Below are 55,256 nucleotides of genomic sequence, written 5' to 3' on the forward strand. Positions count from 1 at the left end.
CTCGAACAGCAGCAGCTCAATGCTCAGGAGCACGGCCGCGAGTGGCGCCGCGAAGATGGCGGCCATACCCGCTGCCGCACCGGCCGCCAGCAGCGTCTTGCGTTCGTCGGCGGTCACGGGAAGCAGCTGTCCCACGTACGAGCCGAGCGCGCCGCCCGTCGCGATGATCGGACCTTCCGCGCCGAAGGGGCCACCGGTGCCGATCGCCACAGCGGAGGACAGTGGCTTCAACCAGATCATGCGCGCGGCGATGCGACTTTCGTTCGTGAGCACTTGCTCCATGGCCTCCGGAATACCGTGCCCGCGGATGGCTCTGGAACCCCAGCGCGCCATGAGGCCCACGACGAGGCCGCCGATCACGGGAATGACGATCACCCATGCGCCGCGCTGGTGGGTCGAGGGGCTGATCCACGTCGTGTTCCAGTGTCCGAAGAACGCGAGTTGCGTGACCAGCGCGATCAGCCGGGTCAGCCCGAATGCGATGACCGCGACGACCGCGGCAAGCGCCATGGCAAGTAACGTCGACGCGACCAAGCGCCGCCGAATGCGCGGAAGACGGCTCGGCATATGGGCTTGCGCGAGGGCAGGGTCCAACGCCGGGGCGAGCGGAAGCGCCGCCCGATCATGGGGCGGATGCAGCGGATCAGTCATGAGGGCAGGTGCCACGCAGTGGGGAACGGCGAAAGGCTACGCGGAATGGAGCTCAGTAGCTGGCTGGCAGATGAATGGCTATCGCGAGGCCTCGCGACGAGCGAACGTCGTCATCACATGAGCGCGACCGATGCGTGGCGTGCCGCACCTGGACACGGGGAAGGGCGGCAGGCAAGGAGAGCGTCATGACTACAACGAGAGATCAAAACACGCATCCCGGATTCCACTACCACATCGATCCCGAAGCGACGTCACACGAGCTGATGAATGAGGCAATGGAGTGGCTTCAGTACGCACGGAGCCTTACACGACTACTCGCCGATTTCATCCATGCGACCGACGCGATGGACTGCCAACGTGTGGCGCATGGCATGGAGGCGATCGGTGCGCTGATGCACATGGGCGTGCAGTGCACGGCGCAGGCACATGCGCGGATGTGTTGGGAGCAGGCGAAGGAATGACTCCGGACCGTGCCGTTCAAGAGGATCAGCTACAAGGCGTGCGCCACGCGCTTCGGTTAGCCGCGCCGCAATGAGCGCATGCCCTTGAGGATCAGATCAATCCCGGTAAGGAAATCTGCCCGGTCGTCGTGGTCGGGCAACTGCCTTGCGATGCTGGAAGCGAACGGATACTCAGCCGGATCCAGTTCGGACCATGTATTCGCCAACGACTCGAGAAAATCGGCTCGATTGAGCCCTTCCGCCTGGGCGAACTGCGCGTTCGCCGCGTTTTGTCCGCCGACGCCAAGGATGTAACTCAACAACGCGGAAACGGTTGTCCACTCGCGCTCGCGCGGCACACCCAGAAGACGAAGCTGCTGGCCGATGCGTTCAAGGATGCGTACCGCTGGTAACTGGCCTGGCGCATGAGCGAGTGCCGAGCCAACCCAGGGATGCGCGTCGATCGCGTCGAACATGCCCAGCGCAATGGCGCGAAGGGTTGCCTCCGGCGTCGCGTCGGCAAGTGGCGCGTTCATCGCACGGGCGACGATCGCGTCGCATGCGGCGGTAAGCAGTTCGCTTTTGTTGGCGACGTGCCAGTAGATCGCGCCGGGGCCGGTGACGAGCTTCAGGGCCAGGGCTCGGAAGGTGAGCCCGCTTTCCCCGGCGTCGTCCAGGAGCGCGATTGCCGCATCGATGATCCGCTCCCGTGAGAGCGATTCCTCCCGCCGCGGGGCGCCTGATGTTTTCTTGACCATTCCGCATATTGACATAAATGGAACGTCGTTCCAAGATATTGGAATGTCGTTCCATTGAACTCATTCCGAGGAAACCCCCGTGCCTATTCCCATTGCGATCGTTGGCGCCGGCCTTGGCGGCCTGACCCTGGCGCGGGTGCTTCACGTGCATGGCATCGACGCGACCGTCTTCGAAGCCGAGGCCTCGCCGAACGCAAGGGCGCAGGGCGGCATGCTCGACATCCATGAGGAGAACGGGCAACTCGCGATCAAGGCGGCGGGCCTCTTCGACGAATTCCTTGCACTCGTCCACGAGGGCGCCCAGGCCACCCGGATCCTGGACAAGGATGCCAACGTTCTGTTCGACCAGCCCGACGACGGCACCGGTGGACGGCCCGAGGTGCCCAGGGGCGAGCTACGTCGAATCCTCATCGAGTCCCTCCCCGCAGGGACGATACGTTGGGGACACAAGCTCACCGCCGTCTCGTCGCTGGTTGGCGGCCGTCACGCGCTTACCTTCGCTGATGGCTCGACCATGTCCACCGACCTGCTCGTCGGTGCGGACGGCGCGTGGTCGAAAGTGCGTGCGCTTCTGTCGGAGGCAAGGCCGGCTTATGTCGGTGTGTCCTTCGTCGAGACGTATCTGCGTGATGCGGATGTTCGCCATGTGGCCGGTGCGCAGGCCGTCGGCGGCGGCGCATTTTTCGCACTGGCGCCGGGGAAGGGCATCATGGCTCACCGCGAACCCCATGGTGTGTTGCACTCCTACGTGGCTTTAAACAAGCCGAAGGAGTGGCTCGCCGGCATCGACTTCTCCGACCAGTTCGTCGCGCTGGCCCGCGTCGCAAACGAATTCGACGGCTGGGCACCCGAGTTGACGGCACTCATCACCGGTAGTGACACCGCCCCTGTACCTCGCCCCATCCATGCGCTCCCGGACGACCATCGATGGAGCCGCGTGCCGGGCGTGACCCTGCTCGGCGATGCCGCGCACCTGATGATGCCTTCAGGTGAAGGCGCCAACCTCGCCATGTATGACGGCGCTGAGCTGGGGAAAGCACTCGCGGCGAATCCTGGCGACGTCGAAGCCGCGCTTCTGGCTTATGAGGAAGCGCTGTTTCCGCGTAGCGCCGTTGCCGCGGTCGAGGCAGGGGAGCTATCCGGGCTTCTGTTCGGCGAGAAGGCGCCGGGAAGCCTTGTGAACATGTTCACCGGTTTCCAGCCTGCCGGCGCCGCCGTTTGAGCCGGCGACGGCGCTCCTGTAGATTTCACGGCTTCTAAGCGCCCGCGATCGTGTGGGCCGGACAGGATGCTGGATGATCATTCAAGACCGCCCGGCGGCAGGCCGCGCAAAGCGTGGCGTGCCGGCCTGGGTGCTGGGCGCCATCGTTGGCGTCTATATCCTCGCCATGCTCAATCGGACCCTCTGGCCCGAAGTGCGCGAGGGCCTGGCGGCTTCCCAGGGTCTGCCCGGATTCTGGGCCTTGAGTGTGACGGTTTATTGTCGATTGGTTGGCAACCTCGTCCTGACCCTTGCGTTGGCCATGTGGCCGCGCATCGGCAAGTTCTTGCTGGCCCTGCTGATCCTTGTGTCGGCGGCTAGTGCTTATTACGAGCAGACGTTCGGCGCACGGCTGAACGAGGAAATCATCCAGAGTATTTTCGAGACGACGCGCGCGGAAGCGATGGCGTTGATCACGACCGACTCTGTCGGCTGGATTGCCCTGTTCGGCATTTTGCCGGCCATTCTGGTTCTGCTGACGCCGGTTCGCTTCATGCCGACGTGGCGGAGCCTTCGCTGGCGTACCGCCATCGTGGTGGGTGCCGCGGCGCTGTTGCTCGTGCCGCCGCTGCTCACGGGGCGCAACTATGTCTACTTCGAGCGCAACCACCGCCCGATGTATGAGGTGTTCAATCCGTACGCGGCGCTGAGCGGCACGTTCCACTACCTGCAGCGCGACGTTTTCCGCCCGAAGAAGACCATGACCCCGATCGGTACCGATGCCGCGCTGGCGCCGAATGCCGCCATGGCGGCGCGCAAGCGGGTCGTCGTGTTCGTTGTCGGTGAGACGGCGCGGGCAGAGAACCAGTCGCTGCAGGGTTACGCACGCGAAACCAATCCTGAGATGAAGCGTGCCGGCGCCATCTATTTCAGTGATGCATGGTCGTGCGGCACAGCGACCACCGTGTCGGTGCCGTGCATGTTCTCGAACATGACGCGCGAGAAGTTCGACAAGCCCGTGGCCAAAGCCCACTGGAACGCGCTGGATGTGCTTCAGCACGCTGGCGTCGATGTGTTCTGGCGCGACAACGACGAAGGTTGCAAGGACGTCTGCCTGCGCGTTCCTAACGATGACCTGACCGCGGCCAAGATCGATGGCCTGTGCGATGCCAGCGGCTGCCAGGACGACGTGTTGATCGCCGACCTGCCCAAGCGCCTGGCAGAAATGCGCTCGCCGGCGCTACTGGTGCTGCACATCAAGGGCAGCCATGGCCCGGCGTACTACCAGCGCTACCCGGCAGCCTTCAATGTGTTCAAGCCGGGGTGCGATACCGCCGAGGTGCAGACCTGTACCTATGCGCAGGCCGTTGCCAGCTATGACAACACCATCCTCTACACCGACCACATTCTCGGTGAGGTGGTCGACGCCTTGAAGGCGGATCCCGAGGTTGATAGCGCGATGATGTACCTCTCCGACCACGGCGAATCGCTGGGCGAGAATGACATCTATCTCCACGGCGCGGACTGGGCCAAGGCGCCTTCCCAGCAGAAGCACATACCGATGCTGCTGTGGCTGTCGCCGGGCTGGGTGCGCGACGATGGCGTACGCCTGGATTGCATGGCGCAGCGGCGCACGCAGCCGGCGAGCCAGGACAACGTGTTCCATACGTTGCTGGGCTTCTTCGACACGCGTACGACGGTGTATGAGCCGCAACTCGACCTGCTGGCGGGTTGCCGGGGCTGAGCTCTGTGTAGGAGCCGATTCATCGGCGATCCCGCGGCAGCGGGCCAGTCCGACGCAAGCACCCTATCGCCGATGAATCGGCTCCTACAAGACGGGGTGCCGCAAGACGACCACAAAAAAGCCCCGAAGATTAGTGATCTTCGGGGCTTCAATGCGTTCAATAAGTGGTGGAGCCTGGGGGGATCGAACCCCCGACCTCGTCATTGCGAACGACGCGCTCTCCCGGCTGAGCTAAGGCCCCACTAGTCAGCGATGGTAGCAGGGCTTTTTGGCCTCGCCAAGCGTCGGATCAGCGCGCTGCCACAGGCGTGGTCCCGCAGCCCGGAGAGACACTGATGTCCACCGTCATGGCGTCTGGTCCCGTCCTGCCCCAGGTTCCGTGCACCGGGACGTTATCGGGCGTCACGAACGTCATCGTGCTCGCGTCGTCCCGGTCGCCATAGAATCCATTCGAAGTGAACTCTGAGTCGGCTAAAGCATCCTGCGTGAGCAGATCGTGGATCTCCCACTGCTTGCCGTCCGAGGCGCCGTTGACCCGGAAGCCCAGGTTGCCGAAATCCTTCTGACTGCGGTCGTACGGAATGGTGACGCGCTGCTCCTGTTCGACGCAGGCAATATTGTCCGTGACTACCTGACCCTGTTGGGCGACGGTAATCCGGACGGTGACATCGGTCGCGGCGTTCGGAAGGTCGGTTGCGTACAGCGCCATGCTGGCGACCGTCATCGAGACGACCAGCAGGACCGTGGCGAGGTGGCGGCGGGACGAAGAACGGCTGGGTTTGTTCAACATCATGATGCGCTCCTGCAACGAGTGATTGCCGAGCCAGCCGCATGCGGCGGATAGCGCAGGCACGGGACGAACGGTCTTGAGCATGGCTTCCGCGTACGTGCGACGGGCGCCGGTGCGGCGAACCACGGCGTCGTCGCACGCGAGTTCCTGGTCGCGGCGGAACCGACGCCACGCGACATGCAGCAAAGGATTGAACCAGCCCAGCGCGACGAGGATCGTCGCCAGCATGTTCCAGAGCGTGTCATGGCGCCGCACGTGAACAGCCTCGTGCTGCAAGACCAGCGCTCGCTCGGCCACTCCATAGCGCGCTTCGAAATCAGCGGGCAGCACGATCGACGGCTTGAAAACACCGACCGTGGCGGGTCCGTAGGGCCATTGATCGCTCGAGACCACGCGAAACCCGTCGTGCACGGAGGCAGGGATCGCATCGCGGAGCAGATGCATGTTACGGACGTGACGCAATGTCACGACGCCGATCATCGCGAGAAACCCGCTGATCCATGCCGCGAGCAGCGTGGCGTCATGGGCAGGAGCTGGAACGTGCGGCACCGATGGCATCGCTTCGCTCAACACACGCATGCTGTGGCCGATCGAGGTGTGCATGACGACGGGGTTAAACCGGGGCGCGACGCCGATGACGAGGGCGATCGGTAGAAAAATCCAGGCCGCATAGGCGTGTCCCGGACCAAACCATGCACGTAACGGTGCGCCGATCAGCATGATGACCAGCGATGCTGCGGTGGCCCAAACCATCAACGACCACGCCTGGCCGAGCAGCTCAGCGGCGTTCATCGTCGAGCCTCTCGATCAGTCGGCGCAGCTCGGCGAGATCGCGCTTGGAAAGTTGCTGGTTCTCGGAGAAGTGCGCCACGAGTGGGGCGACCCGTCCGCCGAACAGGCGATCGAGAAGCGAACTCGATTCCTGGGTGAGGTACTGCTTCTGCGTGATGAGCGGCTCATAAAGAAAGCGCCGGCCGTCCTTCGTGGCTTGGATAGCGTCCTTCTGGACGAGTCGCGCCAGAAGCGATTTTACGGTGCTCTCCTGCCACTCCCGCTCAGGACCCACGACGCGAAGGATATCTTCGGCACTTCGTGGCGAGCCCTCCCACAACACGTTCATGATCGCCGCTTCCGCTTCGGTGATTGCCATGTCAGACCCTTCGTCTACGTCTGTAGATGATAGTATCTACACGTGTAGACGATCACGTCAAGCGCTGAGATAGCTCGTTTTCGGCAATCACCCGCCGGGTTTACCCGCGCCGCCCACTTCGACGCTCGCGGTCATTCCGGCAGCCAGGATCACGTTAGCCGGCACGGTCGCCTCGTCGATGGCGATGCGCACGGGCACGCGTTGTGCCAGCCGTACCCAGGTGAAGGTGGGATTCACGTCGGCCAGCAAGTCACTGCCTGTCGGGTTGTCTCGGTCGGTGATGCCACGCGCAACGCCCGTGATGTGGCCGCCAAAATGGACGCCTCCGCTGAGCAACCGGATGTCGACGGACTGGCCCACGCGCAAAGCCGGCAGCTTGGTTTCCTCGAAGTACCCGTACAGGTAATAGCTGTGTCGATCGACCAGCGCCACATACGGGCTTCCGGTTGCCGCGTAGTCGCCGCTGCGTACCGTCAGGTTGGTGACGTAGCCGTCGACCGGCGCGCGCACTTCGGTTCGCTCGAGGTCGAGACGACTCTGCTCCACGGCAACCTGGGCCAGGGCGACGGCCGCCTCGGCCTGCTGGCGTGCGGCGCCGGCCTCGTGACCGCTGGCCTGGGCTTCCCGCCATGCGGCCATCGCCGAGTCGGCCACCGATTTGGCGTTGTTGCGTTCCTCCTTCGGAACCACGTCGGCCAGGGCCTGGCGGCGCGTCGCCTGTTCCTGGCGCATGTCGTATTCGGTCCGGCGCGCATCGGCGCTCGCGAGTACGGCGTCGATATTGGCGCCCGCGGCACGGGCGCTCGCTTTTGCCGCGGTGAGACTCGCCTCGGCTTGTTGCATGGCGAAGCGGAAGCGTGCGGCATCGATCTCGAACAGCACATCTCCCTTTTTCACTTCCTGGTTGTCGACCACGGCGACACGGGTGACCAGGCCTGAAACGTCTGGCGCGATACGCACGACCTCGGCGCGCATGCGCGCATCGCGCGTCCACGGGGAATACATGTAGTGGTTCCACAAACCCCGACCCAGCAGCAGCGCGAGGCAGACGACGGTGGCGGTGATACCAAGGCGAAGCAGGGACTGGAGCGCGGTCTTCATAAGGTACTCAGGGGTAAAGCAGCAGGCCGATCGAGCCGAACAGGCAGAAGAACAGGGCGACGCGGAACAGGGCGGGATGCCAGACGTGGCGGTACCAGCCGTAGCGACCGATCACCGTGTCGATCACCCACTGCATAACCAGGCAGCCGAGATACACGAGCAACAAGCCGGGCACGGTCGCGCCGGCGAATTCGATTTCACGCGGCACGTTGTTGCTCCGGTGTGGTGACGATGAAAGGGGCGAGGGCGGACTCGTCGTCGCGTAGCGCGGCGCGAAGTTGCAGCAGATGGCCCAGGGGTGCCCGACAGCACGCCTGTGCACGTGGCAGCGCCTGGGTGGTCAGCATGATGGCGTGCCCGACGATTCGGCAGGCGTCCTGCCAGCGTCGGGTATCCGGCGCGTCATAGAGCCTGGCCAGCGCGTCGACGGCGCGTTGCATGATGTCCTTCAATGGCGGCGGCAGTTCGGCATGCTGCATGTCCTGGCGCAGCTCGATGACCGCGCGCACGCATTCATGGACAGCCAGGTCCCACGACAACAGGTGCCTCAGCTCGTCGCTGTCCGGCCTGGTGTGCTGGACGATCTGGTGGAGCAGGTCGCGATTGCTGCTTTCGGCGTGATAGAGCAAGCCCGCCATGGGCGACGAGGCAACGAACGTCACTTGCTGGCGTAGTTTGCGCAGCTGTCGGCGGCGCAGCCATTCCGTGCCGATGACCGTGGGGATGAGCATGAACGCGACGCCGCAGGCGACGACCCCGAACCACGAGCCGATCGCGTCGTTGAGGAACTGTTCGGGGTTGTAGACCATGGGGTTCTTCAGCGCGAGGATGCCCGCGAAGCTCATGACGTAACCGGTGCCCATGCCCGGCAAGGTCGCGTTCCGTGTCAGCAGATACGGGCCGATGAGCATCAAAGGCATGGAGGCCAGAATCAGCATCATGAAGCCGTCGCTGCCCGGCATCAGGTAGAACGCCACGACGAAGGCCCCGCTCATGCCCAGTGCGTAACCTATCGAGATGTTGATCGCGGCGGACACGGGCGAAGGGGAAGTGGCCAGCAGGCCGCAAAAGTAGGACGCCGTGAGCAGCGCACTGGGGCCGGATGCCCAGCTCGTGTTGATCCAGAAGAGGCTCAGCATCGATAGCGCAAGGAAGCCGCGTACGGTAGTGATCAAGGGTGCGACATAGTCGTTGGACCGTTTGAAGTCGACGTGCTCGATGCCATCTGGAAGGCGCCCCTGGGCTTTGCGCAGTCTCGCCTCAAGCATCGTCAGGTCGTGCAGTTCGCTGGCGAAGCGGCGGATCAGCGTAGCGCCGCTATCGAACTCCATCTGCAGGTCCGCGTCATCACGAAACGCTTCACGCAGCTCGGCGGCCAGCATCGGTAGCTCCGCCTCGCAGGCAGCCACCCGGTCAGCCAGGATTCTCGGTTCGAGGTGCTGTGACGTCGGTGCCGTGAGCGCATTGCTTACAGGGGCGTAGAGACGGATGAGCGCTTCCGCCGCGCCGGGATGGCTCTGTCGCTGCAGCCGGTCGATCAGGTGATATAGCGACTGGAACGTGGTGGCCGCGGACATGTAGCGGAGGTTGTGCAATTGCATGCGGCTGCTTCGTGCGCGTGTTTCCGGGTCTTCAAAGATGACCGATGAGCGGAGATCCTCGATCTGGACCGCCGAACGGACGAAGCGCAGGTGCGCGTGTTCCATGTGCGCACGTGGCGTCGAACCAAGCCGTGTGCCGCCGGCCATGGCCATGAATTGCTCGAAGTGCTCGCGCCTGCGTCGTTGGAGCACATCAACGAGACGATCGGGAAAGATCACGTCGCTGACGACGCCCGCCACGATGACACCCAGCAGCACCTCGCTCACGCGCATCATGGCGCCGTCGAACACGCTGGTGGGATCACTGATCGCCGGGAGCGCAACAATGGCCGCGGTGTATCCCGACAGCACGAATCCGTAGGACATGAAGTTGCGGTACTTCATCGCACCGCCCGCGCACCCGGCGACCCATAGCGACAATGCCAGCAGGAACAGTTCCCGCTGCTGCGGAAACGCTGCGATCAACAACAGGGCGCAGAGGCTTCCAGCTACATTACCGATCGCTCGATAGAAGCCTTTCGCTCGTACCATGCCGCTTTGCGGATGCATCACCAGCGCTACGGTGACCATGGCCGTCGCCGGTTGTTCCAGCTGAAGCAGCATCGCCAGCCAGGCCGCGATATAGAACGCTAGCAGGCACTTGAACACGAAGATCCAGGCCTGCCGTTCTCCCACGAGAAAGTCGGCAAGCCAGGGTTTGTTTATGGCGATCAACGCCGTCCCCCCATGAGTGATCGAAAAGCCGCGTTTCAGCTCTGGATGTGGACCAGCTGGGCGGGGCTTCCGTCGATTCCGATAAGCATCAGGTTCTTCAGGCGGTCGATCTGGCGAGGGAGATCCTCGATGTTGCTCTTGTCGGGATCGACCCGTGTGCGCGATGACGCCACCAGGCGCGTTCCATCGCAGAGCGACATGGTCAGTGCAAACGACGTGCTGGAGGCTGTACTGGCCAGGGCGGAGGCTGGCGTTTCGCAGTAGGCGTCGCCTGCAGGAGATGTATCACCGCCCGCATCCACGACCAGGCGCGCGGCAGGATGGTCGGCAGGCTCGCGCACTGGTAGAGCACGCGGGAAGGCCTGCGCGATCTGTTCGTGGGTGAGGTTCGGGAGCTGACCGCGAACTTCGACCGGCAGGGTCGGCAGCGCGTGCTCCCAGCGATAGACGGTGTCGTCGGCCGTTGTCCATCGTGCGTCGGTGGTCGCGTGGCAGCCGGCTAACAGTGTCGTCGCGAGCAGCGCACATGCAACGAGAAGGGTGGGACGTGAGAGGGGAACTGAGGTTTTCATGGAAGGGTACTGAGGCAGTTGCGATGCGACAGTGTCTGCCCCTGCTCGCGCCCGATATACCACCCCAGACGACCTTCATCCGGGCCTGCCCGTCCCCAATGCCGTACGTCGGTTACGTCTCCCAGGGCGCGCCGGATTCCCAGCGCTGGGCGAGAATATCGATGAAGGCCCGCGTTCGCGGCGCCAGGTGCTGCCTGCTCGGGTAGACCAGCCGAATGGGATCGGGCGGTGGTCGATGCACACGCAAAACTTCGACAAGCGTTCCCGCGCGCAACTCGTCGGCGAGAATATAGTTCGGCAGGAAAGTCAGGCCGAATCCTGCCAGGGCCATTTCGCGCATCACCTCGTAACTGTCGATGTCCAGGCGCGCTGGCCCTTCATAGGCATGCGGCACGTCGTCCGTGTAGAGGCGCCAGGGCCGCGGTTGTTCACCGACGGCGTACATGATCGTGTCGTGGCCGGCCAGGTCGCGTGGCGTTTGTGGGATGCCGCGCCTGGCCAGGTAATCCGGCGACGCGCATACGACGAACTGCCGCCACGCCACGGTACGCGTCAGCATCTGCGAATCTTCCTTGGGTGCGCCGATGCGTATCGCCAGGTCGAAACCATCCTCGACCAGGTCGACGAAGCGGTCGGTGAACCAGAGTTCCGCGCGAAGTGCAGGCCACTCGTTGAGATACGCATTGAGCACGGGCAGCACGTGACGCTGCCCGAACGTCGGTGGCATCAGGAACTTGAGCGTACCGGTCGGCTGGTTACGACGCAGTGCCATGGTGGCGTCGACGTCTTCCAGCTCGTCCAGGATTTGACACCAGCGCGCATAGACGACGGCACCTTCGTCGGTCAGGCTCAGCTTGCGCGTGGTGCGGTTAAGCAGGCGCAGACCCAGTTGGGTTTCCAGGCGCACGATGCTCTTGCCGACGGCAGAGCGGGTCAGTTCGAGTGAATTCGTGGCGGCGGTGATGCTTCCCGCTTTCACCACGGCGACGAAGGCCGCGATATCGCCGAATCGATGAGGTTTCACGAAGTCGCCTTGCGCTATACCAAGGCGATGTTATCAGGCTTCACGTGCGCCAAGAGCCGGATAGGGCTCCTGGCGCGACGTGTCGGAACGCTGTTACGCCTTCAGATAACGTGGAGCAGGCGTACCCGTCTGCGTGGCGGCGAACAGGGAGGCGCGGGCCGTGTCGTAGGTGGTCCACAGGCCTTCGTCGGCAACCGACGGCCAGGTGACGGTCTCGCCGTTGTCCAGGCCGGTGAGCGAAGCGTCCACCATGTCTTCGGCGCTCATGATGGACTCCTGGCGCAGCGCGGACAGCGGGATGCCGGAAACCTCTTCCGACCAGATCTCGGTGGCCGTGGAGGCGGGAAGGACCAGCTGTACCTTGACGCCGGTGTCGGCGAGCTCGGCCTGCAGGCCGCGGGTGAAGGCGAGGACATACGCCTTCGTGCCGCTGTAGACGGCGCTGATCGGCAGGGAATGCACCGCGAGCACCGAGGCTACGTTAATGATGGTGCCTTCGTTGCGCGCCACGAGCTCCGGCAACACTGCCTGCGTCAGGCGGGTGAGGGCGGTGACGTTCAGGGCCACCTGCGAATGCGCGTCGGCGACCGAAGTGTCCTTCAACGACCGGAGCCGTGCGAGGCCCGCGTTATTGACCAGCATATGTACGCTGCTGTCGCTGGCGAGGATGGCTTCCACCCTGGCGACGTCGGCATCTTTCTCGAGGTCGGCCGCCACCACGCGCACATCGACGCCATGGGCTTTGGTGAGCTGTTCGGCAAGCGTGGCGAGGCGATCCGCGCGACGCGCCACGAGGACCAGATCGTAGCCGCGAGCGGCCAGGCGCTGGGCGTAGACCGCGCCGATGCCGGAGGAAGCACCCGTGACGACGGCGGTTTTCCTGGAAGAGGACATGGTTCGATACTCCGTGCTTTAGGTTGAGGGCTCAAGTAATAAGTTGAGGGCTCAACTGTATAGTGATAAGCTCACGCCTTGTCAATGGTTCAGTGCTCAACCATCCTTACGCCATGGCGAAAACCTCCAAAAAAGCGAGTGCGCAAGCAAACATGGCCGACAAGGCGGCGGCGGACGCGAGCGCCTTCCTGGCCATGGCCTGCACGAACACGGCTTTGCGGCGGGCCGCGCGACGCCTGGGCAACCTTTACGACGACGCGCTGGCTCCGGTCGGCCTGAAGGCGACCCAGATCGGCCTGCTCGCGGACATCGAACGCCTGTCCGCCGCGGACGGCGGGCGGTCGCCCACGTTGCAGGATCTGGCGACGAAACTCGTGCTGCAGATTTCCGCAGTGACGCACGCGTTGAGGCCGCTGGTCAGGGACGGACTGATCGTACTGTCGCCAGATAAGGAGGACAGGCGTGCGAAGCGCGCCGCCCTGACTCCCGAAGGCGCGGCTCTGCTGCATCGGGCGCTCCATCTCTGGGCCGCGGCGAATCGCCAGGTTGAAGACGTGCTGGGCAGCGAATCCGCGACTGCGCTGCGGACGCTCGCCGACTATGTGTCGTCCGACGAATTTCTCGTTGCCTATGGCACTCCGAATTCGTCCTGATGGCGGCGTTGTAAATATGCTGTAAAATAAGCATGAGAATCTTCTGGGGTAGCGAAGACGCGCATGATTTCGTGCGATTTTCCGCATTAAAAAACTAATTTCGCAACGTTCGCCCGGTCATCGTTGACTGGGCTTTTTTATGCCTAGGGAAAGCGTGTGAACTTGCGTGTTCCAGCAAGTACTACGCAGCAATGACAGCAGAAATCGCACGAGCCTTCGACTATCGAAAGATAGTGTCGAGCGGGGAAGTGTGGACAACGATTCAACCCTTGTAACTCAGGAAACTCCAGTGAAAAGAAACCATCTCTCCATGGCGATCGCCGTCGTCTTTTCGATGACCGCAGCTTCGGTCTGGGCACAGGATGCAACGGGCCAGTCCGAGAATTCGGCCACCGCGCCGACCGCTCAGCGCAGCGCGTCGAGCACCTCGAACACGACGACTTCCAACGACACCCGTCGCGTGCAGCAGATGAGCGGCGTACAGGTCCAGGCGGAGAGCCTCAACCTGGGCGCCGGCCTCATGTCGGTGCAGACGGCCGCCAAGGCGGTTTCCACGATCACCCGCGAGGCCATCGTCAAGGCGTCGCCAGGCGCAAACTTCACCCAGATGATCAGTACGATCCCGGGCGTGAATGCCGCGACGGACGATGTCACCGGCCTGGCCAACGGCCACTACTCGATCCGCGGCTTCGACTCGTCGGACATCGGCATGACGCTCAACGGCGCGCCGATCACCGATTCGGGCAGCTATTCCGTTTACGCGACCGAATACGGCGATAGCGAGAACATGGGCGATATCACGGTGCTGCAGGGCATTCCGGACATCGACATGCCCGATTCCGGCGCCAGCGGCGGTCACATCGGCTGGGCGACGATCGATCCTTCGCACAAGGCTGGCGTGGACTTTACCCAGAGCCTGGGCAGCAACGATTACCGCCGCACTTTCATCCGCCTCAACACGGGCGACACCGGTCCGGTGCGTTCGTGGATCTCGTACTCGCGCAATACCGCCGACAAGTGGCGCGGCCCGGGCGACATGGAAGTGACGAAGGTTGACGGCAAGTCCGTCTGGACGATCGACGACAACAATTCGATCAGCGCTTCGCTGCAGTACAACCGCGAAAACAACATCAACTACCGTTCGCTGACCAAGGCGCAGGTGGCCCAGAACGGTTACCACTACGACTATCTCAATACCTGGATGCCGGGTAGCTCGACCGCAGCTATCAACAACAACACGTACTACTACGGCCTGCGTACCAATCCGTTCAAGAGCTACCTGGCCAGCCTCGATGGCGAGTTCAAGTTCAGCGACAGCCTGCGCCTCTCCGTCGTGCCTTACATCTGGTACGGCAATGGCGGCGGCGGCGCCGGCGCTACGGTGAGCGAGAGCCCGACGGGTGCGGACCGCTTCGGCTTCGCCAACCAGGACGTCAACAATAACGGTGTCGTCTCCGCCAACGACAAGGGCGTGGTCTATTCTTACTCGGCCGCGCTGACCTATCGTCCGGGCATCATCGCCAAGTTCAACCAGGATCTGGACCAGGACAACAGCCTCGAGTACGGCGTGTGGTATGAGCGTTCGCGGAAGAGCCAGTCGGACCTCTACGGCCTGGTGAACGGCGAGGGCACGCCGGCTTCGATCTGGGGCGACGACAGCTTCGTGACCTACCCGGGCAGCGGCCTGGGCCAGAAGGTCTACAACGAATACACCACCACCGAGATCAAGAAGGGTTTCGTCACCGACAACTGGACGCCGAATGACTTCTGGACGTTCACCGCGGGCGTGAGCTACCTGTGGACGAATCGCACGGGCTTCGCACAGGAGTACCCGGGCTCGATCGCCGGTGCCGTCACCAAGCAGCAGTTCACCACCGACGTGGACAAGAACTGGCACAAGGTGCTGCCGACCGCGGGCATCAAGTTCCAGATGGACGAGCGCAACCAGTTCTACATCGGTAGCGGCAAGACCTTCCGCGCGCCGCCGAACACGGTGCTCCTGCTCAACGCATTGGCTAGCCAGCAGGCTGCCAATGCACCGGAAACGGCGTGGAATACGGACCTTGGCTGGCGTTTCTACGGCGACGCGCTCTCGGTCAGTGCCGACGTCTACCGCAGCAACTACAACAACAAGCAGGAAAGTGCGTTCGACGACACGACGGGCTACACGTACTACACGTCGGTCAAGCGCATGCACATGCAGGGTTTCAGTTCCGAAGCCAGCTACAAGCTGAGCACGGACTGGACAGCGTACGCGTCGTACAGCTACACGCAGGCCAAGATCGTCGGCAGCATCGACGGCGGTGGCGACGGTATCTATCCGACCAATGGCAAGACCATGCCCGATACGGCGCGCAACATCGGTAACGTGAGCATCGGTTATGACGACAGCGCGCATGTGTGGGCCACGTTGACCGGTCGCATCAGCAGCTCGCTGTACGGCGACTATCTCAACACCGAGCGTGTCGGCGGCTTCGCCCAGTTCGACTTCTCCGCCGGCTATCGTTTCGGCGACTGGGATGCGTTGAAGACGCCGTATATCAAGGTCAACGTGACCAACCTGGCCGATCGCAAGGCGTTCTCGTATGTCAGCTCGGCGCAGTTCCTGGCCACCACGCAGGGTTCGCTCTATACCAGCTCGCCGACTTACGGCCTGCTGCAGCCGCGGGCGTTCATGGTGACGTTCGGGGCGTCGTTTAACTAAACCGGTTTGTGTGGGAGCCGCTTCAGCGGCGATGGGGTTCGCGGTAACCCGGCTATCGCCGATGAATCGGCTCCCACATGATGAATCGGCTCCCACATAGAGCAGGGCAGGAAGGGATCAGGCGGCGAAGCCGCCGTCGATCAGCAGGTTGGCACCGGTGATGTTGCCCGCTTCCGGGCCGGCGAGATAGGCGACGAAACTGGCGACCTCATCGGCGTGGCCGTAGCGACCCACGGCGAGCAACGGCATCAGCTGTTCCGCGAACGGACCGTCCTTCGGGTTCATGTCGGTGTCGACCGGGCCCGGCTGCACATTGTTCACCGTGATGCCGCGCGGGCCGAGATCGCGTGCGAGTCCCTTGGTCAGGCCCTGCAGGGCCGACTTGCTCATGGCATAGACCGCGCCACCCTGGCCTGGCATGCGCTCCGCGTTGGTGCTGCCGATGTGGATGATGCGGCCACCGTTATTCATGGCGCGCGCGCCGAACTTGCTGGCCACCACGGCGGCACGCACATTGATCGCGAGCGTGCTGTCCAGGTCTTCTATCGGGTAATCCTCGATGGGAGAGAACTTCGCGATACCCGCATTGTTGACGAGGATATCGAGGCCGCCGAAGGCCTCTTTCGTTTTCGCGACCGCCGCTTCGATGGCAGTGTCGCTGGCACTGTCTGCCTGGAAGGCGATGGCACGACCGCCCTTGGCGGCGATCTCGGCGACGACGGCCTCGGCAGCGGCGGCGCCGTTGACGTAGGTGAGCACAACGTTGGCGCCGCCGGCGGCGAGGCGACGGGCGATGGCAGCGCCGATGCCGCGCGAGCCACCGAGGATGAGGGCGCTCTTGCCCTGGATGGAATTGAGGTCGTTCATGGCATGACTCCGAAGTGAGATGAGGTGGACACCAACATCAATAGCGGCGAAAGGGATGCAACGGTAGGCGCGATTTCACCCATGCAGTCGATACCATCGGTTTAGAATCGTTCCATGGACACCCTCAACGGTATTGTCTGCTTCATCCGCAGCGCCGAATCCGGCAGTTTCGCCGCGGCGGGGCGCGCATTGGGCCTGACCCCGGCCGCGGTGGGAAAGAACGTCGCCCGGCTGGAGGCCTCGCTCGGCGTCCGGCTGTTTCAGCGCAGCACGCGCCGGCTGTCGCTCACGGAGGCGGGCGAGGCGTTTCGGCTGGAGGTGGTGGACAGCCTGGACAGCCTGCAAACGGCCATGTCCAACGCCACCGTGGCGCACGCGAGCCCGGTGGGTCGCCTGCGCGTCAGCATGGGCAATGCGTTTGGCCGCGACTGGATCGTGCCGATGCTGGGCGCCTTTCTTCGCGCGAACCCTCGAGTGCAGCCGGACTGGCATTTCGACAATCGCGCGGTCGACCTGATCGGCGAGGGCTTCGATGTAGCCATTGGCGGGGGCTTCGAGTTGCAGCCGGGTCTCGTGGCGCGGCGCCTGGCGCCTGCGCATCGTGTCCTGGTCGCCTCGCCCGCCTACCTTGCAGCGCGAGGGGCCCCGGGTACGCCGGCGGAGCTCGCCGGGCGGGGAGGCATTCTGCTCCGGTCGCCGCAGACCGGGCGTATTCGCAACTGGACGCTTACCGATGGCGCGGGTGGCAAGGCCTCGATCGACCTCGACACACGCATCCTGTTCGACGATCCCGACGCGGCCAATCACGCCGCGATGCAGGGACTGGGCATCGCCCTGGTGTCCGTGCCGCATGCGCTGTTGTACATCGAGCGCGGCGTGTTACGGCGCGTGCTGCCGGACTGGTGGGTGGATGGTGGCGACATTTCGATCTATTACGCGGCGCAGAAATTGCTGCCGCGGAAGACACGCGTGTTTGTCGAGCATGTGATGGCGTCATTCGAGCGGGATGCGCTGGCTGCGCGGTTTTCGGCGGAGCATCCCGCGGTGCGGTGAGCGCATTCTGTGGGAGCCGCTTCAGCGGCGATGGGGGTCACGGCAACCCGGCCATCGCCGCTGAAGCGGCTCCCACACAACACACCGACTCAGCCCGGTAGGAGGCCGGCGAGACGCTCATGAAGAACGCCGCGGCGCCAGCCTTCGAGGGCTTCGGGCCATGCGCCTGTCATCACGTATTCCTCCATCGACCGGCGCGAGCAGAGCAGGCCGGGCGGGAGGTCGAGCTGGGTGGCGAGCAGGTCGATGACGCTGCGCATTTCGTTGATGGCACGCTTGGCGTCGCCGACGGGGTGACCGACGACCGGTGCGGTGGATTCGATCTCCGCGGCTTCCAGTGGCTGCTGGAGCAGGTCGAACAGATCCTTACGCTGCGGCGCGCGCAGTGAACGGGTGCCACGCACACGCTCATCGAGATGGGCGGCATCGCGCGGCAAGCTGCTGGTGAGGTCCAGTGCCTGGGCGTCTTCGAGCAACCATGAGCGCGGCTTGTCGAGTTCGCGTGCGGTGGTCTCGCGCCAGCGCAGCACACGGCGGAGCAGGGCCTGCTTCTCCGGCGTCCATTCCGCGGCGGCCTTGAAGCTGCGCTGGGGTTGCGGGTCGCCTTCGCGCTCACTGGCCCGGCGTTTCATCCGGGCACAGTCTTCCGCGTGCCAGGCGGCACGGTCGCGCTCGACGAGGCGCTCGCTCAGGATGGCGTGCACGGGATGCAGATGGACGACATCGAGCGTGGCGTAAAGCTTCTGCGATTCGGTCAGCGGGCGTTGCAGCCAGTCGCTGCGCGTCTCGCCCTTGTCCAGTTCGGCACCGACCAGTTCGGCCACCAGTGCGCGGTAGCTGATGCCCAGGCCCATGCCGACGAAGGCTGCGGCGATCTGCGTGTCGAACAACGTGTGCGGACCCTCGGGCAGGAACGGCGACATGGCTTCGAGATCTTCGCCGGCGCTATGCATCACCGTGACCACGGGGTTGTCGGCGAACGTCGGGCGCAGCACGTCGCCGAGCGGAAACGCCACTGGGTCGATCAGGGCGTAGCGGCCGTCGTGAGCCAGCTGGAGCAGGGCCAGCTGCGGGTAAAACGTGTTGCGTCGCATGAACTCGGTGTCGAGGCCGACAACCGCTGTCGGGCCTACAGGCGCCAGCCAGGTGCTCAACTCGTCGTGGTTGTCGATCCACGGTGCGGCGGGAGCGAGGTCGCTCGATGTCATTCCTGCTTCCTTGTGCATACATGGAACGCGCGCGACGTTCGTGTTGCCCTGCCGCACGCGATTCTCTAAGGTGGCAGCGCACGATAGCAGGCCCGCACGGAACAGCCCACCATGCCGAACACCGAGACCGTCCGCCGACAGCGCGCCATTGGCGGCTCCCTGGGTGTCGCTGTGCTCGGTTTTGCCTTGTTCTATCACTTCTTTCCGCAACTTCTGCATGTGGAACCGGGCCAGAATACGCCGCGCACGCCGATGCGCGGGCAGCCCACGACGATGGGTTTCGACCAGCGCCCGCAGGCCGCGCCAGGGGCTATCGTGTCTGAAATCGATGCCGGTCCGCCGATCATGCTCGCGCCGTCATCGGTGATCGCCGCGCGCCGCCGCGAGAAAACCAATGAAATCGAGCTGCCGGCGCAGAAGACGCCGGACTCTCCCGAGTTGAGTGCTTTGCTCGACCGGGCGGACAAGGCCCTGCAGGCGGATCGCCTGGTCGGTGGCAAGGACAGTGCGGCGGTGATGTTCTCCGCGGTGCTCAAGGAAAAAGCCGATAGCCAGCGCGCGCTGGGTGGCATGGACGAGGTGCGTGGGCGCCTTGCCGCGGAAATCGAGCAGGACATCGCCCTGGGCGATGCCGATGCCGCGCGCGACGGCCTCGCGGCGCTCAAGGCATTGCCGTCCAGTGCCGCCGAGGCCGCTCCCTTGCAGCAGAAGCTGGCTACCCTCGACAAGGTGCGACCCATGCTCGGCAAGGCGGCCAGCCAGCTGCAGGAAGGCAAGGCCGAGCAACCGCGCGGGGACAGCGCGCTCGACACGTATCGGGCGGTGCTCCAGCTCGACCCGGATAACGCCGTGGCGGAGCAGGGCGTGATCCAGGTCCAGCGTGCCGTGCTCGACAAGGCGCTCGCGGCCGTCGCCCAGAACGATTTCGCGGCCGCTGACGCCGCGCTGGCGGAGGCGGCCACCATCCTCCCCGAATCGCAGGGGCTGCAGGACACCCGCGGCCGCATCGAGGGCATGCGTCGGCAGAGCGGTTCGGCAATGCTTGCCCAGGCGCGCTCCGCGCTGGACGCCGGCAATATTGAACTGGCCCAGCAGCTGGCGACCAAGGCACAGCAGATCAGTCCGGATCTGGCCGGCATCGACGACTTCAACGAACGGGTGACCAATGCCCGTCTCTACGCGAGCTACAAGCCTGGCCAGGTGTTCGCCGATCGTTTCGTCGACTCGACCGGGCAGGCCCCACCGCTCGTCGTCCTGCCGACCGGGCACTTCATGATGGGCTCCCCGGATGGCGAGCGCGGCCATGACGCCAACGAGGCGCCCGCGCATGAGGTCCAGGTCGACAAAGGTGTCGGCATGGGACGCAGCGCCGTAACGATCGGGCAGTTCCGTGATTTCGTGCGCGCGAGCGGCTATGTGCCGCAGTCGCAGTCCATGGGCGGCGGCAGCGTCTACGACGAGCAGAGCGGTGGCCTGCGTGACGATGCCTCGGCCACGTGGCAGGACGACTACGCCGGCAAGCCGGGCCAGGAGCGCCTGCCGGTGATCAACGTGTCCTGGAATGACGCCAAGGCCTATGCGGACTGGCTGTCGCAACGCACGGGCAAGAAGTACCGCCTCGCCAGCGAGGCGGAATTCGAGTACGCGCTGCGCGCCGGCAGCACCAGCCGCTACTGGTGGGGTGATGAGAATCCCACCTCGCGCGTGGAGAACCTGACCGGCGGTAACGACCGCTCCGGTTCCGGCCGGCGCTGGAGCAACGCGTTCGGCGGTTACAAGGACGGCTATTGGGGGCCCGCGCCGGTAATGAGTTTCACGGCGAACCCATTCGGCCTTTACGACATGGGCGGCAATGTTTCCGAATGGGTCGGCGACTGCTGGCACGACAACTACATCCGCGCGCCGCGCACGGCGGAAGCGTGGGTCAACCCGGGTTGTTCCCGTCGCGTCGTTCGTGGCGGTTCCTGGGGCAGTGCGCCGGACATGGTCCGTTCCGCCTATCGCCAGGGAGCGGATGCCGACCTGCGAAGTGCGCGCGTCGGATTCCGTGTCGTTCGCGAGCTGTGATGCCAGCCTTGAAGGTTTGCCGAAACCGCGCCACGTAACGCTTGACGCCGACCCGTTACTGGTTACAAATGCGGCTTAGCCCGTCCGACGTCATGAGGTTCGCGCGTGTCCACCTCCATCATCGTTGGCTATCGCCCCTTTCCGGGCCGGACCGATCTTGTCGTTTCGATCCTGCTGGAAATCTACGAGGCCATGCAGCGCGCGGGCCTGATCACGGCGCGACGACCCTGGATCATGCGAAGCGGAGACGGTGACGTGGTCGCCGCATTCGACATGACCGATGAGTACTCGTTCGCGGCGTCGGAGAAGTTGCGCGACGTGAGCGTGCTGCGGGCCCGTCTGATGGGCGTCGCCGAGCGGCTTCCCCTGGCAAACCTGCCCGAAAGCGGCCAGCCCTACGCGGAGTTCGAGACGACCACTGAGTATCCGGCGCCGGCGGCAAGCGCGGCGCGCTGAGCGTCAATCCCCGCCGAGGGGCAATCGCAAGGTAAAGCAGGTGCCGTCTTCCGTGCTGGAGCAGACGGTGAGCGTGCCGCCATGCGCACGTGCGATTTCCGAGGCGATATACAGGCCCAGCCCAAGGCCGGGCCGCGGTGTCGCGCTTTCCGGTCGATAGAACGGTTGAAACAGCATGACCTGCGTTGCCTGATCGATCGGTGTGCCGAAGTTGGTTACGGCGAGGACCACGCTATTGTCCTCGAGGCGCCCGTCGACGCGGATGGCGCGTCGCCTGTCGCCATGGACGATGGCGTTGTTGAGCAGGTTGGCGAGTAACTGCTGAAGGCGCACGGGATCGAAGCGGAGTTCGCCTGGAACATCCACGTCGCTGACGATCGTGGCGGTCGGGTGCGCCGCGGACACTTCGGTTACCACCCGGCCGATCACCGCGGCCAGGTCACCCTGATCGAGCCGGGCGACGGGAATGCCCGAGGCAAGGCGCGCCCGGGCAAAATCCATGATGTCGTCGATCAGGTCGGCCATGCGCTTGGTGCTGGCGGTAATGACTTTCGCCAGGCGGCCCGCACGTGGCGGCAGTTCCATGTCGGATAGCGTTTCGGCCGCCATGCCCGCCGCCTGCAAAGGGCTGCGCAGGTCATGGCCAACCACGGCGAGGAACTGCTCGCGCAACACGCCTTCGTCCATGGACGTGCGCAGTGCGCGTTCGGCGTATTCGACCCGCCCTTCGAGCGCCATCTGCGAGGCGATGAGTTCGCCGTAAAGAATCATCGCCGAGGCCAGCTGCTCCTCGTCCACGACCGATGGCCGCGAATCGATCGCGCACAGCGTGCCGAAGAAGTCTCCCTCAACGGTGTAGATCGGTACCGACGCGTAAGACTCGAGTCCGTAGTACTTCGGCGTGTGATGCTGTGAATAGACCGCATGCGCGCTCGCGTGTCCGAACACGACCGGCTGGCGGTGCGAGCGGATGTCGTTGCAGATGGTGGTCTCGAGGACCAGGTCCTCGCCTGGCTTCAGGCCGAATCCCAGGTCGTCCCGCACGGCGCAGGCCGTCCAGCGGTTTTCGGTGACCCGGGCGACGGCCGCGAAGCGCATGCCGGTGGCCCGCACCACGGCGTCGAGAATGCGCGGTACGACCGACAGGCGGGAAATCGCCTCCACCGACGCCTCGATATCCGTTTGCAGCATCTGCCTAGCGTGACTCATAAGCCCCATCTTAGCGAGTTGATCGGTGCTATGCTTTTATGGACTTTTCGATCCAGAAGTGGTGAGGCATGGCGCGTCCACGCGAATTCGACCGGGATACCGCACTCCAGCGTGCGATCGAGACGTTCGCGGCGCACGGCTTCGAGGGGACATCCACCCCCATGTTGCTGGAGGCGATGAAGATCGGTCGACAGAGCCTTTATGACACGTTCGGCGACAAACGGAGCCTGTATCTCGAGGCACTGCGGCGCTATTCGGAAGAGAGCACCGGGGCAACGCTGTCGGCCATGTTCGCCAGCGACAGGGTGCTCCAGGGCATCGAGCACGCCTTGCTGGGATTCGTCGATGACGCGCTATCCGGGGCGGCCCCGGCCTGCCTGGGCATCCATGCGATCACTGAGTTCGGCACGTCCCAGCCTGACGTTCGCGCCGTGACGGATGCCGTCGGGCACCGCACCTTGCTGGCGTTCGAGAGTCGCCTTCGCGATGGCATCGAGCGGGGGGAGCTGGCAGCGGATCTCGACGCGAGCGCTGGCGCGCAGTTCCTGCTGGCGACGCTGTCGGGGCTGAAGGTGGCTGCTCGCGGTGGCGCGTCCCAGGCGGCTCTGCACGGGATCGTCGGCGTAGCCCTGCGGGCGCTGTCGCCTTAAGAGCGCTTCATTGTGGAACGAACGATCAGTAATAGGTATGCTTGCCTCTTACTTGACCAATCAATCCATAACTGGAGAATCCATGAACGCACAACCCCTCGAAGGAAAGACCGCATTCTTCACCGGCGGCTCCCGCGGCATCGGCGCCGCCATCGTCCGTCGACTCGCCTTGCAGGGTGCTTCGGTGACCTTCACTTACGCGGCAGCCGCCGACGCGGCTGAAGCCCTCGTCGGTGATGTATTGGCTGCGGGTGGCCTTGCTCACGCCGTTCGGGCCGACAGTGCCAATGCGCAAGCCCTCGCGGCAGCCATCGATGCAGCCGCTGCGGCGCACGGTCGTCTCGATATCCTCGTCAACAACGCAGGCGTGATCACCCACGGACCCATCGATGACCTTCCCGTCGAAGAGTTCGATCGGGTATTCGCCATCAATGTGCGCGCCGTCTACGCGGGAACACGCGCCGCGGTGAAGCACATGGGTGAGGGCGGGAGCGTGATCACGGTGGGCAGTATCGTCGCCGACCGCAGCGGCTTTCCGGGCACGGCGATCTACAGCGCGTCGAAAGGTGCGATCAAGTCGATGACGCGCGGCTTCGCACGTGACCTCGGCCCGCGCGGCATCACCGTCAACAACGTGCAGCCCGGCCCGATCGCCACCGACATGAATCCGGCCTACGTCAAGGACCTGGTACTACCGCTGATCCCGCTGGGCCGGATGGGGCAGGCGGACGAGGTTGCCGCGATGGTGGCGTATCTCGCCGGGCCTGAGGCTCGTTTCACGACGGGCGCCAGCCTCACGGTCGATGGCGGTTTCATGTCCTGATCGGCCGCGTCGTCAGTGCATCTTCGCCTGTGGTTCACGGCTTTGGCCCGACGCTGCGGCGAAACCCGGCAGGCGACGCTCATGAGCAAGAAAGAAGGACAGAGTCTCTTCACCCGGATGGCGATGGCCGTGGCCAAGGCCGCGGGTAAGCCGGCGACCTTCATGGTCGCCGTGCTTGTCGTGATCGTCTGGGCCGCCAGCGGTCCGCTGTTCGGTTTCGGCGACACCTGGCAGTTGGTCATCAACACGGGCACCACGATCGTCACGTTCCTGATGGTGTTCCTGATCCAGAACACCCAGAACCGCGACACCGAGGCCATGCAGATCAAGCTGGACGAGTTGATCCACGCGATCAAGGAAGCGAACAACGCGCTTCTGGATCTGGAGGAGCTGGACGAAAAGGAGCTCGACAGCATCCGGAAGACGTACTTGCAGCATGCTGCCGATGCGCGGAAGGCATCCAGTCCAGCCAGGAAGAGCTGAAGCATTGCCACGCTGAGGGGCGCGAGGAGCCGTTAGCGGCCACCCACTGCGTCGACGACGGCCGCGGCGTCATTGTGGCCAAGCAGTCGAAGGACCAGGGCGAACATTGAAGTAGAGACGCCGAGCAGGGCAGCAAGTCCTGCACATGCCCACAGGGTCAGCTGGAGCTTCGTGGGGAAGCGATCAAGTTTTTCCGATATGGCGCCCAACGTCACGTCGATGGAGCTGATTCGCTCTTGAATCGTGCGTACGTCTGTGCGGACCTCGTCCAGGTCTCTGCGTACGAACTTCATCTCGGTTTCGAGTGCTGTCACGCGCACTTCCATCAGGACATTCGCGTCCATGGGTGACTCCTCAGGGCCGGCTGTCCGACGCGACCGCAGGGGGCGCCTGAGCAGGAAAAGGCTGCGCATAGATCACAAAAGGCACCGATTGCATGGAAGGCATGGGGTTCGAGGGCTTCAGGAAGCTCCAGATAGTGCCGGCCGTAGCGAGAGCTCCGAACACGATAATCACGATCCATTTTGTCTGCGCAGAGAACATCTGGTGGATATCGGCGCGCATTTTTTCCATGTCGGTGCGAATCTCCGACAGCCCTGTTTTCAGGTCGGCGCGCATATCCGTGACAGCCGTGGCAACCCGGGCCTCTGTTGCCTCGAGGCGGGCGTGCACTTCTTCGCGATTGATCTCTGTCATGGCGGCTTCGACCGGGCTGCTCTGCGTTTGTCAGGCCGACATCGTACGTCGCCCTTGCAGAAGTATCTGTAGGCGAGCGGACGACGAAAGCGACAGGCATTGCGACGACTGCGTTCCGGGCACATTACGGAGTACGGCGAGAGCAACAAAAAACCCGCCGGAGAGGCGGGTTTTTTGAGAACAATCGAAGGGCATGCGCGCTACCCCGGTTGTTCGTATCTGGTGCCGAAAGAGGGACTCGAACCCTCACTGTATCACTACAAACGGATTTTGAGTCCGCCGCGTCTACCGGTTCCGCCATTTCGGCATGGGGCCACGCATTATGCGGGAATCAGTGGATCTGGTCGAGACCCAGCTGGCGTTCCGTGCGCTCGTACCAGTCGTCGCCCTCGGGCTTGAACACCGCGCACTGCGTCATGCGGCCGGAATAGATGTGCAGGCTGACCGCTACGGCATCTTCGCTGGGATTGCGGATGGTGTGGTACTCGTGCGGCGGGATGAGGCTGCCAGCGGAGCCGGGGCCAGCCTGGATCGAGCCGACGGGGCGGAAGTGGTAGCGCTGGGCTTCGTGTTCGCCCAGTTCGTACTGGACGATCTCGAGCGAGCCGGCCCAGACGCCTTCGACGCACCACATGCCGCTGTGATCGTGGATGAGGGTGCCCTGGCCGGGGCCCCAGGTCATGGCGACGACGCTATAGCCGTGGTCATCGCTGCGGTAGAGCTCGCGGCGGGCGTAGTGGTCGCCGGCCATTTCGTACACGCACGCGGGAAGTTTGACTTCCTCGGACCGGATCAGTCGACACAGCGCGTTGCGCAGGGCGTCGGTGATCGCCGGGGTACTCGCCTGGGACACCGAGGCATCGATGGCATCGATGAGTTTGCGGCTGCCCGGGAAGTCGACCGTGATCATGGCTGGAACCTCTGTCTGGCGGTGGCGCGGGGACGCCGGTAAGGCCCGATAATAGCAAATGCCGGGTCATGCTCTTGTGGGAGCCGATTCATCGGCGATGTGGGAGCCGATGAATCGGCGATCCCGCGGCAGCGGGCCGGGTTTTGGCCAGCACCCATCGCCGCTGAAGCGGCTCCCACAAGGAGCGCGGCTCCCACAAGGAGCGCGTCTCCCACAGCGACGGGACGTCAGATGGAGCGCAGGAAACCGCCTATGGCCCGGCTGTAGTTTTCGATGTCGACCAGGAAGGCGTCGTGGCCTTGCGGGGAATCCAGCGCCACGAACTCGACCTTCGCGCCGGCTGCTTCCAGGCCCTTGGCGATGGTTTCCTGCTGTTCCAGCGGGAACAGGATGTCGGTGCTGACGCCGATGACCATGGCGCGTTCGACCTGGATCCGGCCGAGGCCACGCGTGACATCGCCCTCGCCGTATTCGGAGATGTCGAACCAGTCGCTGGCGCGGGAAAGGTACAGGTAGCTGTTCGGGTCGAACTGGCGATTGAAACGCCGCGCATGGCCTTCGAGGTAGGACTCCACCTGGAACTCGAAACCGAACGGCGCGTTCTCCTCACGCTCGTCCGCGTCCAGGCGGATGCGGGCGAAGCGGCCATTCCATTCCATCGCGGAGCGGTACGTGATGACGCCGAGCTTGCGCGCGATGCTCATGCCGTGTTCCGGCCAGTGCTCGTTGTCGTAGCGCCCTTGATTCCAGTGCGGGTCGAGGCGGATCGCCTCGCGCTGCAGCGAGCGAATGGCGATAGCGAACGGCTGCGCCTGCGGCGCCGTATCGACGCTCAGGTGGGTGCGCGCCGAGCCCGGGTGCAGGAGCATGTAGGCAAGCGCGCTCATGCCGCCCATGGAGCAGCCGACAAGGCAGGCCAGTTCGGTGATGCCGAGTCCGCTCACGGCTTCGTGCGCGGCGTTGGCGACGTCTTCCAGCGAGAGTTCGGGAAAGCTGAGGCGATAAGCCTCGCCTGTAGCCGGATCGATCGACGCGGGGCATGTGGAGCCTTTATCGCTGCCGAGCGAGTTCACGCAGATGACAAAATGGCGGTCGGTGTCGAAGGCCTTGCCGGGGCCGATCATGTCGTCCCACCAGCCCGGCGTCGGATCCTCGGCGTTGGCGGCGGCGTGCGCGCTCGGCGAAAGGCCGGTGAGGATCAGCACCGCGTTGCCGCGCTCGCTGTCCAGCGTGCCCCAGGTTTCGTATGCGACGCGTGCGCCATGCAGTTCGCCGCCGCGTTTCATGCGGAACGGGGAAGAAAGCGGGTGGTAACGGCGTGCGTCGCCCATGAGAATTTCCTTCACTTCTGTTGCGCGCGCTTGTCCGCCTGGGCGATCTGTTCGGCGACGGCATGGGCGACGTTCGAGTCCGGATCGAGCATCGGCTGCAGGGTCTTCCAGGTCGCCGATGCTTCAGTGTACTGCTCGTGCTGGAACTGGCTGATACCGAGCAGCCACAGCGCGCGCTGGTTCTGCGGATTCGCAGCGACGGCCGCCTTGAGCAGGTCGAGCGCACGCCCCTCGATGCGGTGATCCTCGCGGACCAGCGAATCGGCCTCGGCCCAGCCGACCATGGCTGCGCCGTTGGCCGGATCCGCCTTGAGCGCGCCGTCGTAGGCGTCGCGCGCCTCCGCCGGCTGCTTGAGCATGGTGAAGGTCTGGCCGAGCAGCAGCCAACCCTGCGCATCTTCCGGGTGGTCCTTCAGGCGCGCACGCAGCGCGGTGATCGCTTCGTTGACATCCATTTCTTTGGCAGGCTCGACACCCGCCAGCGTCGACGGTGTGCCGACCAGCACATAGATGCCTACGCTGGCCAGTGGCACGACCACGGTGATCGCGACCAGCAAGGCGAACACGCCGCGCGAACGACCATGGCGGCGGCCATGACGAACGATCGGAACCAGGAGCAGGGCCAGCGCGAGGACCAGCATGGCCCCGGCTGTGAGATAGAACGCGTAAGTCACCAATCATCCCCGGTGTCGTTGATCGGCGTCGTGTCGGCAGGGGACTGGCGAGCACGGCGGCGCACTTGCACGGCGACGACGATGCCGCCGATGGCAAGCAGCGCGAGCGGACCGAACCAGAGCAGCCACGTACTGGGCTCGACCGGCGGTTTGTAGAGTACGAACTGCGAATAGCGGTCGACGAGAAACGCCTTGATCTCGTCGTCGCTTTTGCCCGCCTGCATCATCTCGAAGACCTGGCGGCGCAGGTCATGTGCGATCGGCGCATTGGAATCGGCCAGCGTCTCGTTCTGGCACATCGGGCACCGGAGCTCGGCGCTGAGCTGCTGGAAACGCACTTCTTCGGCGTGGTTGCGGAACGGCAGCGGCTGAATCGCCTGGGCGACAGATAAGGCGGGTAACAGGAGAAGACCCAGCACGAGGAGCCAGCGACGCATCACGGCGTTTCCTTCGCCAACGCGGCCAGCGCGGGACGGATTTCCTTGTCGATCACCTCGGGTGTGATCGGCCCGATGCGCTTGTAGCGAATCACGCCTTTCGCATCGATCAGGAAGGTTTCCGGTGCCGCGTAGACACCGAAGTCGATACCGCTGCGGCCTTCGCGATCGGCAACGATCACATCGAACGGATTGCCGTGCTCGGCCAGCCATGCGGTGGCCGCCTGCGGATCGTCCTTGTAGTTGAAGCCGACCAGCGGCAGGCCAAGCTGCTTCACGTCGGTCATCAGCAGCGGATGTTCGTGAACGCACTCGATGCACCAGCTGGCGAACACGTTGAGAAAGTATGGCTTGCCCAGCAGCGAGGCCTTGGTTACGGTGCGGCCCGCATCGTCGAGGACGGGCAGGTCGAATGCGGGTGCCGGCTTGTCGATCAGCGGCGACACGATCTCGTGCTGGTCATGCTGGGTATTCCACCAGATGCCGAAGCCGAACAGGCCGACCAGCACAAGGAAGCCGAACAGGGGCAGCAGGCGGCTCATGCGAGCGACTCCTTCACCGGCGGTGTTACGGTGGTCGTCACGGTTTCAGCCGACGGTGCTCTCTTCGCCCGGAATCGACGCTCAGCGGCGGCGGCGAAGCCGCCTGCCATCATGAACAGGCCGCCGAGCCAGATCCAGCGAACGAAAGGCTTGTGATACAGGCGCAGGGCCCATGCGCCTTGCACGTTCGTCGCTTCCATCGGCTCGCCGAGGGCAACATAGATATCGCGAAACAGTCCGGCGTCGATCGCCGATTCGGTCTGCACCTGGCCGCGTGAATACGTGCGCTTCTGTGGGTGCATCGTCGCCAGCGTCTTGCCCTCGCGCAGGATCGTGACGATGCCTTCGTCGGCGCGCCAGTTCGGACCGGTGGTCTCTTCGACTCCGTCGAAGCGGAAGTCGTAGCCGCCGACGGATTCGGTCTGGCCAGGCTCGAGGCGCACGTCACGTTCCACGCTCAGCGATTCGGACAGCATCACGCCGACCAGGAAGATCGCGACACCCGTATGCGCCAGCAGCATGCCGGCCATCTCGGCCGGGAAGCGGCGGCCGCGCGGCATCTCGCGCCAACGCTTGATGATGTAGGACAGGGTGCCCGCACCCACCCATACCGCGCCGCCGATACCGGCGATCGCGCGCAGGTGGCCCTGGGCGAAGAACGCGGCGACGATGGCGCAGATGACCGCGGCGATGCCGGCACGCAGCGCCATGGTGGTCAGCTGGCTACCTTCGGCGCGGCCCCAGCGCAGATACGGTCCGAAGGGAAGCAACAGCACCGCCGGCGCCATCAGCAGCACGAACAAGAAGCCAAAGTAGGGCGGCCCGACCGAAACGCGACCCAGGTTCAGGGCGTCGCCGATCAACGGAAACAGCGTGCCGAGCAGGACCATGGCGGCTGCCGTGGTGAACAGCAGGTTCGCCACCATGACGCCGGTCTCGCGCGACAGTGGCGCGAAGGCCTTGCCGGTGGCGACCTTCGGGGCGCGGATGGCGTAGAGCAGCAGCGACCCGCCGATGACGATGATCAGGAAGGCGAGGATGTACATGCCGCGACGCGGATCGGAGGCGAAGGCATGCACCGAGGTCAGCACGCCCGAACGGACGAGGAAGGTGCCGAGCAGCGAAAGCGAAAACGCGAATAGCGAAAGCAGGATGGTCCACGCCGGCAGCGAGCCGCGCTTCTCCGTCACAGCCTGCGCGTGGATCAGCGCGACGCCGACCAGCCACGGCATGAATGACGCATTCTCGACCGGATCCCAGAACCACCAGCCGCCCCAGCCGAGTTCGGCGTAAGCCCACCAGCTACCGGCGACGATACCGAGGGTCAGGAATGCCCAGGCCACGTTCGTCCACGGACGCGCCCAGCGCACCCAGGCCTGTTCCATGCCACCACCGAGCAGGGCGGCGATCGAGAAAGCGAACGCCACCGAGAAGCCCACGTAACCCATGTAGAGCACGGGCGGGTGGAAGGTCATGCCCGGGTCCTGCAACACAGGATTGAGATCGCCGCCATCGGCAGGCATGGGCAGTTCGCGGAGGAAGGGGTTGGACGTGAACAGGATGAAGGCGAGGAAGCCGACGCCGATCAGGCCGAGCACGCCGAGCACGCGGGCAAGGAAGGCCGGCGGCAGGTGGCGGCTGAAGGCGGCCAGGGCCACCGACCAGACGTTGAGGATGAACACCCACAGCAGCATCGAGCCTTCGTGCGCGCCCCACACCGCGGTGACGCGGTAATACCAGGGCAGCGCCAGGTTCGAGTTGTCGGCGACATAAGCCACCGAGAAGTCGTAGGTAAGGAAGGCGTAGATCAGGATCGCCATCGCGGCGAAGACGAACACGCCCTGGCCAGCTGCGGCAGGACGTGCGACGGCGATCAGCGCGGCGTTGTTGCGCCACGCGCCGACGATCGGCAGCACGCCCTGCGCAATCGCAAGAAGGAGCGCGAGGACAAGGGCGAACTGGCCGAGCTCGGGGATCACTTCGGTGTGTCCTTCATGGCGGTGTCGTCGATCTTCTTGTTCTGGTGGGCCTTGGCCATGGCGTCCTTCAGTTCCTTCGGCATGTAGTTCTCGTCGTGTTTGGCGAGGACCTCGCTGGCGATGAAACGCGCGCCATCCATGCGGCCGGTGGCGATCACCGACTGGTTGTCGCGGAACAGGTCGGGAAGGATGCCGGTGTATTCCACCGGCATCGCACCGTCGGCGTCGATGACGATGAAGCTCACGCGCAATGTATCGGCGGCGCGCTGGATCGAACCGGCCTTGACCATGCCGCCGAGGCGGAAGTTCGAGTACTGCGTGGCCTGGCCTTCCTGCACCTGGCTCGGGGTGAACAGGTAGCTCATGTTCCGTTGCAGCGCGAACACGGTGAGGCCCACCGCGACGGCAGCGGCGGCGACGACGGAGATGACGATGGCAAGTCGACGTTTACGCGTTGGATTCATTGCTTGGCGGGGTTCCGGGCCGGCGGCGGTTTTCCTGGCGCGCGAGCCGCGCGCGGAGTTCGCGCAGGTTACGGCGGCGCCGGGCTAGCGGGGCCAGCGTGTCGATGAGAAGGACGATGAGGAAGGTGGCGAATGCGGTCCACACGTACGCGCCGTAGCCGCCCATGGCGAGGAACTGGCTCATGCGGCGTCATTCCCGGGCTGGCCGAGGGCGATGTCGCGTACCCAGGCCTTGCCACCTTCGGAGGCGATGAGGTCGGCGCGCACACGGGCGAACAGGCTGGCCACGTAGTAACACTTGGTCGCGGCCATCATGGTCAGCAGCGGCCAGAGCATGCTCGCTTCGATGTGCGACGGACCGAGCAGGCGAATCGTGGAGCCCTGGTGCAGCGTGTTCCACCAGTTCACCGAGAAATGCACGATGGGCACGTTAACGGCGCCCACCAGCACGAGGAAGGCCGCGGCGCGCGCGCCCTGGCGACGATCCTCGAAGGAGTGGTACAGCCCGATGATGCCCAGGTAGATGAAGAGCAACACCAGCTCGGAGGTGAGCCTGGCATCCCAGGTCCACCAGGTGCCCCACATCGGCTTGCCCCAGAGCGAGCCGGTCACCAGCGTGATCAGGGTGAAGGCGGCGCCGATCGGCGCGGATTCCATCGCCACCACTTCGGCGATCTTGATCCGCCAGACCAGGCCGACGAAGGCGGCCACGGCCATCGCACCGTAGATGAACAGACTCATCCAGGCGCTCGGCACGTGGATGAAGATGATCCGGTAGGCGTCGCCCTGCTGGTAATCCGCAGGAGCCACCACGAGGCCGCCGTACAGCGCCACGGCGCCCAGCAACAGCGCCAGACCGAAGGCCCACGGGCGCACGGCGCCGGCGAATCGGTAGAACACCGGCGGCGAGCCGAGCCGGTGAAGCCAGAGGGGAACCCAGTTTGCCATCGTTACCTGCTATGCGTTCGGACACCGTGAGTCCATGAAACGGCCCCCACGGTTGCGTGCGTTCATGTGTCCATGGCGATGCGAAGCGCGGCGGCGCAGGCCAATGGCGCGAGGACCAGTGCCATGGCCAGCCCGGCGCCCAGCCAGGCGATCGGCGCAACCCAGGACAAGCCTTCCTGCGCGGCGGCCAGGGCCCCGGCGGCGAAGATCACGACCGGCACGCACAACGGCAGCAACATGAGCGCCAGAAGCATACCAGAGCGCTTCGACCCCGCCGTCAGCGCCACCAGCACCGCGCCCAGCAGACAGAGCAATGGCGTTGACAGCAACAGCGCGATCACCAGCACCGGCATGGCTTCCGGCGGCAGCTTCAGCATGCTCGCGAGCACCGGTGCGACGACGATCAGCGGCAGCGACGAGGTGATCCAGTGCGCGAGGATCTTCATGCCGACCAGCAGCGCCAACGGTTGCGGCGCCAGCATCAGCAGTTCCATCGAGCCGTCGTCGATGTCGCCGCGGAACAGATGGTCCAGCGACAGCAGGATCGCCAGTAGCACGATGACGAAGACGACGCCTCCCGCGATGCGGGCAAGCAGGGCCGGCTCGGGGCCGATCGCGAACGGGAACAGCGTGGTGACGATGACGGCGTAAAGCACCGGCATGGCGATATCGCCGCGGCGCCGCCAGGCCAGCGTCAGGTCGCGTCGCAGCAGGGCGGCGCAAGCGGCGGGGGTGCTGCCGGGCGTCACGCGTGCAACCGGATGCGACGCGGCTCGCCGCCGGCGAAGCTGACGGCGCCGTGGCTGGTCACCAGGGCCGCGCCGCCGCGCGCGGCGTGCTGCTCGAGCAGGCGATTGACCAGGGCGATGCCTTCGCGATCGAGATTGGCGTAGGGCTCGTCCAGTAGCCACACACGGGCCGGCAGCAGGAGCAGACGCGCGAGTGCGGCGCGCTTCTTCTGCCCCGCGGAGAGCTGGCGTACCGGCTCGTCCTCGTAGCCGGCGAGACCGACTTCGCGGAGCACCGCGTTCTCGTCGGTTCCGCTGCGCAGGCCGTAGAGACCGGCGGCAAGCCGCAGGTTCTCGCGAGGTGTCATGTCGAATTTCAGGCCCAGGTGATGGCCGAGGAACACCACGGCACCGGCGACGGTGTCGAGCGAGAAGGGCGCGCCGTCCAGCAGTACCTCGCCCTCGCCGGGGCGCAGCATGCCGGTGAGCACGCGCATGAGCGTGGTCTTGCCGCTGCCGTTGTCGCCTTCGACCAACGCGATTTCACCGCCGTGCAAGGCGAAGTCGATCGGCCCGAACACCGGCTCGTCCTGGCGCAGGAAGCACAAGGCACGCGCTTCAAGCAGGGCGGGAGTGTGGGGGGCGGTCATCATCCGGTGGATTTTCCTGCTTTTGTGGGTGCTTTTTGTGGGAGCCGATTCATCGGCGAACGGCTGCTCGACTCACCCCCGCTCAAACGCCTGCTTCGGCAACGGCGGCAAGGTAGCTTCCAACGTCCGCACCGCCGCATCCAGGTCGACCTCACTCACCGACTCATGCCCCTTCAACAACTGCTCCACCAGCACATCCTGCGCCTGCCCACGCTCCAACGCATAGCGATAGGGAAGGTGGGTGAAGGTAACCATGCGGTAGCGCGGCAGGTAATGCGTCGGCGAACGCTCGGCCAGCAGGCCACCGAGTTCGCGCTTGCGCAGGTAGTGCGGATCCGCCACGGAATCGCGCATCTCCACGTAGTTCTCCAGCGCCATGCGCGCGATCGCATCCGCGTTCGGCTTGCGGCGCTGCTCGAACGCAGCGAACACGGCGGCGGCATCGCCGGGCTGCGCGGCAAAAAGATCGGCGAGGTCCGCCGCGTCTTCGAAGCCGCAGTTCATGCCCTGGCCGTGGAAGGGCACCATGGCGTGAGCGGCGTCGCCGATCAGCAGTGCGCGGCCACCGATGTGCCAGCGGTCGAGGTAGAGCGTGGCGAGCGTGCCGACCGGATGGGTCGCCCAGTCGCTGGCGAACTCGGGCATCAGGGCGAGCGCATCCGGGAAGTCGGTGCGGAAGAAGGCCTCCGCGGCGCCGGCGCCCGCAATGCTGCGGAAGCTCGGGTGCTCACCTTCGTTCGGCAGGAACAGCGTGACGGTGAAACTGCCTTCGCGGTTCGGCAGCGCGATACACATGTAGTGACCACGCGGCCAGATGTGCAGGGCGTTGCGTTCGATCGCGAAGGGCGTGGAGGCATCCGCCCGTGGCGGAATCTCCAGCTCCTTGTAGCCATGACCGAGCTCCTCGATGCGCTCGCCCAACGGCGAATGCCGGTGCATCGCCGCGCGCAGCGCGGAACCCGCGCCATCGGCGCCGATCACGATCGGTGCATCGACGGTGCGCAGGTTGCCTTGAGGATCGCTCAGGGTCAGGGTGCCGGCGTCGAGGTCGGCCGAGGCCAGGCCCTGGTCGAAATGGACCGTGGCACCCGCCGCTTCCGCGGCGTCGAGCATGAGGGTGTTCAGACCACCCCGGGAGACCGACCAGATCACCTCGGAATCGTCCACGCCGTAGCGCTGCAGGCCGCTGTGGCCGGCGGGATCGTGGACCATGCGGCCACGCATCATCACCGCCTGCTCGAGCACCTTGTCGGCCAGGCCGGTGGCGCGCAGGGCGTGCAGGCCGCGTTCGGCCAGGGCAAGGTTGATCGACCGGCCGCCCTGGAACCCCGCACGGCGTGGATCGGAGCGCTTCTCGTACACCGTGACGCGAAATCCGCGCTGGGTAAGCAAGGTTGCAACCAGGGCGCCGACCAATCCGGCGCCTACCACGGCGATGTCGTTACGGGGCATGGGCGGCCTGATTCGGGGGCGCGATATTGCAGGGCAGCGCATCGTGCGCCGCAGCGCCGCCGGGAGCAAGCCCGCGGCGCAGCGTCAGGATTAGCTGGCTTTCTTGCCCGTCGGGCGCGTGGTCCGCGTGACAGGTTCGGCTGGCTTCGCCGTAGCCGCATCGAGGAAGCCACGCTGCATCGACTTCCATACGTCGAGGTTGCGCTCGGTCATCTCGTTGAGCATCGACCAGGGGGTCTGGCCCATCAGGCTGTTCAGCTGGTTGCGGAACTGCTGCTGCTGGTCGAGGAACACCTGCAGGCTACGCTCCAGGTACGGCCCCATGAAGCCCTGCAGGGAGTCGCCGTAGAAGCGGATGATGTGCGACAGCAACTGCGGGGAGAGCATCGGCTGGCCGTGCTCTTCGTGCTCCGCGATGATCTGCAGGAGGACGGAGCGCGTCAGATCCTCGCCCGACTTGGCGTCGCGGACTTCGAAGTTTTCCCCATCGAGCACCAGCTGGCGGACTTCCTCCAGCGTGATATAGCTCGAGATCTCCGTGTCATAAAGACGGCGGTTCGGGTACTTCTTAATGATGCGTAGGGTTTGTGCCATGCGGCGAAAGCTACCACGAGGTATTGCGCCGCACCAGTTGCCGAAAGGGTGCGTAATCGTTTTCGGATTTCACGTGTCGGCTTTAAATCGATTTAGGTAACGGCAATTTAATGGCTCGTTGTGCTTCTGGGGGGCGGGCTCGCCTTCGGCCTCGCGTTTGGGCTTGCGGTGCGTCGCAAGAGCCGGCGGGTGCCACCCTCGGGGCCACGACTGCGGCGACCCGCGAAGGAAGGGCCGCCCAAAAGCGGCCGTTTACTTATTGCCCTGCGGGCCGGGTCGGCGCCCAACCGGACGTTTTCGACGCGACTCCTGTCGCGCGAAAACGGCCGGCCTTCCATGGCCCGCCCCCTGCGGGCTTTTTCCGGTGGCACGCCTCGCCTGCGCTACCGGCCCCGAGGGTGATACCCACCGGCTCTTCCGAGTACTGAGGTTCGTGGGGTCGCAACCGCCTGCCCCACCACCACAAGGCCTCATTCGCACACTCGACAGCCCAAGGGTTCGCCGCTGAAGCGGCTCCTACGCCATCAAGCGACCTCACCGTGGGGAAGAGCCGGCGGAGCCCGACCCGCCCCGAAGGGCAATAAGTAAACGGCCGCTTTTGGGCGGCCCTTCCTTCACGGGTCGCCGCAGTCGTGGCCCCGAGGGTGGCATTGGCCCCGCCGGCTCTTGCGACGCCGCCCGACACCTCTAATGTGCCGCCGCACCGCCGGCATTTCCAAACGGCGGCTTGGCCAGCCAAAGAATCGGGATTAGGGCGAGGAACAGGATGGCACAGCCAAAAAACACGTCGTTGACGGCCAGGGTCAGGGCTTCGCGGTTGAGGATCTGGTCGATCACCGCCAGCGACGGCTTGCCGTGGATGCCAAGCGTAGCCAGCTGGTTCGAGTAGGCCGTGGTGGCGGGTGAGGCCTGGGTCACGTACTGGGTCAGCGAGGCGTGGTGGGACTCACCACGGTGCGTCCAGAGCGTCACGGTCAGCGCGGTGGACACGCTGGAGGCCAGGGTGCGGCAGAAATTCGCCAGGCCCGAGGCACCGGCGATCTGGTCCGGGTTGAGGCCGGACAGGAAGATCTGGTTGAGTGGGATGAAGAAACAGGCGATCGCGATGCCCATGATGAAGCGGGGCAGCACCAGCGCGGTGAACGAGGCGCCACTGTTGAAGCCGGCGAACCAGAACGAAGTGAAGGCGAACACCATGAAGGCGAACGTCACCACCGCGCGCAGCTCCAGCCGCTGGATGTTCTTGCCGATGAAGGGCGAGACGATGAAGGCCAGGATGCCCACGGGTGCGGTGGCGAGGCCGGCCCAGGTGGAGGTGTAGCCGAGCGTGGTCTGCAACCACAGCGGAAACACCACGTTGATGCCGAAGAAGGCGAGCATGCCCAGCGACAGCGCGGTCACGCCCACGGCGAAATTGCGCCTGCCGAACAGCGACAGGTCGACCACGGGATGTTTCGCGGTGAGCTCCCAGATCACCAGGAAGACCAGCGCGACCAGCGCGATCAGGCCCAGGGTGAGGATCAGTGGCGAGGCGAACCAGTCGTGGTCGTTGCCGTTGTCGAGCATGAACTGCAGCGAGCCGATGCCGATCACCAGCAGCGCCAGGCCAACCGTGTCGATCGGCGCCCGCATGATCTTCGTTTCGCGGTCGCGCAGGATCGTCCAGGTGATGACGCCAGCCAGCGCTCCCACCGGCACGTTGATGTAGAAGATCCACGGCCACGAGAAGTTGTCGGTGAGGTAGCCGCCGAGGATAGGGCCGAAGATCGGCGCCACGACCACGGTCATCGCCCACATCGCCAGTGCCATGCCCTGTTTGGTCTTCGGGTAACTCGACAACAGCAGGGACAGCGACAGCGCCACCATCGGGCCCGAGCCCGCACCCTGCAGCAGGCGGAAGATCACCAGCATCGGCATGCTGGTCGCAAGGCCGCAGAGCATCGAGAACAGCACGAACAGCATCACCGAGAAGACGAAGGTCTTCACTTCGCCGAAGCGCTTGGCCAGCCAGCCCGTCAGCGGCTGCATGATCGCACTGGCGAGGGAGTACGAGCTGATCGCCCAGGTGCCCTCGCTCGAGCTGACGCCGAGACTGCCGGCGATATGCGGCACGGCCACGTTGACGATCGTCGTGTCGAGGATCTCCATGAAGGTGGAGAACGCGACGGCGACCGTCAGCACGACCAGTGTCGCGCCCTGGATCGGCTTGGGGCCGATCGCAGGCGCGGCGTCGGGGATGGCGGCGGCGTCGCTCAAGGCACGCTCGCTCCGAGGTTCTTGCGCACGATGATGTCGGCCGCGGCATCGGCCTTGGCGGCGACATCGTCATACACACTGGTCTGCGCCACAGGCGTGGTCGACGGCGATTGCGCGAGGACGTCGCCCTTGTCGTCGGTGATGTCGACAGTGACGGCCGTGGACAGGCCGATGCGCAAGGGATGCTTGTCCAGATCCTTGGGGTCCAGCGCGATGCGCACCGGAATGCGCTGCACGACCTTGATCCAGTTGCCGGTAGCGTTCTGCGCGGGAAGCAGCGAGAACGCGCTGCCCGTGCCGGCGCCCAGGCCGATCACCTTGCCGTGGTACTCGGTGCCACCGCCGTAGATGTCGGCTTCGATCTTCGCGGGCTGGCCGATGCGCACATGGCGCAACTGGCTTTCCTTGAAGTTGGCATCCACCCAGAGGTCGTGCAGCGGCACCACGGTCATCAGTTGCTGGCCGGGCTGCACGCTGTTGCCGACCTGGACGCTGCGTAGCGCGACATAGCCGTCGGTCGGCGCAACGATGGCGTTGCGCTGTGCGGCGATCCAGGCCTGGCGAAAACTGGCACGCGCCTGTTCCACGGCGGGATTCGTCTCCACGTCGCTGCCGTCGACGAGGGCACGCGAGGCGTCGGCCTGGCGCTGTGCGGATTCGAGCGCCGACTGCGCGCTGTCCACCGCGTCGCGCGCGTGCTGCACTTCTTCCGGTGCCACGGCCTTCTCGGCGAGCAGCGGGATGCGCCGCTTGAGGTCGTCCTGTGCTCGCTTGAGATCCTGGCGACGCGTGCCGAGCGCGGCATCGGCGCTGGCCGCGGACTGTGTCTGCTGACGTACCTGGCGCACGGCCTGGGCCAGGGCACTGCTGGCCTTGCGCAAGGCGACGTCACCGTCTGTCGGGTCGAGCCTGACCAGCACCTGGCCGGCATTCACCCGCTGGGTGTCGTCGGCGAACACACCTACGACGATGCCCGGCACCTGCGCCGAGATGCCCACCTGGTTCCCGCCGACATACGCGTCGTCGGTGGTTTCGCGCTTGGAGAATACGAACAACCAGAGCAGGAACCACGCCAGGGCGGCGAGGCCGAAGACGAGCACGGCGATGAGCAGCGCACGGTTCCGCTTGCGCTTGTCCTTCGGCGCGTTGCCGCTGTCGTCCTGCGTGCGCGGCGTGTCGGTCGTTGTGGCGCTCATGGGCTCTGGGTTCCGTTCGTGCTGTGCGTGGATGAGGAATCGATGGTTTCGGCGCGATAGCCGCCGCCGAGCGACTTGATCAGGGCGACGTCGGTGGACAGGGCCTGACCCTGCAGGTCGGCATCCGCGTCCAGCTGCTGGGCGAGCGACGCTTCGGTAGCGAGCGATTCGCGATCGTCGCGGACGCCGCGTGCGGCACGGGCCTTCGCGCTGGCGAGCAGTGTTTTGGCCGAGTCGATCTGTTCGACCTGCTGCGTGCGGCGCAAGGCGAGTTGCTGCGCGCCGAGCGCCTGCGTGGCCACATCCCGTGCGGCTGAGGCTACCGTGGCGTTGTACTGGGCCACGGCGGCGCCGAGTTGCGCCTGGCTGACACCGTGATTGGCCTCGAGCGAACCGCCTTCGAAGATCGGCAGATGCAGCGCTGGCGTCAGGGAAAATACGCGGCTGCTCGGCGAAAAGATCTTGTCCATATCGATGCTGGACAGGCCGGCCATGCCGCTCAGGCTCACATCCGGAAAGAACTGGGCGCGCGCCGCATCCGTCTGGCGGAGCGCCGCTTCGACCTGCCAGCGACTGGCCGCGATATCGGGACGGCGTGCCATCAGGTCCGTGCCGACGTTTGCGGGAAGGCCGCCACCGACATCGGGCAGCGCACGCGGGGAGAGGGTGGGCAACTGCGCAGGGGAGACACCGACCAGCGTGGCCAGCGAGGCGCGGCGGATATCCGCCGAACCTTGCAGTGCGACACGTTGCTGCCGGGCCCCGGCCAGTTCGGCCCGGGCTTGCTGTGCGGTATCGGGCACGTCCACGCCCTGCTTCACGCGCAGGTCGGCAATTCGCAACGCGCGCTCGCGCACGGCGACGAGACGGTCGGCGATGGCCACGCGCGACATATCGGCAAGCCAGCCGAAGTAAGTGTCGGCAACGACCGCCTGGATGGCCAGCGATGACGCCGAACGCTCCGCTTCCGCAGCACGTGCACTGTCGATGGCGGATTCGAGGGTGAAGCGCTTCTTGCCCCACCAGTCGAAGTCATAGCTGACCTGTACGCCGATATCGGCCTGGTTGTACCAGGTGAAGCCGAGGAATTGCGCGGGGATCAGGCCATGCTCGCTCATCCGCTGGCGGGCGATCTGGGCACTGCCATCGACGCGCAAGCCGGCCTGCGCGGCGGCGACGCGGATGTTCTGTTGCGCCGAGTCGACCCGCGTCTTCGCCTGGGCGAGATCGGGTGCACCGCGAAGCGCCATGTCCATCAAGGTGTCGAGCTGCGGATCGCCGTAGGCACGCCACCATTCGGCGGCGGGCCAACCCGGGCGTTGATCCGTGACCAGGCCGGCGAGGGGTACGTCGTCGCGCAAGGCGGGTCGGTCGATCTTCGCCGGAATGTGGCAGGCGGTGAGCAAGGTGGCGACCGCGGCGGCAAGCAGCGCGGGTCGGAGCAGGGCAGGTGTCATGGCGTGTCGTCCGTGTCGACCGTCGGGTCGATGTGCAAGGCGAGCTTCTTCAAGAGTTTCTCGAAGGTCTTGCGCTCGGCGGAACTGAAGCAGGCGAAGTTCTCCACCAGGGGCGGAAACATCGGCGGAAGCATCTTGCTGACGAAGCGACGGCCAGCCGGAGTGATCCGAAGCAGCACCTGGCGGCGATCGTGGGTGGCGTGCGACCGCGAGATGAGGTCCTTCTTGGCCAGCGCATTGGCGATGCGCGTCATGTTGGTCGGCTTCTGTTCGGCCAGCGCGCAGAGCTCACCGGGCGTCGCGCTGCCGTCCTGGCTGCTGTACAGCATCATCAACGTGCGGAAGTCGCTGTCGTTCATGCCATAGGGCTTGAGCTTGTCTTCGAACTCACGCAGCAGCGCGCCCGCGGTGAGCATGAGCAGCCGTACGAGGAAGACCTCGGACTTCGGCACCCCCGGAATACTTTGGGCGACACGGTCCACGCCCTCGTAGAGGGCATCGACGCAGGGTTTGAGTCTGGACATTTCGCTGGCTAATAGTTCGCTGGTGAACTATTAGGCTAGCAAGTATCTTCGGGCAAGCGCAATGTGCCGCTGGCGGGGCGCTGACCATCGACGGAAACCGCAGAAATGTAGGAGCCGCTTCAGCGGCGATAGCCAGGTTGCCGCACCACCCATCGCCGCTGAAGCGGCTCCTGCAGGAGCGGGCCGTCAGCGAGCTGGCGGGGTGTCAGGGAGCTTGAAGAGCTTCACCGCATTAGCCGTTGTCGCGGCAGCGATGTCTTCGGCTGACTCATCGCGCAGAGACGCAATCGTCTCGAGCACATCCGTCATGAAGGCCGGTTCGTTGCGTTCGCCACGGTGGTGGGCACAAGGCTGGTCGGGGGCGTCGGTTTCCAGCAGAAGCCATTCCAGCGGCATCGAAGCGACGACGCGGCGGATGCGATTGGCGCGGTCGTAAGTGACGGGGCCGCCGATGCCCAGGTGGAAGCCGAGGTCGAATAGCTGCCGGGCCTGCTCTTCGCTGCCCGAGAAACTGTGGACCACGCCCCGCAGGCCGCCAACGCGTCGCAGGGTGTGGATGGTTTCCTCGAAAGCGCGGCGCGCGTGCACGATCACCGGCAAGTCGTGCTCTTTGGCGATTTCCAGCTGGTGGACGAAAATCTCGCGCTGCCGTGTCGCATCGAGGCCCTCGACGTAGAAATCCAGCCCGATCTCGCCGACCGCAATGGCGCCGCGCCGGTCCAGCCAGGCGGGTAATTCGGTGAGGTGCTCGTCGCGATGAGCGCCGGTCATCAGGGGATGCAGGCCGTAGGCGGGGAAGGCGCCTTCACGCGCCGCACACAAAACCTCGATGGCTTCCCAGTTTCCCCGATCGATCGCCGGTACGATCCAGCGCCTCACGCCGGCCCCGCTGGCCCGGTCGAACATCGCTCCACGATCTTCGTCGAACGAGTGGTCGTCCAGATGGGCGTGAGTGTCTACCAGATCGAGCATGTCAGTCAGCGGCCGGTGGGGTTGTAGGCGTGAGTCTAAGGCGTCGTTCAGTTTAACGACTGTCAAATGTCATCGAGGCGACTTCCGGGTGATGGGGCTGATTGCGCCATCGAGTCGCTGACCTTTGTTAGGAGAGTAGGGTTATGAGCAGGTTGAAGATTTCCGTCCTGAACGCAGGTTTGGGCGCGGCCCTTGTGTTGAGCCTTTCCGCCTGTAACCGCGATGCCAACGCCGATGTGGCTAATGCTCCGGGGCCGGGTACGGCCGCCCTCAACGCCGCCGCCGCGCCGCCTCCCGAGCCCGCCGGCCCGAAATACGGCCGCGTGGTGAGCGTGGATCCCGTGCGCGAAGCTGCCACGGCCGCCCAGCGCCAATGCCACGATGAAGTCGTGACGCGGCATGTGCCGGTCAAGGATCAGCACCAGATCGCCGGTACCGCTATCGGCGCCGTGGCAGGCGGCCTGCTTGGCAACCAGATCGGGCACGGCAACGGCCGTACTCTCGCGACGGTGGCCGGTGCGGTGGGCGGCGGTTATGCCGGCCACACGATCCAGGAGCGCCATCAGGAGTCGAATACGACTACCAGCACGGTGCGCAAGTGCGAGACCGTGCAGGGTAGCAGCGGGGAAAAGGTCGTCGCCTACGACGTGCGCTACGAATACAACGGCGTGACCCGTTCGGTCCGCATGGATCACGATCCGGGCGACCGCGTCCAGGTTCAGGAAGGCGTTTCCGTCATTTCCGACGCGCGTTGATCATTTAAATCCACCAGGACGTCATCCATGCACAGCTTCGTCCGCAAGTCCGGCCTCGTCGCCGTTGCCGTTGCCACCCTGTCGTTGACAGCGTGCTATGAGCCGCCGCGGCGCGCCTACCGCGAGGATCGCGTGGTGTATTCGGGCCCTCCGCGGGGCTGCGACCAGTGCGGCACCGTGAGTGATGTAGAGCAGGTATATACGCAGCGCGATTCATCGCCGCTGGGCGCCGTGATCGGCGCAGTGGCGGGCGGCCTGCTGGGCAACACGGTCGGCAAGGGTGATGGCCGCGCGGCCGCCACCGTCGGTGGCGCCGTGGTCGGTGGCTTTGTCGGCAACTCGGTGGGCCAGCGCAACGGCGCCGACGAGGTGGCGTTCCGCGTGCGCATTCGCCTGGATGACGGGCGGGTCGCGACGGTGACGCAGCGGGAAGATCCACAGCTGCGTCGCGGTGACTACGTGGTCATCCAGGGTGACCACGTCTACCGCAGGTAACGCGGGCTATGGACAACCTGCGCCCTGTATAGACGACACGCGTTTCCTGTAGGAGCCGCTTCAGCGGCGACACCAGGATACGTCAACGCATAAAGACGTCCATACGGCTAAACAAGAAAGGCCCGCTACCTAGCGGGCCTTTCTTGTTTAGCGCGAATGGGAAGGTTGATTCGAGCACCCATCGCCGATGAATCGGCTCCTGCACAAGCATGGGGCCTGAAAAACAGGCAAAAAAAAGCCCTCGTCCGAGGGCCTCTTTTCCCGGGAATCCCAAGCTGCCCGCCTGGATTCCTTCTCCCCCGCGTGTTCTTTCGCTTACATCAATTGACGGCGTAGAACGCGTGGTCACCGATCTTGCGAACGATGCGGCTGGCGGACCAGCTCGGCGCGACAGCGACGGTCGCGAAATGATCAGCCTGCGGAACATAGACCAGGCGTTCGCTCTTTGGCAGGCTCCAGTTGTTCAGGGAGTCGCCGGCGATTTTCCACGCCTTGGTCCACGAAACCAGATCGGTTATTTCAAAATCCTTCGGTGTCGTGGTGATTGCGAACTGGCGTGGAGCCGAGACGACTGCACACACCTTGTCGCCGCCCATGCCGCGATCGCGGCGCCGTAGGGCGACTTCCGCCACGGCGTACTGGCCGATGGTGGGTTCGCTGCGTGCTTCGAGATACACCGTCGTCGCCAGGCACGTCTGGTCAGCGAGGTGGCTTGGAAGGACGGACGCCATCCATAGCAATGCGGAAAGTTTCATGTGTTTCTGCCTCCAACGAGCTTTTCCGTCACTTGCGGCTTTCTTTGGAAAGGCCATGGGGGACGTATGAGCGGTAGACGGGCGGGCAGGCCGTTACTACCTGGACCAACCGAAGGCACCCGCTGAGAATCAGTTACGCGGATGAGTCGGGCGTCACACACTGTGACTGTACTAAACGGCTGTCCGGAGCCGTCCGGTAATGGGGGTTGCGCCGAAAGGGAGCGGCATCGCGATGGGCGGCGGCTCCGTCGGCTTACTACGCGCAATCAGATGGTGCGCGCGTTTCGTGCTCCGGCTTTTGCCGGGTCGCGCCAGAACCGTCATCGTCGACGGATCGTCGCGGGTGTAACCGTGGTGCAACACCACGGTCCACTCAAATGGATCGGCGGAGCCTAGTAGCGCAATGCAAATTTGGCAAGTGCGTGTGCGGTACGGTTCAGCTTTTACTCACACACGCTGCTGAACTTTATTTTACGAATGTGCTTGCGACTGCTTATGCGTCGAATGTCGACACGATGTGCAGACGCATGCCTTCGATTTCAAGAGTGTCTGCCTGTATGGCCGCATCATCCAATACGACAAGCGATATAGGCTTCGTTGCTGATGCGTTGCACATCAACACGATACCGACGGCGTTGCCGTCAACGCGTAGCGAATGTCCTTCTTCGAGCGCGCTATCGGATGTAACGACATGCAGATGCTTCTTGTGGCCGCCCAGGTAATGCAGGCGCGCTGCAATTTCCTGGCCGGGAAAACAACCTTTATTGAATGAGACGGCACTCAGGCGTTCCATCGAGAGTGCGGGTGGCAACAACGTGTCGATCGCTGCATCGGGAAGCCACGCGTAGCCTTTCTCGATGTGTCGCGCGATCCACGCGCTGTTACCCGTCGTCGTATCGCCGTTGCTCACATCGCCGATACGCAACGACGCATCGCCTTCACCGAAAATGATCGCGCCGCTTTCGTCTTCGCGCACATGCATGTCGTCGAGTGCATCACCATCGCTCGTGTGCAAGACGTCGGACACGACGATCTTCAACTTCGAGCGGAAGACAAAACGACGCAGGTCGTTCGCGATCGCTTCGCTGTCTCCACCATGGGGAACCACCACGAGGCGCTCGTCCTCGGGCCGGGCGATCTGCAGCAAGGCGCGCACCCGCCCCTTGGGGTCGAGCCAGCCGCTCCATTGCCACCGGCCGGAGGGCAGGGCGAGGACGTCGCTGCTGAACTGGGCATTGGCGAACGAGGCCGCGTCCGGGCCGGTCAGGGTGATGCTGCGAGTGGTACGGCTCGGCATGGGGAGGCGCAAGGCAGGGCGGAAGCGTAAGATATACGGTCGGGCCAAGGCCAAACCAACCCTCTTCATGATCGTGAAGGTTGTGCTGAGGTGGCACAGGTATTACGCTTTTAGGGCTTTATAACCATGTCCGACAATCCCTCCGAACCCAAAGATGCGAACGATTCCGCTCCGGCGAAACCGCTCGTCACGCCGGTCGTCCCCACGAACGGCACGCCAGGGGTCGAGAAAGCGCCATTGGACCCAACGCGTTACGGCGACTGGGAAAAGAACGGACGCTGCATCGACTTCTGAGGATCGGAAGGCGGGGAGAGATCGTCGGGCATCAGCGATTCCAATCCAGGATAGCCGCCATGGCACAAACGGGACGACCGCTCTCACCGCATCTCCAGGTCTACAAGTGGCAAGTGCAGATGGCTTCTTCCATCCTGCATCGCGTCACCGGCATCATCCTCGCCGTCGGTAGCCTGCTCATCGTATGGGGCCTTGCTGCCCTCGCCGCCGGTCAGGACGCCTTCGCGACCTTTTCCGCCTGCGCTGCCAGCCCCTTCGGCACGATCGTCATGATCGGCTGGACCCTGGTCTTCTTCTACCACCTGTGCAACGGCATCCGTCACCTGGTCCAGGACACTGGCAAGGGCTACGCGATCGAGTCGTTCGTCCGTTCGAGCTGGATGGCGATCATCGTCTCCATCGTGCTCACGGTCGCCGTCTGGGCCTATGTACTGACCGGGAGCCACGCATGAGCAAGGACCTGCGCAACCCGCTCGCCCGCGCACGCGGCCTGGGCTCGGCGAAGGAAGGCGTCGGCCACTGGATGACCCAGCGCCTCACCGCGCTCGCCCTGGTGTTCCTGACCCTCTGGTTCGTCATCACCGTGCTCGGCCTGATGCACGCCGACTACGCCACGGCCCGCGCGACCATCGCCAAGCCCTGGAACGCGGTCCTGCTCATTGCCCTCATCGTCACCATGTTCAAGCATGCCGTGCTTGGCCTGCAGGTGGTGATCGAAGACTACGTCCATACCCGCTGGCTCGAAATGACCTCGCTGGTACTCATCAAGTTCATCGCCGTACTCGCCGCGCTTACGGGCGTGCTGGCCGTGCTGCGCATCGCGCTCGGAAGCTGATCGATGGAATCCTATAAGGTTCAACAACACAAGTACGACGTGATCGTGGTCGGCGCCGGTGGCGCGGGCCTGCGAGCCACGTTCGGCCTGGCCGAGAAGGGCCTCAAGGCTGCCTGCATCACCAAGGTCTTCCCGACCCGTTCGCACACCGTGGCGGCGCAGGGCGGTATCTCCGCCGCGCTCGGCAACATGGGCGAGGACGACTGGCGCTACCACTTCTACGACACGATCAAGGGCTCCGACTGGCTCGGCGACCAGGACGCGATCGAGTACATGTGCCGTGAGGCCATCCCGGCCATTATCGAGCTGGAACACTACGGCGTGCCGTTCTCGCGTACCGAGGAAGGCAAGATCTACCAGCGCCCGTTCGGTGGCATGACCACGCATTACGGCCAGGGCACCGCGCAGCGCACCTGCGCCGCGGCCGACCGTACCGGCCACGCCATCCTGCATACGCTTTACCAGCAGGCGCTCGCGCACGACGCCACGTTCTTCATCGAGTACTTCGCCATCGACCTCGTGTTCGAGGATGGCAAGTGCGTGGGCGTGCTCGCCCTCGACATGAACGAAGGCACCCTCCACCTGTTCCGCGGCCACGCCGTGGTCATGGCGACGGGCGGCTACGGCCGTGCCTACTTCAGCGCCACCTCGGCGCATACCTGCACGGGCGACGGCGGCGGCATGGTGCTGCGTTCCGGCCTGCCGCTACAGGATATGGAATTCGTGCAGTTCCATCCGACCGGTATCTACGGCGCTGGCTGCCTGATCACCGAGGGCGTGCGTGGCGAAGGCGGTTACCTGACCAACTCCGAGGGTGAGCGCTTCATGGAGCGCTACGCGCCGAACGCGAAGGACCTCGCCTCGCGCGACGTCGTGAGCCGTGCGATGACCATCGAGATCCGTGAAGGTCGCGGTGTGGGCCCGAAGAAGGACCACATCCACCTCAACCTGATGCACCTCGGTCCCGAGGTCATCAACGAGCGTCTCCCGGGTATCGCCGAGTCGGCACGCATCTTCGCCGGCGTGGACGTGACCAAGGAGCCGATCCCGGTCCTGCCGACCGTCCACTACAACATGGGCGGCATCCCGACCAACTATCACGGCGAAGTCGTGACCAAGCGCGACGACGATCCGGATTCGATCGTGCCGGGCCTGTTTGCCATCGGCGAGGCGGCCTGCGTGTCGGTCCACGGCGCCAACCGCCTGGGCTCGAACTCGCTGCTCGATCTGGTCGTCTTCGGTCGCGCCGTGTCGCATCGTTGTGCCGAGCTGATCACCACGGGCACGCCGCACAAGGATCTCCCGGCTAACGCGCTGGACAAGATCCTCGCGCGCTTCGACCACCTGCGTCATGCCGACGGCGCCAAGCCGACTGCCGACATCCGCGCTGAAATGCAGATGACCATGCAGTCCGACGCCGCGGTGTTCCGCACCGGCGACACGCTGAAGGAAGGCAAGGCCAAGATCTCCGAGGTGTACTCGTCGTTCGGCCAGGTCAAGGTCAGCGATCGTTCGATGGTCTGGAACTCCGACCTGATCGAAACGCTGGAACTGTCCAACCTGCTCGCGCAGGCCGTGGCCACGATGCATTCGGCGGAACAGCGCCCGGAAAGCCGCGGCGCGCATGCCCGCGAGGACTTCCCGGACCGTGACGACCACGACTGGCAAAAGCACACGCTGGTGTGGATCGACGAGGCCGGTAACTCCAGCTTCGACTTCCGCCCGGTGCATATGTACACCCTGACGGACGACGTTGAAGTCGTGCCGCCGAAAAAGCGCGTTTACTGATACCGGACCGGAGAGGCAATCGTGGCAGAGTTCACGCTACCCAAGAATTCCAAGATCCAGGCCGGCAAGCATTTCCCGGCGAAGGGCGCGAAGAACGTGCGCACCTTCAAGGTCTATCGCTGGACGCCGGACGACGGCCAGAACCCGCGCACCGACACGTACGAGGTGGATCTCGACACGTGCGGCCCGATGGTTCTCGACGCCCTGCTGAAGATCAAGAACGAGATCGACTCGACGCTCTCGCTGCGCCGCTCGTGCCGTGAAGGCATCTGCGGTTCGTGCGCGATGAACATCGACGGCACCAACACGCTGGCCTGCACCCGGGCCATCGATGAGTGCAGTGGCGGTACGGTCAACATCTACCCGCTGCCGCACATGCCGGTGGTGAAAGACCTGGTGCCCGATCTCACGCACTTCTACGCCCAGTTCGCGTCGATCAAGCCGTGGATCCGTACGCAGAGCCCGGCTCCGGCGGACAAAGAGCGCCTGCAGTCGCCGGAAGACCGCAAGAAGCTCGACGGTCTCTACGAGTGCATCCTCTGCGCCTGCTGCTCCACGTCGTGCCCGAGCTACTGGTGGAACGGGGACCGCTACCTTGGTCCGGCGATCCTCCTGCAGGCCTACCGCTGGATCGTCGACAGCCGTGACGAAGACACCGGTGCGCGCCTGGACGATCTCGAAGATCCGTTCAAGCTCTATCGGTGCCACACGATCATGAACTGCGCGCGCACCTGCCCGAAGGGTCTCAACCCGGCCAAGGCGATCGCGGAGATCAAGAAGCTGATCGTGCAGCGTCGCTCGGCCTAAAAGCCGAGCTGCTCTTTGTGGGAGCCGATTTATCGGCGAATGGGTGCTCGCCGCAAGCCCCCATCGCCGCTGAAGCGGCTCCCACAGTGTTTCGGCCCCACCACGTGTTTCACCAGTCTGGTGCCCCCGATGGAAGAAGCCCGCCTCAAACGCCTGCGCTGGCGTACCCGCCGGGGTACGCGCGAGCTCGATCGCCTGTTTGGTGGCTGGCTGGACGAGCGCTACGCCGACGCGGATGAAGCCAAACGGATGGCATTCGACGAGCTTCTGGACGTGCAGGATCCCGATCTCTGGGATTGGGTGATGGGCCATGCCCGCGCCTCCCGCGACGACTGGCAGGCGATCATCGATGAGATTCGCGCACGGCATCAGCTTTGACGTCAGGCCTTCGCCTCTACTGAGCCGATTCGTGCTCCTGATTGTCGCGCTCGCGACGATCGCACCCCTGTTCACCTCGCTGCCCTGGATCGCCCGCCTGGCGCTTGCCGGTCTCATCGCGGCTGTCGGGATCGCACGTGCGGCGCATGGTCGCAGGCCGGCCGTGCGGGTGCTGGACTGGGCCTTCGACGGCCTGTGGACCGTACGGGATCGCAGCGGACGCAGCTTTCCGGCCGAACTCGTGGCCTCGCGCGTGGTCGGAACCTCGGTCTTCCTGCATTTTCGGTGGAAGGGCGGGGCAGGCCACGTGGCCCTGCTGCCCGACAACACCGATGCGGACCATCTGCGCGTCCTCCGGGCCCGTCTTTCCGCGGCGCGCTGAGGTCGCCAGCTTGCCGGAACCGGCGGCATCGGGCACTCTGCCGCGCGGTGCATGCCTTTCGTGGCGGGCTCCCTTCTTACAGGCTGCGATCGACAGGTATGTTCAGACCCCTCGAACTCTTTATCGGACTGCGCTACACGCGCGCCAAGCGTCGCAACCAGTTCATATCCTTCATTTCCACGGTCTCGATCGTCTGCATCGCGATCAGCGTCACCGCGCTCATCACGGTGATGTCGGTGATGAACGGCTTCGACAGCGAGTTGCGTACGCGCATCCTCGGTGCCGTATCGCACGTGACCGTGTCCGGTATCGACGATACCGTGCAGAACTGGCAGACCGCGGTGAAAACCGCCGAGGGCACCAAGCACGTGCTCGGTGCCGCGCCGTATGTCGAAACCCAGGCCTTCCTGCAGGCCAAGCGGCCCAGCGGCGCGCTGATCCGCGGTGTGGTGCCGTCGATGGAGCCGAATGTCTCCGACCTCGACAAGCACATGGTCGAAGGCAAGATGTCCGACCTGACCGACCGCAGCTGGAAGATCATCCTCGGTCGCGAGCTGGCTCTCACCCTGGGCGTGAACGTGGGCGACAAGCTCACCGTCGTCGTGCCGCAGTTCACGGCTACGCCCATGGGTGCGGTGCCGAAGCTGCGCAGCTTTACCGTCAGTGGCATCTTCGAGCTGGGCATGCAGGAATACGACGCGAACCTCGCGCTCGTTTCCATGCCGGATGCCGAACGACTCAATGGCCTCTCCGGGCCCACCGGTATCCGCCTCAAGCTGGACGATATGCGCCAGGCCTGGCCGGTGGCACAGGAGCTGGTCAACAAGCTCGGCCAGGCCTACCGCGTCGAGACCTGGATGGACACCCACGCCAACTTCTTCCGTGCGATCGACATGGAGAAGACGGTGATGTTCGTGATCCTGTCGCTGATCATCCTCGTCGCGGTGATCAACCTGATTTCCATGCTGATGATGCTGGTGACCGACAAACAGGCGGATATCGCGATCCTGCGCACGCTGGGTTCGACGCCGCGCAGCATCATGGGCATGTTCATGGTCCAGGGCATCCTGGTCGGTATCGTCGGCATCGGTTTCGGCGTGCTGCTCGGCGCGTTGCTCTCGTTCAACCTGCCGGGCATCGTGAAGTGGATCGAGCACGTCACCGGGCAGACGTTCCTGTCGCCGGACGTGTATTACATCAGCGAACTGCCGAGCCAGCTGCTGTGGTCCGACGTGGGCTGGGTGGTGGTGGTGACCTTCATGTTCTCCCTGCTGGCCACGTTGTATCCGGCGTGGCGCGCCTCGCGCACGCAGCCCGCCCAGGCGCTCCGTTATGAATAAGCCCAACGACGATATCGTTCTTCGCGCCACCGGTGTCGCCAAGGTTTACGAAGAAGGCGACCTGCGTACGGGCGTGCTTTCCAACGTGAACTTCGCCTTGCGCCGCGGCGAGACCATGGCCATCGTCGGCGCGTCCGGCTCGGGAAAGTCCACGCTGCTGCATATCATTGGTGGCCTGGACACGCTCAGTGCCGGCAAGGTCGAGGTGAATGGCCGCGTGTTGTCCGAACTGTCGGATGCCGAGCGCGGCCGCGAGCGCAATCGCTCGCTGGGTTTCATCTACCAGTTCCACCATCTGCTGCCTGAGTTCACCTCGCTGGAGAACGTGTGCATGCCGCTGCTGATCCGCGGTGTGTCCATTGCCCAGGCGCAGAAGGAGGCCACGGCCCTGCTCGAGCGCGTGGGCCTGGGTGCGCGCCTGCGTCATCGGCCGGCGGAGATGTCCGGCGGTGAGCGCCAGCGCTGCGCCGTGGCGCGTGCACTGGTGACGCGTCCGGCCTGCGTCCTTGGCGACGAGCCGACGGGCAATCTCGATGAAGCGAATGCGGCTCACGTCTACGAGCTGATGATCGAACTTAACCGGGAGATCGGCACGAGCTTCGTTCTGGTGACGCATGACACGCGTCTGGCGGGCCGGATGGACCGGACGCTGGAGTTGCACTCGGGCGAGTTGCACGAGCGGTAATCAAAACATCGCCGATGAATCGGCTCCCACACGGATTTGTGGGAGCCGAACGGATTTGTGGGAGCCGATTCATCGGCGATTGTGGGAGCCGCTTCAGCGGCGATGCTCTTTCAGGCCCCCTCAGATCGCCTTGACGACGACGCGCTGCGCCGCCGCCCGGCCGGCCGCATCGGCCAGTGCCACAACGGCATAGTTATGCCAACCGTCCGACCAGTAATCGGCCAGCAGGCCGTTGTCTTCGCGCTCGCCGCGGGGTAGCAGGTGCCGCGCCGCGCCCGGCGGCCGTACGTAGAAACTCACCGTGTGGCCGTTGCCGTCGTCGTACAGCACCATCGCGGCCGGGCCCTGGTCGGTGGCGAAGAGCCGGCCGCCCATCGGCCGGAAACCGGCGTCGGCGAGGTCGGGCAGGTGGACGGTGGCACCGACGCGTCCGGCCAGCCATGCCCGCAGGTCGCCTTCGTTGCCCGTGGTGATGTCCATGCCCACGCCGTGGTCGACGGCGAGCAGCTGATAAGCCTGCATGGCATCGGCCATCGGCGCCGTGCTGCCTGTTCCCATGCCACGTGCCGCCCAGCCGCCGATCCCGCCCAGCGCCAGGCACAGCAACAGGCCGGCCGCCATGGCGACCCGGCTTGCGCGACGCTGGTGGCGACGCAGGCGCATGACCGTCGGGTCCAGGGCGGCTTCGACGGCCGGTGCCGCGCCGAGATCGCCCGCCAGCAGCGTACGCAGTTGCTGGGCATCGTGACGCCACCCCTGGACCTCGTCGGCCTGCTCGGCGTGGCGGCTGAGGTAGCGCTCCACTTCACCGCGGCGCGGGCCGTCCAGGTGGCCGTCCACGTAGGCATGGATGTCGTGTTCGCTGGGGGGCGTGGTGTTCATTTCAGCAGTCGCAGGGGAGGGGTTTCAGAACGGCCGCCCTCACCGAGCAGGCGCAGTGCCCGGCGGGCGCGCGAGAGGCGGGACATGACCGTGCCGATGGGAATCTCGAGGATATCGGCCACCTCCTGGTAGCTCATGCCCTCCACCGTGATCCAGATCAGCAGGCTGCGCTGTTCCACCGGAAGTGCCGCGAAGGCGGCAAGGGTGGAGTTGGCAATGGCAACGCGCTCAGCGGACGGCCAGGTAGGCTCGTCCTCGTGCAGGCTGCCAAGCAGCAGGGCGTAGCGGCTGGCACGCCGTTTTCCGTCCAGGAACAGGCGGTACAAGATCGCAAAGAGCCAGGCGCGCAGACTCTCGTCTTCTCTGCGTGACGCCCATTTCGAGAGGGCGCGCTCCACCGTCGACTGAACCAGGTCGTCCGCCACAAAGGGGTCGCGAGCCAGCCAAAGCGCGAAGCGCCGCAAGCGCGGCAGCATCGGGCGAAGGGCTTCGTCGATTCTCGGGTCGGACATGCCGGGCCTCGTACCTGGGTGTTCCATGACAGTCAGACGCCATTCGGGGGAGATTATTCCCCCTGAATGGAATAAAAGTCGTGGACGTACGTCCCACACTGGAAACGCGATCCCGCGAGGAAGGAGCAGGACCATGCAAGAACCCAAGAAGCGACCCCCGCCGGCCAATGTGGCCGGACGCTGGGCACTGATAGGCCTTGTCGTTGTAGCCGTTGCCGCGGCGTTTGCGTATGTGGGGGGCTGGCTCACTCCGTCCCGCCTCACGCCCAAACGTCTCGTCAACGCGCTGCAGGCCAGCGGTGGCGAGCATCCCGGCTTTCGCCGCAACCATGCCAAGGGCATCTGCGTGGGTGGCTACTTCGAAGCCAGCGGCGCGCTGGCCAGGTACTCGTCGTCCCCGTTGTTCGCCGCTGGCCGTACCCCGGTGGTCGGGCGTCTGGCGCTGCCCGGCGGCAATCCCTATGCGGCCGACAGCAGTGTGCCCATCCGCAGCTTCGCCCTTCGCTTCGATCTCGCCGACGGCGAGCAGTGGCGCACGGGCATGAACGCCATGCCGGTGTTCCCGGTTTCCACGCCACAGGCGTTCTACGACCTTACCGTCGCGACAGGCCCGGACCCGGCTACCGGCAAACCGGATCCGGAGAAGGCCAAGGCGTTCTTCATGAGCCATCCGGAAGCGGGCGCTTTCCTCGGCTGGATCAAGACGGCCAAGCCGGCCGCCAGTTACGTCGACGAGACCTACCAGAGCATCAACGCCTTCTACCTCCGCGACGCGAACGGCGAACGCCATGCCGTCCGCTGGAAAGTCGTCCCGGAGACGCCGGCGACCGGCGACGGCGGGCCTGCGGCCGGCGACACCGACTACCTCGATGCCGACCTGACCCGGCGCCTGGCGCAGGGACCGGTTCGCTGGCACCTGCAGATGGTGCTTGCCGCACCCGGCGACCCTGTCGACGATGCGACGAAGGCGTGGCCGGACGACCGGCAGACGGTCGACGCGGGCGTCGTCGTGATCGACAGCGCGCAGCCGCAGGCGAACGGCCCTTGCCGTGACGTCAACTACGACCCGACGATCCTGCCGCGCGGCATCGAGATATCGGGCGATCCGATCGTCGTCGCGCGCTCGGCGGCTTATGCGGTTTCGTACCTGCGCCGTACCGGTGAGGAAGGTCATCTCCCCGGCACTGCCCATCCGAAGGAGGATCAGCGATGAGCCGCGTCGACACGTTCCACCCCTTCGCCCGTGTCCTGCACTGGCTGATGTCGATCATGATCCTCACCATGCTCTTCGTGGGCGCGGGGATGGTCACCAGCGTCGAAGCGAAGCACGAATGGCTGCTGTCGATCCATCGGCCGCTGGGCATCACGATCTTCGTCCTCGCGCTGATCCGGCTCGGTTTTCGCCTCACCCATCCGGCACCGCCCCTC

Annotated in this window: 61 protein-coding genes and 2 tRNA genes (2 of these 63 running past the window's edge); 24 read left to right on the forward strand and 39 right to left on the reverse strand. The window is 64.8% G+C overall.

What is annotated here, in order from left to right:
• Positions 1–510, reverse strand: the start of a protein-coding gene (locus C8J98_RS16060) for a chloride channel protein (protein WP_343125728.1). It extends 777 nt beyond the left edge of the window; the window shows 510 of its 1,287 coding nt (coding positions 1–510); its start codon is at positions 508–510; its stop codon lies off the left edge, out of view.
• Positions 511–836: 326 nt separating this feature from the next.
• Here C8J98_RS16060 and C8J98_RS16065 point away from each other — a divergent pair, with 326 nt between their 5' ends.
• On the forward strand, positions 837–1,112 hold the full coding sequence (locus tag C8J98_RS16065; protein ID WP_107914196.1) for a hypothetical protein: 276 nt from the start codon (positions 837–839) through the stop codon (positions 1,110–1,112).
• A 56-nt stretch (positions 1,113–1,168) separates the two neighbouring features.
• On the opposite strand, the gene C8J98_RS16070 is transcribed toward C8J98_RS16065, so the two are convergent.
• Positions 1,169–1,849, reverse strand: a complete 681-nt coding sequence (locus C8J98_RS16070) for a TetR family transcriptional regulator (RefSeq protein ID WP_107914197.1) — start codon at positions 1,847–1,849, stop codon at positions 1,169–1,171.
• A gap of 79 nt (positions 1,850–1,928) precedes the next feature.
• Here C8J98_RS16070 and C8J98_RS16075 point away from each other — a divergent pair, with 79 nt between their 5' ends.
• Positions 1,929–3,071, forward strand: coding sequence for an NAD(P)/FAD-dependent oxidoreductase (locus C8J98_RS16075; RefSeq protein ID WP_107914198.1), 1,143 nt, complete (start codon positions 1,929–1,931; stop codon positions 3,069–3,071).
• Between the two features lie 73 nt (positions 3,072–3,144).
• The gene (locus tag C8J98_RS16080) at positions 3,145–4,794 is read left to right on the forward strand and encodes a phosphoethanolamine--lipid A transferase (RefSeq protein ID WP_107914199.1); all 1,650 of its coding nucleotides are present in this window, start codon (positions 3,145–3,147) and stop codon (positions 4,792–4,794) included.
• A gap of 165 nt (positions 4,795–4,959) precedes the next feature.
• On the opposite strand, the gene C8J98_RS16085 is transcribed toward C8J98_RS16080, so the two are convergent.
• From C8J98_RS16085 to C8J98_RS16125, 9 genes are all read right to left on the reverse strand, one after another.
• Positions 4,960–5,035, reverse strand: a tRNA-Ala gene (locus C8J98_RS16085).
• 48 nt (positions 5,036–5,083) lie between these two features.
• Positions 5,084–6,376 carry a M56 family metallopeptidase gene (locus C8J98_RS16090; protein WP_107914200.1) on the reverse strand — a complete coding sequence of 431 codons (1,293 nt, stop codon included), beginning with the start codon at positions 6,374–6,376 and terminating at the stop codon, positions 5,084–5,086.
• A complete protein-coding gene (locus C8J98_RS16095) occupies positions 6,363–6,734 on the reverse strand; it encodes a BlaI/MecI/CopY family transcriptional regulator (protein ID WP_107914201.1) in 372 nt (123 codons plus the stop codon). The genes C8J98_RS16090 and C8J98_RS16095 overlap by 14 nt, the downstream gene beginning before the upstream one ends.
• Positions 6,735–6,821: 87 nt before the next feature.
• Positions 6,822–7,835, reverse strand: coding sequence for an HlyD family secretion protein (locus tag C8J98_RS16100; RefSeq protein ID WP_107914202.1), 1,014 nt, complete (start codon positions 7,833–7,835; stop codon positions 6,822–6,824).
• A gap of 7 nt (positions 7,836–7,842) precedes the next feature.
• Positions 7,843–8,043 carry a DUF1656 domain-containing protein gene (locus tag C8J98_RS16105; RefSeq protein ID WP_107914203.1) on the reverse strand — a complete coding sequence of 67 codons (201 nt, stop codon included), beginning with the start codon at positions 8,041–8,043 and terminating at the stop codon, positions 7,843–7,845.
• On the reverse strand, positions 8,033–10,150 hold the full coding sequence (locus C8J98_RS16110; RefSeq protein WP_233260254.1) for an FUSC family protein: 2,118 nt from the start codon (positions 10,148–10,150) through the stop codon (positions 8,033–8,035). Before C8J98_RS16110 ends, C8J98_RS16105 begins: the two co-directional genes overlap by 11 nt.
• Positions 10,151–10,185: 35 nt before the next feature.
• Entirely contained in the window at positions 10,186–10,722 is a 537-nt protein-coding gene (locus tag C8J98_RS16115; protein WP_107914205.1) for a hypothetical protein, read from the reverse strand.
• 112 nt (positions 10,723–10,834) lie between these two features.
• The gene (locus tag C8J98_RS16120) at positions 10,835–11,746 is read right to left on the reverse strand and encodes a LysR family transcriptional regulator (protein ID WP_107914206.1); all 912 of its coding nucleotides are present in this window, start codon (positions 11,744–11,746) and stop codon (positions 10,835–10,837) included.
• A gap of 93 nt (positions 11,747–11,839) precedes the next feature.
• Positions 11,840–12,640, reverse strand: a complete 801-nt coding sequence (locus C8J98_RS16125) for an SDR family oxidoreductase (protein ID WP_107914207.1) — start codon at positions 12,638–12,640, stop codon at positions 11,840–11,842.
• Positions 12,641–12,792: 152 nt separating this feature from the next.
• Between C8J98_RS16125 and C8J98_RS16130 the strand changes: the two genes are divergently transcribed.
• Positions 12,793–13,293, forward strand: coding sequence for a MarR family transcriptional regulator (locus C8J98_RS16130; protein ID WP_107914208.1), 501 nt, complete (start codon positions 12,793–12,795; stop codon positions 13,291–13,293).
• A gap of 289 nt (positions 13,294–13,582) precedes the next feature.
• Positions 13,583–15,997: a TonB-dependent receptor gene (locus C8J98_RS16135; RefSeq protein ID WP_107914209.1), complete on the forward strand. Its 2,415-nt coding sequence runs from the start codon at positions 13,583–13,585 to the stop codon at positions 15,995–15,997.
• A gap of 117 nt (positions 15,998–16,114) precedes the next feature.
• On the opposite strand, the gene C8J98_RS16140 is transcribed toward C8J98_RS16135, so the two are convergent.
• On the reverse strand, positions 16,115–16,864 hold the full coding sequence (locus tag C8J98_RS16140; protein WP_107914210.1) for a 3-oxoacyl-ACP reductase family protein: 750 nt from the start codon (positions 16,862–16,864) through the stop codon (positions 16,115–16,117).
• 114 nt (positions 16,865–16,978) lie between these two features.
• Here C8J98_RS16140 and C8J98_RS16145 point away from each other — a divergent pair, with 114 nt between their 5' ends.
• Complete coding sequence (locus tag C8J98_RS16145) at positions 16,979–17,917, forward strand: LysR family transcriptional regulator (RefSeq protein WP_107914211.1); 939 nt, start codon at positions 16,979–16,981, stop codon at positions 17,915–17,917.
• Between the two features lie 89 nt (positions 17,918–18,006).
• Here the strand turns inward: C8J98_RS16145 and rnd are convergent, their stop codons facing one another.
• Positions 18,007–19,125, reverse strand: coding sequence for a ribonuclease D (rnd, locus tag C8J98_RS16150; protein WP_107914212.1), 1,119 nt, complete (start codon positions 19,123–19,125; stop codon positions 18,007–18,009).
• Positions 19,126–19,236: 111 nt separating this feature from the next.
• On the opposite strand from rnd, the gene C8J98_RS16155 reads away from it, so the two are divergent.
• Entirely contained in the window at positions 19,237–21,192 is a 1,956-nt protein-coding gene (locus tag C8J98_RS16155; protein ID WP_107914213.1) for a formylglycine-generating enzyme family protein, read from the forward strand.
• Positions 21,193–21,297: 105 nt separating this feature from the next.
• Positions 21,298–21,648 carry a hypothetical protein gene (locus tag C8J98_RS16160; RefSeq protein WP_107914214.1) on the forward strand — a complete coding sequence of 117 codons (351 nt, stop codon included), beginning with the start codon at positions 21,298–21,300 and terminating at the stop codon, positions 21,646–21,648.
• A gap of 3 nt (positions 21,649–21,651) precedes the next feature.
• Here C8J98_RS16160 and C8J98_RS16165 read toward each other — a convergent pair whose 3' ends face one another.
• Entirely contained in the window at positions 21,652–22,857 is a 1,206-nt protein-coding gene (locus C8J98_RS16165; protein WP_199229938.1) for a GAF domain-containing sensor histidine kinase, read from the reverse strand.
• Positions 22,858–22,925: 68 nt separating this feature from the next.
• On the opposite strand from C8J98_RS16165, the gene C8J98_RS16170 reads away from it, so the two are divergent.
• The 3 genes from C8J98_RS16170 (at position 22,926) to C8J98_RS16180 (ending at position 24,813) form a co-directional block, all read left to right on the forward strand.
• The gene (locus C8J98_RS16170; protein ID WP_107914216.1) at positions 22,926–23,507 is read left to right on the forward strand and encodes a TetR/AcrR family transcriptional regulator; all 582 of its coding nucleotides are present in this window, start codon (positions 22,926–22,928) and stop codon (positions 23,505–23,507) included.
• An 82-nt stretch (positions 23,508–23,589) separates the two neighbouring features.
• Positions 23,590–24,330: an SDR family oxidoreductase gene (locus tag C8J98_RS16175; RefSeq protein WP_107914217.1), complete on the forward strand. Its 741-nt coding sequence runs from the start codon at positions 23,590–23,592 to the stop codon at positions 24,328–24,330.
• Between the two features lie 81 nt (positions 24,331–24,411).
• A complete protein-coding gene (locus C8J98_RS16180; protein WP_107914218.1) occupies positions 24,412–24,813 on the forward strand; it encodes a low affinity iron permease family protein in 402 nt (133 codons plus the stop codon).
• 32 nt (positions 24,814–24,845) lie between these two features.
• On the opposite strand, the gene C8J98_RS16185 is transcribed toward C8J98_RS16180, so the two are convergent.
• From C8J98_RS16185 to C8J98_RS16285, 21 genes are all read right to left on the reverse strand, one after another.
• Positions 24,846–25,157 carry a hypothetical protein gene (locus C8J98_RS16185; RefSeq protein WP_107914219.1) on the reverse strand — a complete coding sequence of 104 codons (312 nt, stop codon included), beginning with the start codon at positions 25,155–25,157 and terminating at the stop codon, positions 24,846–24,848.
• A gap of 10 nt (positions 25,158–25,167) precedes the next feature.
• Positions 25,168–25,509, reverse strand: a complete 342-nt coding sequence (locus C8J98_RS16190) for a hypothetical protein (RefSeq protein ID WP_107914220.1) — start codon at positions 25,507–25,509, stop codon at positions 25,168–25,170.
• Positions 25,510–25,729: 220 nt separating this feature from the next.
• Positions 25,730–25,816 (reverse strand) — tRNA-Leu (locus C8J98_RS16195).
• A 24-nt stretch (positions 25,817–25,840) separates the two neighbouring features.
• Positions 25,841–26,419, reverse strand: coding sequence for a cysteine dioxygenase family protein (locus C8J98_RS16200; RefSeq protein ID WP_107914221.1), 579 nt, complete (start codon positions 26,417–26,419; stop codon positions 25,841–25,843).
• A 227-nt stretch (positions 26,420–26,646) separates the two neighbouring features.
• Entirely contained in the window at positions 26,647–27,750 is a 1,104-nt protein-coding gene (locus C8J98_RS16205) for a homoserine O-acetyltransferase (RefSeq protein ID WP_107914222.1), read from the reverse strand.
• Positions 27,751–27,761: 11 nt separating this feature from the next.
• A complete protein-coding gene (locus tag C8J98_RS16210; protein WP_107914223.1) occupies positions 27,762–28,424 on the reverse strand; it encodes a tetratricopeptide repeat protein in 663 nt (220 codons plus the stop codon).
• Positions 28,421–28,861, reverse strand: a complete 441-nt coding sequence (locus tag C8J98_RS16215; RefSeq protein WP_107914224.1) for a cytochrome c-type biogenesis protein — start codon at positions 28,859–28,861, stop codon at positions 28,421–28,423. Before C8J98_RS16215 ends, C8J98_RS16210 begins: the two co-directional genes overlap by 4 nt.
• Entirely contained in the window at positions 28,861–29,403 is a 543-nt protein-coding gene (locus tag C8J98_RS16220; RefSeq protein ID WP_107914225.1) for a DsbE family thiol:disulfide interchange protein, read from the reverse strand. Before C8J98_RS16220 ends, C8J98_RS16215 begins: the two co-directional genes overlap by 1 nt.
• Positions 29,400–31,382, reverse strand: a complete 1,983-nt coding sequence (locus tag C8J98_RS16225) for a heme lyase CcmF/NrfE family subunit (RefSeq protein ID WP_107914226.1) — start codon at positions 31,380–31,382, stop codon at positions 29,400–29,402. Before C8J98_RS16225 ends, C8J98_RS16220 begins: the two co-directional genes overlap by 4 nt.
• Complete coding sequence (gene ccmE, locus C8J98_RS16230) at positions 31,379–31,846, reverse strand: cytochrome c maturation protein CcmE (protein WP_107914227.1); 468 nt, start codon at positions 31,844–31,846, stop codon at positions 31,379–31,381. The genes C8J98_RS16225 and ccmE overlap by 4 nt, the downstream gene beginning before the upstream one ends.
• Positions 31,830–32,030, reverse strand: a complete 201-nt coding sequence (ccmD, locus tag C8J98_RS16235; protein WP_107914228.1) for a heme exporter protein CcmD — start codon at positions 32,028–32,030, stop codon at positions 31,830–31,832. Before ccmD ends, ccmE begins: the two co-directional genes overlap by 17 nt.
• A complete protein-coding gene (locus C8J98_RS16240; RefSeq protein ID WP_107914229.1) occupies positions 32,027–32,794 on the reverse strand; it encodes a heme ABC transporter permease in 768 nt (255 codons plus the stop codon). The genes ccmD and C8J98_RS16240 overlap by 4 nt, the downstream gene beginning before the upstream one ends.
• A gap of 62 nt (positions 32,795–32,856) precedes the next feature.
• Positions 32,857–33,543 carry a heme exporter protein CcmB gene (ccmB, locus tag C8J98_RS16245; RefSeq protein ID WP_233260255.1) on the reverse strand — a complete coding sequence of 229 codons (687 nt, stop codon included), beginning with the start codon at positions 33,541–33,543 and terminating at the stop codon, positions 32,857–32,859.
• Positions 33,540–34,175 carry a cytochrome c biogenesis heme-transporting ATPase CcmA gene (gene ccmA / locus C8J98_RS16250; RefSeq protein ID WP_199229939.1) on the reverse strand — a complete coding sequence of 212 codons (636 nt, stop codon included), beginning with the start codon at positions 34,173–34,175 and terminating at the stop codon, positions 33,540–33,542. Before ccmA ends, ccmB begins: the two co-directional genes overlap by 4 nt.
• 69 nt (positions 34,176–34,244) lie before the next feature.
• Entirely contained in the window at positions 34,245–35,624 is a 1,380-nt protein-coding gene (locus C8J98_RS16255) for an NAD(P)/FAD-dependent oxidoreductase (RefSeq protein WP_107914230.1), read from the reverse strand.
• A 90-nt stretch (positions 35,625–35,714) separates the two neighbouring features.
• Positions 35,715–36,218: a polyhydroxyalkanoate synthesis repressor PhaR gene (gene phaR / locus C8J98_RS16260; RefSeq protein ID WP_107914231.1), complete on the reverse strand. Its 504-nt coding sequence runs from the start codon at positions 36,216–36,218 to the stop codon at positions 35,715–35,717.
• A 687-nt stretch (positions 36,219–36,905) separates the two neighbouring features.
• Positions 36,906–38,474 carry a DHA2 family efflux MFS transporter permease subunit gene (locus C8J98_RS16265; protein ID WP_107914232.1) on the reverse strand — a complete coding sequence of 523 codons (1,569 nt, stop codon included), beginning with the start codon at positions 38,472–38,474 and terminating at the stop codon, positions 36,906–36,908.
• Positions 38,471–39,670 carry an efflux RND transporter periplasmic adaptor subunit gene (locus tag C8J98_RS16270; RefSeq protein WP_107914233.1) on the reverse strand — a complete coding sequence of 400 codons (1,200 nt, stop codon included), beginning with the start codon at positions 39,668–39,670 and terminating at the stop codon, positions 38,471–38,473. Before C8J98_RS16270 ends, C8J98_RS16265 begins: the two co-directional genes overlap by 4 nt.
• On the reverse strand, positions 39,667–41,127 hold the full coding sequence (locus tag C8J98_RS16275) for an efflux transporter outer membrane subunit (RefSeq protein WP_107914234.1): 1,461 nt from the start codon (positions 41,125–41,127) through the stop codon (positions 39,667–39,669). Before C8J98_RS16275 ends, C8J98_RS16270 begins: the two co-directional genes overlap by 4 nt.
• On the reverse strand, positions 41,124–41,651 hold the full coding sequence (locus C8J98_RS16280) for a MarR family transcriptional regulator (protein ID WP_107914235.1): 528 nt from the start codon (positions 41,649–41,651) through the stop codon (positions 41,124–41,126). Before C8J98_RS16280 ends, C8J98_RS16275 begins: the two co-directional genes overlap by 4 nt.
• Positions 41,652–41,837: 186 nt before the next feature.
• Positions 41,838–42,623, reverse strand: coding sequence for a TatD family hydrolase (locus C8J98_RS16285; protein ID WP_199229940.1), 786 nt, complete (start codon positions 42,621–42,623; stop codon positions 41,838–41,840).
• A 143-nt stretch (positions 42,624–42,766) separates the two neighbouring features.
• On the opposite strand from C8J98_RS16285, the gene C8J98_RS16290 reads away from it, so the two are divergent.
• Both C8J98_RS16290 and C8J98_RS22545 read left to right on the forward strand, forming a co-directional pair.
• Complete coding sequence (locus tag C8J98_RS16290) at positions 42,767–43,378, forward strand: glycine zipper 2TM domain-containing protein (RefSeq protein ID WP_107914236.1); 612 nt, start codon at positions 42,767–42,769, stop codon at positions 43,376–43,378.
• 27 nt (positions 43,379–43,405) lie between these two features.
• Positions 43,406–43,873, forward strand: a complete 468-nt coding sequence (locus C8J98_RS22545; protein WP_107914237.1) for a glycine zipper 2TM domain-containing protein — start codon at positions 43,406–43,408, stop codon at positions 43,871–43,873.
• 320 nt (positions 43,874–44,193) lie between these two features.
• On the opposite strand, the gene C8J98_RS16300 is transcribed toward C8J98_RS22545, so the two are convergent.
• A complete protein-coding gene (locus C8J98_RS16300; RefSeq protein ID WP_046966629.1) occupies positions 44,194–44,628 on the reverse strand; it encodes a cell wall hydrolase in 435 nt (144 codons plus the stop codon).
• A 493-nt stretch (positions 44,629–45,121) separates the two neighbouring features.
• On the reverse strand, positions 45,122–45,925 hold the full coding sequence (locus tag C8J98_RS16305) for a folate-binding protein YgfZ (RefSeq protein ID WP_158272740.1): 804 nt from the start codon (positions 45,923–45,925) through the stop codon (positions 45,122–45,124).
• A gap of 126 nt (positions 45,926–46,051) precedes the next feature.
• On the opposite strand from C8J98_RS16305, the gene C8J98_RS16310 reads away from it, so the two are divergent.
• The 9 genes from C8J98_RS16310 to lolD all read left to right on the forward strand — a co-directional run bounded on the left by C8J98_RS16310 (position 46,052) and on the right by lolD (position 52,434).
• Positions 46,052–46,219, forward strand: a complete 168-nt coding sequence (locus C8J98_RS16310) for a DUF1674 domain-containing protein (RefSeq protein WP_107914239.1) — start codon at positions 46,052–46,054, stop codon at positions 46,217–46,219.
• Positions 46,220–46,278: 59 nt separating this feature from the next.
• On the forward strand, positions 46,279–46,671 hold the full coding sequence (gene sdhC, locus C8J98_RS16315; RefSeq protein ID WP_107914240.1) for a succinate dehydrogenase, cytochrome b556 subunit: 393 nt from the start codon (positions 46,279–46,281) through the stop codon (positions 46,669–46,671).
• Positions 46,668–47,054, forward strand: a complete 387-nt coding sequence (sdhD, locus tag C8J98_RS16320) for a succinate dehydrogenase, hydrophobic membrane anchor protein (protein ID WP_107914241.1) — start codon at positions 46,668–46,670, stop codon at positions 47,052–47,054. Before sdhC ends, sdhD begins: the two co-directional genes overlap by 4 nt.
• A 3-nt stretch (positions 47,055–47,057) precedes the next feature.
• Entirely contained in the window at positions 47,058–48,842 is a 1,785-nt protein-coding gene (sdhA, locus tag C8J98_RS16325; protein WP_107914242.1) for a succinate dehydrogenase flavoprotein subunit, read from the forward strand.
• Positions 48,843–48,863: 21 nt separating this feature from the next.
• Positions 48,864–49,649, forward strand: a complete 786-nt coding sequence (locus tag C8J98_RS16330; protein ID WP_063572472.1) for a succinate dehydrogenase iron-sulfur subunit — start codon at positions 48,864–48,866, stop codon at positions 49,647–49,649.
• Positions 49,650–49,778: 129 nt separating this feature from the next.
• The gene (locus C8J98_RS16335; protein WP_107914243.1) at positions 49,779–50,027 is read left to right on the forward strand and encodes a succinate dehydrogenase assembly factor 2; all 249 of its coding nucleotides are present in this window, start codon (positions 49,779–49,781) and stop codon (positions 50,025–50,027) included.
• Positions 50,028–50,058: 31 nt separating this feature from the next.
• On the forward strand, positions 50,059–50,409 hold the full coding sequence (locus tag C8J98_RS16340; RefSeq protein ID WP_107914244.1) for a hypothetical protein: 351 nt from the start codon (positions 50,059–50,061) through the stop codon (positions 50,407–50,409).
• A gap of 98 nt (positions 50,410–50,507) precedes the next feature.
• Positions 50,508–51,749, forward strand: coding sequence for a lipoprotein-releasing ABC transporter permease subunit (locus tag C8J98_RS16345; RefSeq protein WP_107914245.1), 1,242 nt, complete (start codon positions 50,508–50,510; stop codon positions 51,747–51,749).
• Positions 51,742–52,434, forward strand: coding sequence for a lipoprotein-releasing ABC transporter ATP-binding protein LolD (lolD, locus tag C8J98_RS16350; RefSeq protein WP_107914246.1), 693 nt, complete (start codon positions 51,742–51,744; stop codon positions 52,432–52,434). The genes C8J98_RS16345 and lolD overlap by 8 nt, the downstream gene beginning before the upstream one ends.
• Positions 52,435–52,554: 120 nt before the next feature.
• On the opposite strand, the gene C8J98_RS16355 is transcribed toward lolD, so the two are convergent.
• Together C8J98_RS16355 and C8J98_RS16360 are read right to left on the reverse strand one after the other, a co-directional pair.
• A complete protein-coding gene (locus C8J98_RS16355; protein ID WP_107914247.1) occupies positions 52,555–53,316 on the reverse strand; it encodes an anti-sigma factor in 762 nt (253 codons plus the stop codon).
• Positions 53,313–53,828 carry a sigma-70 family RNA polymerase sigma factor gene (locus C8J98_RS16360; RefSeq protein WP_107914248.1) on the reverse strand — a complete coding sequence of 172 codons (516 nt, stop codon included), beginning with the start codon at positions 53,826–53,828 and terminating at the stop codon, positions 53,313–53,315. Before C8J98_RS16360 ends, C8J98_RS16355 begins: the two co-directional genes overlap by 4 nt.
• A 133-nt stretch (positions 53,829–53,961) precedes the next feature.
• Between C8J98_RS16360 and C8J98_RS16365 the strand changes: the two genes are divergently transcribed.
• Both C8J98_RS16365 and C8J98_RS16370 read left to right on the forward strand, forming a co-directional pair.
• Positions 53,962–55,041 (forward strand): catalase family peroxidase, encoded by a 1,080-nt coding sequence (locus C8J98_RS16365; RefSeq protein WP_107914249.1) that lies wholly within the window; start codon positions 53,962–53,964, stop codon positions 55,039–55,041.
• Positions 55,038–55,256, forward strand: the 5' end (the start) of a protein-coding gene (locus C8J98_RS16370; RefSeq protein WP_107914250.1) for a cytochrome b. It continues 321 nt past the right edge of the window; 219 of the gene's 540 nt are visible here — the first part of the coding sequence; it begins with the start codon at positions 55,038–55,040; the stop codon falls past the right edge of the window. The genes C8J98_RS16365 and C8J98_RS16370 overlap by 4 nt, the downstream gene beginning before the upstream one ends.

Origin of the sequence: Luteibacter sp. OK325, from assembly GCF_003050935.1 — a bacterium.
Classification (GTDB): domain Bacteria; phylum Pseudomonadota; class Gammaproteobacteria; order Xanthomonadales; family Rhodanobacteraceae; genus Luteibacter.

Bases quoted from the DNA above. Each gene is read 5' to 3' on its own strand.
- C8J98_RS16065 (WP_107914196.1), top strand. From the start codon at position 837: ATGACTACAACGAGAGATCAAAACACGCATCCCGGATTCCACTACCAC.
- C8J98_RS16070 (WP_107914197.1), bottom strand. From the start codon at position 1,849: ATGGTCAAGAAAACATCAGGCGCCCCGCGGCGGGAGGAATCGCTCTCA.
- C8J98_RS16080 (WP_107914199.1), top strand. From the start codon at position 3,145: ATGATCATTCAAGACCGCCCGGCGGCAGGCCGCGCAAAGCGTGGCGTG.
- C8J98_RS16090 (WP_107914200.1), bottom strand. From the start codon at position 6,376: ATGAACGCCGCTGAGCTGCTCGGCCAGGCGTGGTCGTTGATGGTTTGG.
- C8J98_RS16095 (WP_107914201.1), bottom strand. From the start codon at position 6,734: ATGGCAATCACCGAAGCGGAAGCGGCGATCATGAACGTGTTGTGGGAG.
- C8J98_RS16100 (WP_107914202.1), bottom strand. From the start codon at position 7,835: ATGAAGACCGCGCTCCAGTCCCTGCTTCGCCTTGGTATCACCGCCACC.
- C8J98_RS16115 (WP_107914205.1), bottom strand. From the start codon at position 10,722: ATGAAAACCTCAGTTCCCCTCTCACGTCCCACCCTTCTCGTTGCATGT.
- C8J98_RS16125 (WP_107914207.1), bottom strand. From the start codon at position 12,640: ATGTCCTCTTCCAGGAAAACCGCCGTCGTCACGGGTGCTTCCTCCGGC.
- C8J98_RS16130 (WP_107914208.1), top strand. From the start codon at position 12,793: ATGGCCGACAAGGCGGCGGCGGACGCGAGCGCCTTCCTGGCCATGGCC.
- C8J98_RS16140 (WP_107914210.1), bottom strand. From the start codon at position 16,864: ATGAACGACCTCAATTCCATCCAGGGCAAGAGCGCCCTCATCCTCGGT.
- C8J98_RS16145 (WP_107914211.1), top strand. From the start codon at position 16,979: ATGGACACCCTCAACGGTATTGTCTGCTTCATCCGCAGCGCCGAATCC.
- rnd (WP_107914212.1), bottom strand. From the start codon at position 19,125: ATGACATCGAGCGACCTCGCTCCCGCCGCACCGTGGATCGACAACCAC.
- C8J98_RS16155 (WP_107914213.1), top strand. From the start codon at position 19,237: ATGCCGAACACCGAGACCGTCCGCCGACAGCGCGCCATTGGCGGCTCC.
- C8J98_RS16165 (WP_199229938.1), bottom strand. From the start codon at position 22,857: ATGAGTCACGCTAGGCAGATGCTGCAAACGGATATCGAGGCGTCGGTG.
- C8J98_RS16170 (WP_107914216.1), top strand. From the start codon at position 22,926: ATGGCGCGTCCACGCGAATTCGACCGGGATACCGCACTCCAGCGTGCG.
- C8J98_RS16175 (WP_107914217.1), top strand. From the start codon at position 23,590: ATGAACGCACAACCCCTCGAAGGAAAGACCGCATTCTTCACCGGCGGC.
- C8J98_RS16180 (WP_107914218.1), top strand. From the start codon at position 24,412: ATGAGCAAGAAAGAAGGACAGAGTCTCTTCACCCGGATGGCGATGGCC.
- C8J98_RS16185 (WP_107914219.1), bottom strand. From the start codon at position 25,157: ATGGACGCGAATGTCCTGATGGAAGTGCGCGTGACAGCACTCGAAACC.
- C8J98_RS16190 (WP_107914220.1), bottom strand. From the start codon at position 25,509: ATGACAGAGATCAATCGCGAAGAAGTGCACGCCCGCCTCGAGGCAACA.
- C8J98_RS16200 (WP_107914221.1), bottom strand. From the start codon at position 26,419: ATGATCACGGTCGACTTCCCGGGCAGCCGCAAACTCATCGATGCCATC.
- C8J98_RS16205 (WP_107914222.1), bottom strand. From the start codon at position 27,750: ATGGGCGACGCACGCCGTTACCACCCGCTTTCTTCCCCGTTCCGCATG.
- C8J98_RS16215 (WP_107914224.1), bottom strand. From the start codon at position 28,861: ATGCGTCGCTGGCTCCTCGTGCTGGGTCTTCTCCTGTTACCCGCCTTA.
- C8J98_RS16220 (WP_107914225.1), bottom strand. From the start codon at position 29,403: ATGAGCCGCCTGCTGCCCCTGTTCGGCTTCCTTGTGCTGGTCGGCCTG.
- ccmE (WP_107914227.1), bottom strand. From the start codon at position 31,846: ATGAATCCAACGCGTAAACGTCGACTTGCCATCGTCATCTCCGTCGTC.
- ccmD (WP_107914228.1), bottom strand. From the start codon at position 32,030: ATGAGCCAGTTCCTCGCCATGGGCGGCTACGGCGCGTACGTGTGGACC.
- C8J98_RS16240 (WP_107914229.1), bottom strand. From the start codon at position 32,794: ATGGCAAACTGGGTTCCCCTCTGGCTTCACCGGCTCGGCTCGCCGCCG.
- ccmA (WP_199229939.1), bottom strand. From the start codon at position 34,175: ATGATGACCGCCCCCCACACTCCCGCCCTGCTTGAAGCGCGTGCCTTG.
- C8J98_RS16255 (WP_107914230.1), bottom strand. From the start codon at position 35,624: ATGCCCCGTAACGACATCGCCGTGGTAGGCGCCGGATTGGTCGGCGCC.
- phaR (WP_107914231.1), bottom strand. From the start codon at position 36,218: ATGGCACAAACCCTACGCATCATTAAGAAGTACCCGAACCGCCGTCTT.
- C8J98_RS16270 (WP_107914233.1), bottom strand. From the start codon at position 39,670: ATGAGCGCCACAACGACCGACACGCCGCGCACGCAGGACGACAGCGGC.
- C8J98_RS16275 (WP_107914234.1), bottom strand. From the start codon at position 41,127: ATGACACCTGCCCTGCTCCGACCCGCGCTGCTTGCCGCCGCGGTCGCC.
- C8J98_RS16280 (WP_107914235.1), bottom strand. From the start codon at position 41,651: ATGTCCAGACTCAAACCCTGCGTCGATGCCCTCTACGAGGGCGTGGAC.
- C8J98_RS16285 (WP_199229940.1), bottom strand. From the start codon at position 42,623: ATGCTCGATCTGGTAGACACTCACGCCCATCTGGACGACCACTCGTTC.
- C8J98_RS16290 (WP_107914236.1), top strand. From the start codon at position 42,767: ATGAGCAGGTTGAAGATTTCCGTCCTGAACGCAGGTTTGGGCGCGGCC.
- C8J98_RS22545 (WP_107914237.1), top strand. From the start codon at position 43,406: ATGCACAGCTTCGTCCGCAAGTCCGGCCTCGTCGCCGTTGCCGTTGCC.
- C8J98_RS16300 (WP_046966629.1), bottom strand. From the start codon at position 44,628: ATGAAACTTTCCGCATTGCTATGGATGGCGTCCGTCCTTCCAAGCCAC.
- C8J98_RS16305 (WP_158272740.1), bottom strand. From the start codon at position 45,925: ATGCCGAGCCGTACCACTCGCAGCATCACCCTGACCGGCCCGGACGCG.
- C8J98_RS16310 (WP_107914239.1), top strand. From the start codon at position 46,052: ATGTCCGACAATCCCTCCGAACCCAAAGATGCGAACGATTCCGCTCCG.
- sdhC (WP_107914240.1), top strand. From the start codon at position 46,279: ATGGCACAAACGGGACGACCGCTCTCACCGCATCTCCAGGTCTACAAG.
- sdhD (WP_107914241.1), top strand. From the start codon at position 46,668: ATGAGCAAGGACCTGCGCAACCCGCTCGCCCGCGCACGCGGCCTGGGC.
- sdhA (WP_107914242.1), top strand. From the start codon at position 47,058: ATGGAATCCTATAAGGTTCAACAACACAAGTACGACGTGATCGTGGTC.
- C8J98_RS16335 (WP_107914243.1), top strand. From the start codon at position 49,779: ATGGAAGAAGCCCGCCTCAAACGCCTGCGCTGGCGTACCCGCCGGGGT.
- C8J98_RS16345 (WP_107914245.1), top strand. From the start codon at position 50,508: ATGTTCAGACCCCTCGAACTCTTTATCGGACTGCGCTACACGCGCGCC.
- lolD (WP_107914246.1), top strand. From the start codon at position 51,742: ATGAATAAGCCCAACGACGATATCGTTCTTCGCGCCACCGGTGTCGCC.
- C8J98_RS16355 (WP_107914247.1), bottom strand. From the start codon at position 53,316: ATGAACACCACGCCCCCCAGCGAACACGACATCCATGCCTACGTGGAC.
- C8J98_RS16360 (WP_107914248.1), bottom strand. From the start codon at position 53,828: ATGTCCGACCCGAGAATCGACGAAGCCCTTCGCCCGATGCTGCCGCGC.
- C8J98_RS16365 (WP_107914249.1), top strand. From the start codon at position 53,962: ATGCAAGAACCCAAGAAGCGACCCCCGCCGGCCAATGTGGCCGGACGC.